Here is a 57671-nt window from a genome sequence, read left to right as displayed (position 1 = left end):
TTACTTGATGGTTATTTGTTAATCATATTTGTACAAAGTAAAATAATCATCATCGGGTAACAATACGGTAAGTATTCAAATACGTCACATCACACTAAAAAAACATTAATTATAATTACGATATTAAAAAATAAAAAAATGATATGACAAAAACAATGCTCGCAGAGTTAATATTTATTAATCACTCTCTTAACGCGTCAAAGAGTGACATAATATTTTTATCTTAGAACATTTAATATAACTTCCTGCACTTTTATGATTAGACATTTCAACATTTAATCATAATGAATTTATTATCGATTATATTAGGTCGTCAATTTATAATATATATTTTCATATTTTAGTATCTACTTTTAGGCGATCCTTAAAGTAATTTATTCTTAACTATACGGGGTAAATGCGAATCTAATGTTTTATCATGGGTGATAAATTGCTTAGAGGTAATACTATTTTTAGCTCTATCATTTTTATCGCATCACTCATATTTGTGATTTTCTGTTGTCTACCTTTTATTTCAACCACAATACTTAATTGGAAATGAACCATTATGAGTGAAATAACTTATGACAAAATAATTGAAAAAGAGAATATAGGAGCGGCAACTCTTGCATTATTAACCAACCAAGACCCTCACTCTGCTCGCTCCGCAGGCATTTTTACTCACCAAGATTTAGTGAATATTCATCGATATACCCATTTTGCCCTTTCATTACCAACATCAACATTAGAAATCCATTCATGGCTAAAAATTAATGAATCAACTGATTTACCCATAAAAATTAGCGCACTGACTGAGGTTATTCAATTAATTCACACCCATGCCAGTGGTTGGGATGGTGTCGAACAAGAAGTTAAACAACAATCTATTAATTTATCACTGATTAGTCGAAATATTGTTCAGACTGGAAATCAAATCATTGAATACATTAATGATATGCCTATTATACAGCAAATAGCCAATAGCATTGATGACTTGTCAGCCGAGGCGCTAGATGGGCTTACTTACCAAAATGATGACCAGCAAATTGCCACAGAATTATTAAGCATACTGAATCTCATCCAAGATGATATTAAAATGCAAGCCAATAAAACTTCTAGGATTAAAAATACTATTTCTGACTTTCGAGCACATATTATTGGAGGTGCTTTATCTAATAATCAACATGTTGATTCTTTATTATTTAAAGTTAAGTCAATTTATTTGCAATTAGATTCTATTGATGATATTAATTCTGAATCACATCTTTTTGAGAAAGTCACTTTACTCAAAAAAGAGGTATTAACACTCGAAAAAGAATATGACCATTTTGTTAAGTTAAGCTTTACAGGCCTTGCTGGTGGTTTAATTGGATTACTGATTACAGGAGGGATATTCGGCAGCAAAGCTGAAAAAGTCCGCCATCGAAAAAACGCATTACTTAAAGAAATTGTTGAAATCAATAACAAACTCAATAAAGATCGCTTTATTAAAAAAGTTATTTTTGATATTCAAGTACATTTACAGAAGATTGAAGGCTATTTTAAAGATGCAAGATTAGCAGTTGACCATTTAGACTATATGTGGCTTGTTATTTTGACCGAAATTAAGCAGTCAATAGAAACTTTTGCGCGTATTGATAATGCTGCCAACCTTTTAAAGTTTATTGCTCGTTTCAAAAAAATTATCACCGCATGGGCGTCTGTGCAAACTTATTCAGAACAACTCATTGAACTATTTGATATTAAAATGACACATTACTCTCATGCTTAATAAAGGTAATACTATGCACCAAACCGTAAATTTCCCAGTTTTACCTGCTATTGAGTTTTATCAGGTAAGAATGCTCATTAATAAAATTAATAATTTTAATCATAACATTCTAAGTTACGATCCGAGCATTTTTAATCGAATAAAACGGATTGCTACTCAGGCAGAAAGTCTCAATGAGCAAATCAGAAACTCATTGCCAATAATGAAATTAAAAACTCGTTATATCATTGATAGTACGATTAGTGAGCGATTTTCAAGTCAGGATGTTGATGACTTAAAGGGAGGTCAACAGGATTTAGAGTTAACAGAATTTATCGATGACTTTACTGAGCTTAAAAATGAGCTAGAGAAGCTAACGGCACCTTTACGTACCACAAGCGATTATCTATTGGCATTACAATTAGAAGAAGCAAACCACCTTAAAAGTGAGAGCTATCGTAACCTACAAAATCGCCTTTTATTACTGGCTAACAATAATCAAAAGACATTGGATGAGTTTAACCAAGAGTTAATTGCTATTGTTAAAGCTGAAGAAGTTATCTTAAATTACAAGCTAGCGGATTTATTTGATCATGTTTTTCCTGATATATCGCTCATTGAATCATTAAATATCCCTCCTTCTAAAAAAGATCTGCTAAAAATTGCGATTGCCTGTGCCAAGCGCTTACTCACTATCCTTGACAATGGCTTAGATTTTATAAAATTGGTCAATGTTCGACTCTATTTGGTCGATCAAATCGCTGTTTTAAATGAGAAAGACCAGCAGTTTAAAAAGCGCATTGATAAGCTGACACACCTACTTATGCTCACTAAAGATATTTCAAAAATAGATGAGCAACGACAAGATGTTGCTGCCCATTTTCAGCAGTTACAATCTTATTTAACGCAATGGATTGACTATATGCAGACATGTTTAGACGAGCAGACGTTTAATATCCATAATGCCATCAAATCTTGTGAAGCCTTTATGGACTTTATTAATGAAGCCGAATATCAATATCAGCGCCAATTAGCTGATTAAAAAAAACGGCTACTGAAAAGTAGCCGTTTTTTTTTACTGTGATGGCGGTGAAGATTAAAGCGGGCTCACAGCCAATACCATATAGGAGAGATTGATAAGCGGTTGCGGCCATACCCCTAGCAGGATCACGATAATTGCACAGATAGCAGCAACAACTGTCCCGAAAGTGGCTTTTTCTGGCCCAGTATAACGATCTGCATGTTCTGCATCACGGCTATACAAGCTTGCCATAAAGCGTAGATAGTAGAATAGACCAATCGCACTACCTAAGACCACGGCACCAGTTAACCACCATAGCTCTGCCTTCACTGCGGAAATAATCACATAGAATTTACCAATAAACCCTAATGTAATCGGTATACCAGCCAGAGAAAGCATCATCACGGTAAGCACTGTCGCAAGTACAGGCTTATGCCAGAACAGCCCGCGAAATGCACTCAAGTCATCTTGGTCATCGCCACGATATGGGCTAGAAATAATGCTGATCACACCAAAGGCGCCCAAACTTGCAAACAGATAGCCGACTAAATAGATAGCGACAGTGACTTGGGAATCTGTTGGGGCGGCGCGTAATGCAACTAAGGCAACCAGCAGGTATCCCATGTGAGAAATGGACGAATAACCAAGTAGGCGTTTGGCACTTTTCTGAGTGATAGCCATCAGGTTACCAAACAGAATCGAAGCAATAGCGATGACGCTAACAACAATCGCCAATGTATTACTTTGAGCAGCTGGCGCTTCCATAAAGATACGCATTAATACTGCAAAGATACCAATTTTACTTCCCGTTGCTAAGAACGCGGATACCGGAGCTGGAGCACCTTGGTAAACATCTGGAGTCCATAATTGGAATGGGAACAGTGATAATTTAAAACCGAAGCCTACAATCAACATCCCCAAGCCAATCAACACCAATGGCGCATGGATTTGGCTATCAGAAAGACTCTGACCCACAGCCGCAAAGCTTAAGCTGCCTGATTCTGCATACAGTAAGGCGATACCAAAGAGCAAGAAAGAAGAGGCAGCGGCAGATAACAGCATGTATTTGATACCTGCTTCCAGCGAACGTTTACGTTCAAAGGTGTAAGCCACAAGACCGAACAAGGGTAAAGAGATCAATTCAATACCAATGAACATGGATGCCATGTGGTTAGCCATTGAAAGTAAGACGCCCCCTGTTACCGCAATCGCCAGTAACAGATGGAATTCTTCTTTATTATCATTAAAGCCTTCCAACCAATGGAAAGCAAAAATGCTGGTTGCCATACCCGCAATCAGGACCAATGCGCTGTAGAACATCGCATAGCCGTCAACACGAATAAGCGGAGTGACTTCTATTGGCAGACCCTCTGCAATAAAGAACAGAGATAGCAGCGCAACGGCGAAGCCGAATACTGTCAGTGTGGCACTTGTTAGGTGATCGCGTCGCCACGCAATGGACAGCATCACAACCACCGCCGTCAATCCGACGATCAATAGCGGGAGTATTGCGATCAATTGTTGAAGTGTTATTGTCATGGCGAATTACGGCCTTAATGTTGTAAGTGAAGCAGTGTACAAGTTATGTAATGTTTCCATCGCACCCTCTGAAGTATCCAGAATTGGTTGTGGATAGAAGCCAATAATAACCAGTAAAACAGCCAGAGCCAGCAGCACACCAAATTCACGTGCTGTTAACCCTTTCATTTCGCTCTCGGATTTTGGTGTACCGTAGTAGGTTTGTTGCATCATCCACAATGAGTAGACAGATGCGAACACCACACCAAAGACCATGATGCAAGTCACCAGCGTAAATTGGCTGAATGTACCAAACAGGATCATGAATTCACCGATAAAGTTACCTGTGCCCGGCATACCTAAAGTTGCAGCGGCAAAGAACAGTGATAAACCCGGTAACCATTTAATACGTTTCCATAATCCACCCATCATGCGCATATCACGGGTTTGTGTACGCTCATACAACTGCCCGCTGATGATAATTAATGCTGCACCTGACAAGCCATTTGTGATCATTTGGATCACTGCACCTTGGTATGCAAGAACAGAGCTAGCGTAGATTGCCACCGTCACAAATCCCATGTGAGACAAGCTACTGTATGCAGCAAGACGCTTAATGTCTGTTTGTTTAAATGCAAGCCATGCACCGTAGAAAATGCTGATCACACCAAGTGTCATCGCAATAGGTGTAAACTCGATCGATGCTTCAGGGAACAGAGGTAGTGTAAAACGCAACAGGCCGTAAGCCGCTGTTTTTAACATAATACCTGAGATATCCACAGAGCCTGCTGTTGGCGATTGCTCTTGGGTATCCGCCATCCAACCGTGGAATGGCACTAATGGCATCTTAACCGCAAAGGCAATAAAGAAGCCTAACATTAGCATAAAGCCAACGGTGCTAGACATCTGAGTACCAAGCAACTCATTGTAGTTAAATGTCCACACAGAGGTGTCGCCGAAGTGGACTAATGCTAATCCAACAATCGACACCAACATAATCAAGCCACTCGCTTGTGTGTAGATAAAGAACTTAGTGGCAGCGTTAATATGCTGTCTGTTTTCTGCTCCTTTGTGCCCCCAGTTAGCAATCAGGAAGTACATTGGGATTAACATCATTTCCCAGAAGAAGAAGAACAAGAACAGGTCAACCGCCGTAAAAATCCCCATCACACCTGCAATAATCCACAGCAGGTTAAAGTGATAAGCACCTTGGTTGGCTTGGTTTTCACTCCACGAACTGAGGACTGAGAAAGCCCCCATGATCGCGGTTAGTACCACCATTAACAGTGATAAGCCATCAATCGCCAGATGGAAATTAATACCCAGCATTGGGATCCACGGCATTGAGTATTCCACTTGCCATTGTGGAACACCTTGTGGATTTACCAGAGAGTAATCTCCCTGTAGCCATAACAAGATTGATAATATTAATGTTATTCCCATTGAAGCCAGCGCAACCCAACGTGGTGCGCGGTGGCTAAACCGGTCAGCCTGCCAGCTTAGCAGGCCACCGATGAAGGGAATGAGTATTAGCCAGGGTAATAGCATGGCGCAATGTGTCCCTTAATTAAACCAAAAGCAGCAGAGCAAGAATCAGCACTGCACCCAGCCCCAATGAGGCAACATACCAACGGACCTGACCGTTCTCACTAATTGCCAACCCTTTGTTTGCCCAACGAGACAAGCAGGCAGGTAGGTTCATCAATGAGTTCACAGGATCGCTTTCCAGTAGCCATGCAACACCCTTGAAAGGTTTTACAAAGACAACGTCATACAGCCAGTCGAATCCCCACGCATGATACCACCATGTTGAGAAGAAACGGCCTGGTGCACTTTTCGCGATAACTGTGGCGATAGAGCGTCTGTACAGATAAATGAATGCCACAATCAACAGTCCGATAACAGCAAGGCTACCTGAAAGCATCTCCAACTGTAGCTTACCAGCTTCATGCTCCAGTGGATTAACAGGGAATACGCCTTCTAACGGCTGGTGAATCTGCGCACCAATAAATGTCGCTAAAATTGCCAAAATGCCCAATGGTATGGAGTGAGTAAATCCTTTGACCTTGTGCGCTTTAATTTTCGCTTCGCCATGGAAGGCGATGAAAATCATACGGAAAGTATACATTGCTGTCAGTAGTGCACCGATGAGGCCAGCCCATAAGAGAACCGTTTGGCCATCCACTTCTGCACCCCACAAAATAGCGTCTTTACTGTAGAAACCGGCCGTGAATAGAGGTAGTGCAGCCAGTGCACTTCCGCCGATTAACATCACCGTATAGACGTATGGAATTTGCTTACGCAATCCACCCATTTTGAAAATATTTTGTTCGTGATGACAAGCAATGATCACCGAACCTGCTGACAAGAACAACAGCGCTTTAAAGAAGGCGTGCGTCATCAGGTGGAAAATAGCTGCATCCCACGCCTGAACACCTAGAGCCAAGAACATATAACCAATTTGGCTCATGGTTGAGTAGGCCAATACACGTTTGATATCGGTTTGAACCAATGCTGCACAGCCTGCTAACAACAGGGTGACACCGCCCACAATGCCGACCAGATGTAAGATTTCTGGTGCCATCAAGAACAATGCATGGGTACGAGCAACAAGATAAACACCCGCGGTTACCATGGTTGCTGCGTGGATCAGAGCAGAGACCGGAGTTGGACCCGCCATCGCATCGGCTAGCCATGTCTGGAGTGGCAATTGAGCAGATTTACCTACCGCACCACCTAAGATCATTAAGGTTGCCCATGTGATTGCACTGCCACCTTCTGCCATTTTTTGTGGTGCCATTACAGCCATTTCGCTGAAGTTCAAAGTACCGAGTTCATTCCACAGAATAAACATACCGATAGCTAAGAACACGTCACCAACACGCGTAATGAAGAAGGCTTTCATTGCCGCTTTGCCGTTATCTGGATTGGTGTAGTAGAAACCGATCAACAGGTAACTGCACAGCCCTACCCCTTCCCAACCGAGATACATCAGCATCATGTTATCGGCGAGTACTAAAACCACCATGCTCGCGATGAACAAGTTAGTGTAAGTAAAGAAGCGTGAATACCCTTCCTCACCACGCATATACCAAGAAGCATAAACGTGGATCAGGAAGCCAACGCCCGTTACAACACCTAACATCGTCAGTGAGAGGCCATCAAGGCGAATCGTAAACGGGATATTGAAATCTCCCACTGACATCCAAGTCCAAAGCAGATCGGTGTACGGAGGATATGCACCATTTGCAAGTACAGGTTGTTCTAAAAACTCAATACCCGCATACAATGCAACAACCGCTGCAAGGCCGACGACTCCAGCCCCAATAATAGCTGAAACATTTTCTGACCAACGACCGCGGGAAAATGCTAATAGCACTGACCCCAGAAGCGGAAACAGAATTGTTAAATAGAGTAAATTCATCCGCGCATCTCACTGACTTTATCAATATTCAGGTTCTGACGATGACGATGGAGTTGCAGTAACAACGCCAATCCAATACTCGCCTCCGCTGCAGCCAGTGCAATTGCCAGAATGTACATTATCTGGCCGTCTGGTTGCCCCCAAAAACTCCCAGCGACCACAAAAGCGAGCGCTGTTGAGTTAATCATGATTTCCAGTCCGATCAGCATGAAAAGCAAGTTGCGGCGGATAACAAGGCAGCTTAGCCCCATCACAAACAAAATAGCTGCTAAAATCAGACCATGTTGAAGAGGTATCATTATTGTTCCTCCGCTTTCGCTTTCGCATTGCTAACAAGATCAGCACTGTTTTCAGTACGGTCACGACCTACGTGGAACGCAACTACTAAGCCTGCTAGCAGTAACAATGATGCCAATTCAACCGCTAGGACATAAGGTCCAAACAAGCTAATTGCCACCTCTTTCGCACTAATCACCGTGCCAGTAATACCGTCTTGGTATGACAGGCTGGTAATGCCGTAAACCAGAAGTGCCAGCAATACTGCAGATAACAGTGCCGGCCCAATCCAGTTTTTCGGTGCCAGCCATTCACGCTCTTGCTCTTGAACAGAGCGCCCAAGGTTGAGCATCATCACCACGAAAACGAACAGTACCATGATGGCACCCGCGTATACGATGATCTCCAAAGCCCCCGCAAAGTATGCGCCGAGCGAGAAGAACACCATAGACAGTGCCAGCAGAGAAACAACCAGATACAACAACGCATGTACCGGGTTAGTATTGGTTATCACCCTCAAAGTCGCTAAAACAGCAACCAGACCGGCGATATAAAATGTAAATTCCATGAATATCGCTCCTTATGGCAACAGGTCTTTGACGTTAATTGGTTTGGCTTCGTTATCCGCTTCACCTTTGTCTTTACCTGCAATCGCCATACCCGATTTACGGTAAAAGTTATAATCAGGATATTTACCCGGACCTGAAATTAATAAGTGATCTTTTTCATAAACAAGATCTTGACGACGCCATTCACCCATTTCAAAGTCAGGTGTTAATTGGATTGCCGTTGTTGGGCAAGCCTCTTCACACAACCCACAGAAAATGCAGCGTGAGAAGTTAATGCGGAAAAATTCAGGATACCAACGCCCATCCTCATGCTCCGCTTTTTGCAGTGAGATACAGCCCACTGGGCAAGCAACCGCACATAAGTTACAGGCAACACAACGCTCTTCACCGTCTGGGTCACGGGTTAATACGATACGACCACGGTAACGGGGCGGCAGGTAAACTGGCTCTTCGGGATACATTTGCGTTTCACGTTTTTGGAACGCATGCAAACCGACCAACCAAATACTGCGTACTTGAGTGCCGAAACCGACCAATAAATCTTTCAATGTCATGGTTCAATCACCCCTTACTGAGCGTTGTATAAAATAACTGCTGCGGTACCCAGCAGGTTAAGCAGAGTCAGCGGCAGGCAGATTTTCCAACCGAAAGACATCACTTGGTCATAACGTGGGCGTGGTAAAGATGCACGGATCAGGATAAACATCATCATGAAGAAGGCAGTCTTAATCGCAAACCACAGGAATGACGGCAAGAAAGGTCCATGCCAGCCACCAAAGAACAGCGTTACAATCAAGGCAGAGACTGTAACAATACCGATATACTCACCAACGAAGAACAGGCCGAATTTCATACCTGAATATTCAACGTGGTAACCATCCGCAATCTCTTGTTCAGCTTCTGGTTGGTCAAACGGGTGACGGTGACATACCGCAACACCTGCAATCGCAAACGTCACAAAGCCAAAGAATTGAGGAATGATGTTCCACATACCTTTCTGAGCGTCCACAATATCAATCAAATTGAAAGAGCCTGCTTGAGCCACAACCCCCATCAATGAAAGACCTAAGAACACTTCGTAGCTCACCGTTTGTGCGGAGGCACGCATCGCACCTAGCAGTGAGTATTTGTTGTTACTTGACCAACCAGCAAACAGCACGGCATAAACCGCAAGACCTGCCATCATCAGGAAAAATAAGATCCCGATATTCAGGTCAGCGACATACCATGTTGGGCTGACAGGTACGATAGCAAAAGCGAGGAACAGCGAACAAAACGCAATCACAGGTGCTAACGTAAAGATTTTTTTGTCTGCAAACTGTGGGATCCAGTCTTCTTTGAACAACATTTTGAACATGTCGGCCATTAACTGCCCCATGCCAAATGGTCCAACGCGGTTAGGGCCATAACGATTTTGGAATAAACCGAGAATACGGCGTTCACCCAAACTCATGTATGCCCCACAGATCACAACAACCAATAGGATGACAATCGATTTAAGGACGGAAACTAAAATTTCCATCACTTCTGGGGATATCCAATCCATCATGCCCCCCTCCGCAGATTATTGACTGATACACCCGCCATGGCTGGTGCAATACCTGGCATACCCAATGGCAGACCAATTTGACCACTCGACAGATTTTTACTCACGCGCACCGTCAGATTAAAGGTTTGTCCTTCATAACTGAACTCCGCTTGAGTACCTGCTGCAAGGCCAATCGCCGCGGCATCTTTTTCATTCAACATGATATAAGGTTCCGGCATGCGCTGCTGGATCACCTCAGAGCGTTGTGACATCTCATCACTGCCGAACAAGTGATAGTAAGGCGCAACCACCCATTGAGCTTCAGTCGCCTGATAAGCCGCTGGGATCTCCGTGAAATAACCCAGTTTACCTTCTGTTGAATTAAACAAACGAATGCCCGGATCACCAAAACGCAGATGGCCACCCACTTCACTTTGGAATTTGTTCCAAGCTTGTGGTGAGTTCCAACCTGGTGCCCATGCAAATGGAATTTGCTGACGTGGTGCCGTTGGGCTGTTGTTCCCTTCCATAGAGAACGCAAACGCCGTGTCTTTATCTTGCGGTTGGCGCTGTTCATGAACCGATTGATTCGCTAGCATCGCCGTACGCCCACTATAACGGTGTGGCTCACGAGCAAGTTTCTGACCACGAATACGGAAAGATGCTTTTGGTGCCGCATCGACAATACCTTCAAACTGAGGTAACGCAGCCACACAATCCGCAATAACATGATCAAGCTGAGACCAATCTGCATCACGTGCTTGCGCTTCTGTTTGCAGTGAATGCAACCAGCGCCAGCTTTCGTTCATGACGATAGATTTATCGTAGAAAGATGGGTCAAAGACTTGGAAGAAGCGTTGAGCGCGACCTTCTTGGTTGATCAAGGTTCCATCTGCTTCCGCAAAACTTGCCGCAGGTAATACCAAGGTGGCTTTATCCATAATGGCAGTATGTTGATGATCCGCCACAATGAGGTGCTTCAGTTTCGCCAATGCACTATCGACAGCGTTAACACTGCTATGACGGTAAAGGTCATTTTCCATCACAATAGCGACATCGACTTCATTTGCATTAATGCGCTCAAATGCACTATCCAACGGCTGTGCTTTCATCATTGCGAGACCAAAACTATTCGCGTGGGAAGCAAGGTAAGATAGCCCCACTTGAGCACCTTTTGCTTTGAGTGCAAACGCAACGTTAGCAGCCGCTTGGATCATCGCATCGCTTGCTGAGTGGCTACCACTGATAATCAATGGTTTTTTCGCACTGGCCAGCGCTTGAGCAATGGTTTCAACTTTAGCTCGTAAATCAGCAGGTAAATCTGTTACAGCCGGTGCATCACCATTAATCATGTTCGCAATAGCGAAACCAAAACGCGCTTGGTCTGCAACAGGAGCACGGTAGTTAAATGCCGCGATATCATCTAAACGCGTATCGTCAACGTTAGTGATAAACAGAGGGTATTTCGCGTGTTGGCCGATATTCATGATCGCCGCTATTTGCCAGTCTGCCACTTTTTGGGCCGCTGCCATTTCACGAGCTTTACCTTTAACGGCTTGGCGAACCGAGAGTGCCATACGAGCACCCGTCTGAGTTAAATCTTCACCCAGAACCAGTACTGCATCGTAATCTTCCACTTCGCGTAAGCTTGGTGTATAGATCCCCCCGTTTTGCAGAATGTTGTGCATCAATTCAAGGCGACGCTGTTCATCTGCCGAAACACCTGAGTAGAAGTTTTCCGCGCCAACTAATGCACGGAGTGCATAGTTACTTTCGACACTGGCACGTGGAGAGCCGATACCAATCACTTTTTTCGCTTGATTGATGATCTGTGCACCACTTTGCATCGCTTCAATGGCTGAAATCACTTGTTTCACGCCATCTTTATTTAGCAGTGGCTGGCGAGGTCTATCTTTACGGTTAACATAACCATAGCCAAAGCGCCCACGGTCACACAGGAAATAGTGGTTTACTGAGCCGTTGTAGCGGTTTTCAATACGGCGTAATTCACCATAACGTTCACCTGGGCTAGTGTTACAACCGATGCTGCACTGTTGGCAGATCCCCGGTGCAAACTGCATATCCCATTTACGGTTATAGCGTTCTGAATGTGTTTTATCGGTAAATACCCCCGTTGGACACACTTCAACTAAGTTACCGGAGAATTCACTCTCCAGAGTGCCATCTTCAGTACGACCGAAGTAGACATAGTTGTGTGCGCCATACACGCCTAAATCCGTACCATCTGCGTAATCTTTGTAATAACGCACACAACGATAGCAGGCAATACAGCGGTTCATTTCATGGTTAATGAAAGGCCCCAGATCCTGATTGATGTGAGTACGCTTGGTAAAACGGTATTTACGCATATTATGACCGGTCATTACCGTCATATCTTGTAAATGACAGTTGCCCCCTTCCTCACAGACTGGACAGTCGTGTGGGTGGTTGGTCATTAGCCATTCCACAACACTTTCACGGAATTGTTTGGCCTCTTCATCATCGATAGAGATGTAAGTCCCTTCCGTTGCCGGTGTCATACAAGACATCACGAGACGACCACGAGTGTCATCCGCGTTTTGATATTGCTTAACCGCACACTGGCGGCAAGCGCCAACGCTTCCCAGCGCCGGATGCCAGCAAAAATAAGGAATATCTAGCCCCAGAGAAAGGCAGGCTTGTAACAGGTTTTCAGACCCGTTTACATCATATTCTTTGCCGTCTACATATATTGTAGCCATAGTCAGCATGCTTCCCAAAGGCCCGCTCAACAGCAGGCGTTAATCAAAAATACGTTCTTCGTGAAAATCGATTTTTGCGGTTGCTCATTCGCAAAAATATTACCAACGCTGTTTTAATAGGTTGGGCTGGATACCGGCTATCTGAGCAATATTGCGCAGATCTTTTTGCGAGATACCCGCTTCGAATTCTTCACGGAAATATTTGATGGCGCTCTGTAATGGCTCTACCGCACCCGGTGCGTGAGCGCAGAAAGTTTTACCCGGACCTAAGAAACGGCAAAGTTGCTCTAATGTTTCAATATCGCCCGGCTGCCCTTCCCCTTTTTCTAACGCCTGCAAAATTTTCACGCTCCATGGCAAACCATCACGGCAAGGCGTACACCAGCCACAGGATTCACGAGCAAAGAAAGTTTCAAGGTTACGAACCAGAGACACCATGTTGATTTCATTATCCACGGCCATCGCTAACGCAGTACCTAAACGGCTCCCTGCTTTACCGATAGATTCAAAATCCATTGGTAAATCAAGATGATCGCCAGTTAAAAAGTCAGTACCCGCGCCGCCGGGTTGCCATGCTTTTAATGTCAGTCCATCACGCATCCCACCTGCATAATCTTCCAACACTTCGCGTGCTGTTGTGCCAAATGGCAATTCCCATAAGCCTGGATTTTTCACTCTGCCTGAAAAGCCCATCAGCTTGGTGCCCGCATCTTTACTCTTGCCAGCACTGAGGTTGATATACCATTGCTCACCATGCTCTAAGATGGCAGGAACGTTACAGATAGTTTCAACGTTGTTTACGCAAGTAGGTTTACCCCATGCACCTGACGTTGCAGGGAATGGTGGTTTTGAACGTGGGTTCGCGCGACGCCCTTCAAGGGAGTTAATTAATGCCGTTTCTTCACCACAGATATAACGACCAGCACCGGTATGCACGAACAGTTCAAAGTCAAAGCCTGAACCTAAAATATTTTTACCGAGTAACCCAGCCGCTTTCGCTTCTTCGATGGCGCGACGTAGGTGTTTGGCCGCCTCAACATATTCACCGCGTAGGAAGATATAACCACGATAAGCTTTTAGCGCATAAGCCCCGATGATCATGCCTTCAACTAAAAGGTGAGGCAGTTGCTCCATCAAAAGACGGTCTTTATAGGTGCCTGGCTCCATTTCATCCGCATTACATAAAAAGTAACGCAGTTTCATGTTTTCGTCTTTTGGCATCAGGCTCCATTTCAGACCAGTGGAGAAACCTGCACCGCCGCGGCCTTTTAGCCCAGCGTCTTTGACAAGGCTAACCACCTCGTCGGGTGCCATGCCTTTAAGTGCACGTTCAACACCTTTATATCCATTCTTACTACGATACTCATCCAGCCAAACAGGTTGTTTGTCATCACGCAAACGCCATGTCAACGGATGTGTTTCCGCAGTACGGATCACTTGTTTAAAGGAGTTTGTCATGGATACTGCTCCAGTAACTTTTTAATATCTTCAGGCTGTACGTAGCTGTGAGTGTCCTCATCAATCATCATAGTAGGACCCTTATCACAGTTACCCAAACAACAGGTTGGTAGCAGCGTAAAGCGGCCATCTGCCGTTGTTTGCCCTGGACGAATATTTAACTGATTGATAATTTCAGCTTCTAATCCTTGGTATCCCGTAATATGGCAAACCACACTATCGCAATAACGAATAATGTGGCGTCCTACAGGTTGACGGAAGATTTGGCTATAGAATGTCGCCACACCTTCTACATCACTCGCGGGGATACCTAGTACTTCGGCAATCGCGTAAATAGCACCGTCTTCAACCCAGCCACGGTTTTTTTGCACAATTTTTAGTGCTTCAATTGAGGCAGCACGCGGGTCTTCATAGTGGTGTTTTTCACCTTCGATTTCAGCACGCTCGGCTTCCGTTAAAACGAAACCGTGCTGTGTTTCTTGCGGTTCAAAAACATTTACGCCATCAAGACTGGTCTGCTTATTATGTTCATTATGCATGGTTAGCGATCCACATCCGACATTACAAAATCGATACTACCCAGATAGACAATCAAGTCGGAAACCAGACTACCTTTGATCACCGCTGGAATTTGCTGCAAATGCGCATAGCTCGGTGTACGAATACGAGTACGGTAGCTCATTGTGCTGCCATCACTCGTTAGGTAGTAACTGTTAATCCCTTTAGTTGCTTCGATCATCTGGAATGATTCATTCGCAGGCATAACTGGACCCCAAGACACTTGTAAGAAGTGGTTGATCAGGGTTTCAATATGCTGCAACGTCCGCTCTTTCGGTGGCGGCGTCGTCAATGGGTGATCGGCTTTGAAAGGCCCTTCTGGCATATTCTTCAAACATTGTTCAAGAATACGCATACTTTGGCGGATCTCTTCCACTTTGATCATCACACGGTCATAACAGTCACCGTTGTGAGCAATAGGAATATCAAACTCAAAGTTTTCGTAGCCTGAATACGGACGCCATTTACGCACGTCAAAATCAAGACCTGTCGCACGTAAACCAGCACCAGTAACCCCCCAAGCCAAGGCTTCTTCTTTTGTATAAGCAGCAACCCCGATTGAACGGCCTTTCAAAATGGTGTTTTTCAGTGCTGTCGTGACATAAGAGTCGAGGCGTTTTGGCAGCCAATCTAATAATTCACGTAGTAATTTATCCCAACCGCGTGGTAGGTCATGCGCAACACCACCGATACGGAACCAAGCTGGGTGCATACGGAAACCGGTAATGGCTTCAACGACGTTGTAAACTTTTTGGCGGTCTGTAAACGCAAAAAACACAGGGGTCATTGCGCCGGAGTCTTGAATATAGGTACTGATATAGAGTAAATGGCTGTTAATGCGGAACAGCTCAGATAGCATCACTCGGATCGTTTTCACGCGATCAGGAACTTCAATGCCCGCCAGCTTTTCAACGGCTAACACATAAGGCATTTCATTCACACAACCGCCAAGGTATTCAATACGGTCAGTATAAGGAATGTAGCTATGCCAAGACTGACGCTCACCCATTTTTTCAGCACCACGATGGTGGTAACCGATATCTGGTACGCAGTTTACGATTTCTTCACCATCTAGCTGCAACACAATACGGAAGGCACCGTGTGAAGAGGGATGGTTAGGTCCTAAGTTAAGGAACATGAAGTCTTCGTTTTCATTACCACGCGCCATGCCCCACTCTTCTGGTTTGAAAGTTAGTGCTTCCATTTCCAGATCTTGTTTTTGCTTAGTTAGCTCAAATGGGTCAAATTCTGTAGCGCGCGCTGGGTAGTCTTTACGTAATGGGTGACCTTCCCAGCTTGGTGACATTAGCAGGCGGCGTAAGTTTGGGTGACCTTGGAAGGTAATACCAAACATATCCCACACTTCTCGCTCGTACCAGTTAGCATTTGGGAACAGTGACACGATAGAAGGTACATTCAGGTCTTTCTCATTTAATGCGACCTTCAACATGATATCGCGGTTGCGATCAATCGAGATGAGGTGATAGAAAACGCTAAAGTCTGCCTCTGGCAAACCTTGTCTATGTATTCTCTGACGCTCATCCACCCCATGCAAGTCAAATAACATGACATAAGGTTTTGGCAATTTTTTCAAAAAGTCTACGACTTCCAGTAACTGCTCACGTCTTACCCAAATAACTGGCATTCCAGTACGGGTAGCTTGAACAGAAAAGGCATCCGGGCCAAATTGGTTGCGCAGTTCCAGAAGCACAGGATCATTTAAATGTTCCTGTGTCTGCCATCCTGGCAGGGTACTCTCTTGCGCTATCTGATCTGTCATCATTCTTCACCATAACGCTTGATCAGGTTTATCATTTCGCAACACATTGCTCTGTTACGCTGTATGGCTTTAAGCCTTAAATTTCGTCTGGGGTTCGCAAGTTAGTCACTGCGATACGTTCACCGTGCTTTCTTTCTCTTTCTGATTGCATATTGGCACGATAAACCCCCTGATCACCAACAACCCACGATAGCGGACGACGCTCTTTACCGATGGATTCCTGTAACAGAAGCAGAGCTTGCATATAAGCTTCAGGACGTGGTGGGCAACCGGGAATATAAACATCCACAGGAATAAATTTATCTACACCTTGGACGACAGAATAAATGTCATACATACCGCCAGAGTTAGCACATGAACCCATGGAGATGACCCATTTTGGTTCAAGCATCTGGTCATAGAGACGTTGAATGACGGGAGCCATTTTCGTAAAGCAGGTTCCTGCAACGACCATAAAGTCGGCTTGACGAGGTGAAGCACGGAGAACCTCTGCCCCAAAGCGGGCTACGTCATGAACTGCTGTGAACGACGTCACCATTTCAACATAGCAACATGAGAGACCAAAGTTATATGGCCAAAGAGAATTTTTGCGCCCCCAGTTAACGACATCGTGTAAGGCATGAGAAAGTTTACCCATGTAAACACTGTTTTTAACTTGCTGCTCAAGTGGATCGGTAACGATTTCTTGAGTTTGCAGGGGATAACGGTCGTTCTCACCGTTCGGATCTATGCGGGTGAGCGTATAATCCATTGTATAATGCCTCGCTTGTTACTGCGGATGACGATTGCTGATTTTAATAACTTCACTAGGACCTTTAACTGCGCGACGTGAACGGACAGGAGTCCAATCCAATGCACCAACGCGAACCAGATAAAACAGTCCAGCCAACAATACCAAAATGAAAATTGCTGCTTCGATAAAGCCTAACCAACCGACTTCACGGACGGCTACAGCCCATGCAAACAGGAACATGGCTTCCACATCGAAGACAACGAAGAACATGGCAACCAAGTAGAATTTCGCCGACATCCGAAGACGGGCACTCCCTACTGAATCAATACCTGATTCATAAGGTACGTGTTTTGTTCTGGCTTTGGCACGGCTGCCGAGGAAATGACCAGCGACCAACATAAACGAACAAAGGGCGATGGCGCCGACAAAGAATATCGCAAAGGCCCAGTTATGGGCTAACGCTAGGATAGATTCAGACATACTCGTTGCTTACTCATTACACATGGTGCGTGAATCTGCTCTTAACGGCAGTATTACACCATAATTGCCCAGTTAACCGAGAAGAAAGACCAAAAATCATCACCAAACATAAAAAAGCAGTCTGAAGACCGTGTTTGGTTTGTCCTCTCTCCGACTATTTATTTTGCTCAACTTAAGCAAAATAACCCGTACTTGCTACAATTCGTTGACCTACCAAAAACAAGATTGCAACAAAAAGTACTCAAAATCAGCTAAAACGTGTCAGTGTGTAAATACACACAATAAACGCAATGACTAGTCTAACTGATTATTCGCTTTTACTACACTATTATCTCAGGAAAAACCTGTCTTACCAGATGAAAACTTGCTCTTTTTATTTGATCTAGCGCACAGTTTTATTGAAAATTTGCTCATACTGTTTACAGAATATTCAAATTTAGTCTAAGTCACATTAACTGTTTTTTATTCACTAAATCAAGTAACTGTCTGACTAAGCAGTCCTATTTTATCAATTCAGCAAAATATGATTGTTAACAAGATAACAATTTTGTAACTAAAAAATGAAATTCATGTTCTGCCATCTACATCACAATTATTTCACGTAATATTATTTTAAACCATACTTATTAAGTGGTTACTTTGTCCTTTTTTGCCCCGTTTTGCTCAAAAAAAAACCGCGAAGTTATCGCGGTTTTTTCCATTGAGTTTGTACTAATCAATTAATAATCATCAAATAATTATTGGTGCTTAAAATGATCCTTCACTTTCGTTAACAATGACATCGTCACTGGTAGGTGCAACAGCATAAGGGATCTTTTTGTTTTCAATTGCACTAAATACTGTTAACACTGAATCCTTTTGTTCATCAGCATTTTTATACAGCCAATATTGGATATCAGGCAAACGAGGCAGACCATCCGTTTCATTTAAAATGCGCAGATCCGCATTTTGCATTTCCATCGGTCGCGCTGTCACGCCGACTTCTGCATTCACAGCCGCTCTGACAGCAGGAAGTGATGCTGCTTCATACGCAATATGCCATGCAAGCCCCGCATTATCTAAAGCATCAGTACTCAGTTTGCGGTATGGGTTTGTTTCATCCATAACTACTAATGGAATCGGCTCATTAGCGCGCAACTGGAAATCAGGGGCACTGTGCCATAACACCGGTACTGTTCTTAATGCTGTTTTTGGATGATGGCTAATACGCGCCGTCGTCAAAGCTAAATCAATCTCATGATTATCTAGCATTGACTCAATAAATTGTGCGCGTTTGATCCTGACTTCAACAGCAAGACGCGGGAAAATAGACGCAATACGGTTGAGTAAAAATGGGAGTAAGATATCAACCGTATCATCGGATGCACCTATTCTCAATTCACCTTCAGCGTCGTTATACGTCAATGATGCTGTTGCGTCATCATTTGCACGCAAAATTTGTCTTGCGTAGCCGAGTAATTGTAAACCATGTGCGGTGAGTAATTTATTCCTCCCGTGGCGAGCAAATAACTCACGACCGACTAATTGTTCTAAGCGTTGCATTTGCTGACTGACAGCAGACTGGGTTCGACATACTGCAGCAGCAGCGGCAGCAAATGTATTTAGATCGGCAACTGCGACAAATGTCCTCAGTAGGTCCAGATCAAGGTTCATTATTGGACGATTGGAATTTATCATCTTTAATTCTCTTATATAATTTTATGTTACCTGGTGTTCCTGCTCTCCTCCTTGAGATCAGCTTGTTTAATTACTGAAATAACTTGCTTGATGCTTATCTAATCCTTAGACTCACATTTATTACACTTTATCCGAGTGGGACAATCTTAAAATGAACGTTCCACCGAACGACAAAGAAGCATGTTAACCAATCGATTTAATTTAAATCGTAAAAACAACCTTCTTATTTGCCGTCCTCTAAATACTAACATATTTAATGTAATTGCAATTATTTTAATGTAAATGCCTTTAAACATGTACTCACGCCCTAACTCAAACGTTTATTTTTCAGTTAGTTATAGTTTTATCATTCATTTTTATTCATTATTTTCTCACTAGAACAATCAATATTACTAACAAAAAGAGCTAATTTCTGTTGAAATTCCACGGAAATTTATGAATTTTTATTTCTATACATCCAATTTCGTCATCAATCTTACAATTTGATACAATCTTTTTGTTTCTAGCCATTATTTGTCCATAATTTCTATTTTTTCCTCCAAAACAGCCAGAATTGACAACAGATAACTTCAAATTAATTAATATTATTGGCATCTACATTCAACTTAAGTGGCATGTTTAGTTATCAACAGTCACATCACAGCATAAACCAACCTTTTTCACCAAAAATTATCTCCTATCTTCAAAAGCTTCCGTGGTAAGAGTAGAGTAGTAACAGATAAGCCGGAATCCCCCTACTTAAGTCTTCCCAAATAGGGTAATGAGAGAACGAATGAATAACATTAAAAAATCTAACAAGCTTGATAATGTCTGTTACGACATTCGCGGGCCTGTATTAAAAGAAGCAAAGCGCTTAGAAGAAGAAGGTAACAAAGTCCTCAAGCTAAATATCGGTAATCCGGCACCGTTTGGCTTCGAAGCCCCAGATGAAATTCTGGTCGATGTATTGCGTAATCTACCGAGCTCGCAAGGTTATTGTGATTCAAAAGGATTATATTCCGCACGTAAAGCCATTGTTCAGCACTATCAGGCTCGCAATATTCGTGAAATGACGGTTGAAGACGTTTATATTGGTAATGGTGTTTCTGAACTGATTGTGCAAGCAATGCAAGCGCTGCTCAATAATGGTGATGAGATGCTAGTACCTGCCCCTGATTACCCGTTGTGGACTGCGGCAGTTTCTTTATCCGGTGGTAATGCAGTTCATTATATGTGTGATGAACAGCAAGGTTGGATGCCTGATATTGATGATATTCGTAAAAAAGTTACGCCTCGCACTCGCGGAATTGTCATCATTAACCCAAATAACCCAACCGGCGCGGTTTACAGTAAAGAGTTATTGTTAGAAATCGTTGAGCTTGCACGCCAACACAACCTTATTATTTTTGCCGATGAGATTTACGATAAAATCCTGTATGACGGTGCCGTGCATCACTCAATTGCGGCATTAGCGCCAGATTTACTGACCGTCACTTTTAACGGATTGTCAAAAACCTATCGTGTGGCAGGTTTCCGCCAAGGTTGGATGGTATTAAACGGGCCGAAACAACAAGCTAAGAGCTATATTGAAGGTCTCGAAATGTTAGCATCAATGCGCCTGTGTGCTAACGTTCCTATGCAGCATGCTATCCAAACAGCGCTCGGCGGCTATCAAAGCATCAGCGAATTTATTCAACCCGGTGGTAGGTTATATGAGCAACGTGAACGTGCTTGGCAATTAATTAACCAAATCCCAGGGGTTTCTTGTGTAAAACCACAAGGCGCGCTGTATATGTTCCCTAAAATCGATATTAAGCGTTTTAATATCCATGATGACCAGAAAATGATCCTTGATTTATTACTACAAGAAAAAGTGCTTCTTGTACAAGGTACTGCATTTAACTGGCCAGAGCCGGATCACTTCCGCATCGTGACCCTGCCTTATGCAGATGATCTTGAAATGGCAATTAATAAATTTGGTCGTTTTATCGAAAATTATCGCCAATAATGCTTCATTAATCGTTAAGACAGAAACACTCCCTCAAAAAAGGGAGTGTTTTTTATGAATCGTCTGTTACGGCTTAACATTTATTACTTTTCCAATTTAAGCTAGAAAATAAAAAAGCCCTGCTGTCTTATTGAGACAATAGAGCTAAGCATTCATCAAACACAATAGACGGCCTATCACCTCTTTATTGAACAACGTTTTGTTAATACTCTTAAAAAGATGATTCAGACTTATTTATTATCGTTTATCAATAATCATATAATAGAAATAAAATAAACTGCTGCTAAAAAGAATAGCAATAATATAATTGGAAAGTATTTCATATTATCCCCTACCATTATTTATTAAGAATGTTATTCCTGATTATAGATTTTTATCACCGCAGATCAAACAATAATTAAAAACAAATAAAACAACAATAAAAGAACATCATAAACAGACGTTCTATAAAAGTATATTGGCCTAATAAAATTAAAGCTACTATCTTATTATGATAGCATTATCTCTTCTCTTTTAAATTAGCTTTACTAGGCTCTTAGTAGTTTAGTTTTGCAACCACTTGAGTGAGAAAATGCAATATACATGGTTCTTGCATCACCATTAACACCAACAATAACTGTTGGGTCATCATCTTCAGTAATAGAACAGTAAAAATTATTTTTTGTAATAAATCTTTCTCCTCGCTCTGTTATTATTTCTAGTCGCCAATAATCTTCATAGCCAGAATACTCAAATGAACCTGCTTTTTTTATAATCTTCCCATGCTCAATATTATAAAGTGTCATATCTGTTGGCTTACCATGAGCGGCCGTATGATGTAATCTGACATATTTTAATTTTTCATGCCAAAAATTTTCAAATGTAATAAACCCCAAATTCCAAGGCATAAACCCTCCATATAGTTTCTCATGCTATCAATAGAAATAAATTTAATTAATGCTGTTTTACAGCAGATATAAAATAAATGAATGATTAGCGATATAAAATCACTTAAATTATTAATTTACTTCTATTTTAATTTCCTTAACCTTTGACAAACCAATATCTATTTTAAATAGACTATAATATAATCGTTTCTTTGCCCATTTAATGAGGTTTTATGAGCTACTTTTTTGCCCACCTTGCACGAATGAAACTCATCTATCGCTGGCCGCTAATGCGTAATGTCCGTACTGAGAATGTCTCAGAGCATAGCTTACAAGTTGCCATGGTCGCTCACGCGCTGGCGATTATCAAAAACCGCAAATTCGGTGGTCACGTTAACGCTGAACGCATTGCTTTATTAGCAATGTACCATGATGCCAGTGAAGTGATTACGGGTGACCTTCCCACCCCGATTAAGTATCACAATTCACAGATTGCGCATGAATATAAAAAGATAGAACAATTTGCCCAGCAAAAATTGCTAGATATGCTTCCAGAAGAGCTACAAGAGGATTTCAAGCCACTTCTCATTGAAGAGTTGCAATCGGATGAAGAGCACAGCATTGTTAAACAGGCTGACTCGCTGTGCGCTTATTTAAAATGTTTAGAAGAGTTATCTGCCGGAAATAGTGAATTTAAATTAGCCAAAAAACGCCTTGAAAAAATCCTTGCTGAGCGACAAAGCCCCGAGATGGATTATTTTATCGAGATTTTTGTACCTGGTTTTAAACTATCTCTTGATGAAATTAGCCATTAATCTTCAAAACTGGAATGGTACTTTTCATTCCAGTTTAATCAATAACACTCACTCTCATTCTTTTAATACTGTCGGGAAATCGATATTCAGTCGTCTTGAATCACCATTAATACCTAATATAACTTTTCCATGATCACTCTCTATGAGAACAATAGAAATTGTTTTTTGTTTGCTATTTTTTTGCCACTTTTAATCATGTATTTTACAGGCCAATTATCATAAGCGTTAATCTGAAGTCGGCTTAAGCCGATCTCAAGTTATTTAAGCTATTAACGGTTACGTTTTTTAATGAATACAAAAAGAAGTAGAAGCCCTCTGATAAAGGGCTTCATTCTCATTAGAAAGGAAAAAGAATAGGTACTAATAATACGCTTATAATCATCACGATGATGGTAAATGGCACACCAATTTTGACAAAATCACCAAACTTATAGCCCCCAGGGCCTAGCACTAATGTGTTCACTGGTGACGAGACTGGCGTCATAAATGCCGCAGAAGCTGCAATCCCAACAATCATCGCAAACGGTAATGGTGAAACCTCCATCTGACGTGCCGCAGCAATCGCGATAGGCGCCATTAAAACGGCCGTAGCGGTATTAGAAATAAATAAACCTATTGTGGCACAAAGTATAAATAGACATAGCAGCATGACATGTGGCCCCAAATTACCCGCAACCTCCATGAGGGCATCAACCGCCAATGAGATCCCGCCCGTTTTTTGAAGCGCCAATGCAAACGGCATCATCCCAACAATTAAAATGATACTGGGCCAGTGAATAGACTTATAGGCGCTCTCCATATCAATGCAACGGAATTTCCCCATTAATAAACACGCAATCAACGCTGCAACAAAGTTAGGAATTTCATTTGTTACCATCATAGCGACCATCAATGCCAGACAAAACAGCGCATGAGGAGCTTGTGAGGCGGCTGGAGCGACTGCCTCTACTTCAGCAGCAAGGTTTAACACAATAAAATTGCGCGGTTTCGTCGACAAAATGCGGATCAGTTTCCAATCCCCAATGACCAAGAGAATATCACCGAGCCTCAATGGTTCATCAACTAATTTACCATCCATGGCCTTACCATCTCTGCGGATCCCCACAACATTTAGGCCATAACGAGTACGAAACTTAATATCGCGAAGACTTTTACCCAATAATTCAGAATCTGGGTTCATAGACACTTCCGCCATACCAACATCTCGAGATTGATCAGAAAAATAGTCACCGCGTAAAATCATCGGTTCCAGTTTCTGTTCAAAACAGAATTGGCGTAACTCATCATCACTGACAGAAATATCTACCAGCAATACATCTTGCTCTCTAAGTTCTGTTCCCCCTGTTGCACTGACCATAACACGGCGAAATTTCCGCCAGCGCTCAATGCCTACCACGTTAGCTTCATAGCGAGAGCGTAAATGCAATTCATCAAGGGAATGACCAATTAATGGCGAGCCTTTACGGATGGCAAGACGGCGCGCTCTACCGGTTAATTTATAGTCACGAATGAGGTCACGAAAGGTACGTTGATAACGTTCGGGGAGCTTATCGGGTTCACTACTTCCTAACCAGCGGCGGGCAACCCACATATAGGCGATACCCGCCAATAAAATCACAATACCAATTGGTGTAATGGAGAAGAATTGAAACCCTTTGATGCCTTCCCTGACCAATTCACTATTGACCACCATGTTCGGTGGTGTCGCAACTAATGTCATCATGCCACTAATTAAGCCCGCAAAGCCTAATGGCATCATCATGCGACCTGGAGAGATTTTCATGCGGGCGGCAACACTCAGTACAACAGGGATGAAAATAGCAACCACCCCTGTAGAACTCATAAAAGCGCCTAGCCCAGCAACCGTTAGCATTAAAAATACTAACATCTTGCTTTCACTACTACCTGCAACACGAACCAGCCAATCGCCCATTTGATAGGCGATCCCTGTTCGAACCAAGCCATCACCAATCACAAATAACGCCGCTATCAATAATACGTTAGGATCGGCGAAACCCGCAGTGGCTTGCTCTAAAGTTAAAGTATCACTTAGAACAAATGCAACGATAACCAATAACGCGACCACATCCATCCGAATTTTGTTTGTGGTAAACAGTACGATAGCTATCAGTAGCAGGGTTAACACCCACAGCAATTCTCCGTTCAAAGCATCCCCTTTCGACGAAAAAAACAGTGCTAATCAATTCCTTTAGTTAACCATGTTTAGCGGAGAATTTCTTTGATTAATTCGGTATTAAACATTTTTTGATACAGATAGTGTGAAAACACCATTTTTGTCTGGGCCAGATACCGAAATTTGCGTTAATGAACTGATTATTGCATGAATTTGTTCTCTTCTTGGCATACTCTCTGGGGCATGAACAGCGACCACTTGGCAGCCTGCATCAAGGGCTGAGTGAATGCCTGCTTGTGCATCTTCAAATGCAATACACGCTTGTGGATCTAAATTTAGGCATTTTGCCCCTAATAGGAAAGGTTCAGGATCAGGCTTACCTTTTGTCACTTTTTCAAATGTGACCCAATGTTTGGGTTCAGGTAATCCTGCTGCTTGTTGACGACCATGCGCTATCGGTACGGTTCCTGAGGTTACAATAGCCCAAGGCACCCCTAGCTCCTCTAAACGGGTGAGCAGTGCTACGGCGCCTGATAACGCAATAACACCTTCAGTGTCGGAAGCTTCCATTTCTTCTAACCAGCGAAAACGAGCATTAATTTCGTCTTCACTGGCATCAGGCATAAAGTGGCGTAAACTGGTTAGCGCAGGTTTCCCATGGATAAAACGAATGATTTCTTCTGGCGCTACCCCTATCTCTTTACCAAATAAGCACCAGCAGCGCTCAACAACAGCTAATGAATCGACAAGTGTACCATCAAGATCAAATAGTAAACCTTTTGCTTTTAACTCCACTTTTACCCCTTACAAACGCATTATGCGTTAATAATTTGACTAATCTCTACCGCAGATAGGTGGTATTGGCGAGGACATGCACGCCAGATCCCCAGCATCCGCACATATTTATCCCACATTGGTGTTTGTGAGTTGAAACCATGAGTTCCGCTATCGAAATGCGTATAGCGACCTTCCGTATTAACCATAAAGCGAACATAACTCAAATAACGCGCCTCTGTTGCTGCATCAAAACCTAAAAATTGTACTCGACGCGCGTCAATGCCTTGTGGGTCACTCATATTGCCATATGAGACCTGTAAAGCATGATACATTTCCATAATATCAATGACGGTACGGCAAGTGCTTTCACTTAATTCACCAAAATCTCTATCAAGCTCACGCATTTGCAAACCAAAACCCCGCTCTACAATCGTTTGTAGACGGCGATAACGATCCGCATTTTCAGGATCGAGCATAGTCATCATTTTATATTGGTTAGATAAAATTAGGCGTTGTGCGTTGGTCATTTCCATCATGCTTCTCCTCGGAAAATTTTTAGCTCATCTTCGCATTCAAATTTCATGATGGACAGTGAAAACATCACTTTTATTGATCTAGACAGGCTTTTTGCGTTACTTGTTGTTAAATCGGACTTTTAATTTAAATATCGTCCATAAATGACTTATCTAATTGCTTAAATGCTCGTTGTAACAATTGTGCTAATGCCAAGTAATCAGGCTGCCCTTCTACAGGCGCCATCGCAATCCCTGCTTGTACAAATTTTTCTCGAATTTCGTAGAACCAACTCAACAAACTGGCGGGAAGTGGAGTTGATGCTCTTTTACCAAGCCACCACAAACCCTGCATCGGTAAACTGCAAGCAAATAGTGCTGTTGCAACCGCAGGACCGAGGTCTCCCCCTAGTGCGATTTGCCAAGTCAGTGTAAAGATAGCAATAGGCGGCATATAGCGAATACCAAACCGAGTCGCCTTGATCATGCGCAATTCAGGGAAGATAGGGGTTAACTTTTTCTCCATAGGAAACGTTTTTAGGTACAGGTTCCCCAACCTAAATCGTTTAAAAAAACCCGATGGTGAGTTTTGTAATGTACTCATACATTCCTTCCTATGACTCGCAAACCTATATAAAGAAATAACACATTTAATACTTACCTTACGCCATTTTAACAGCAATGCCTATGAATAAGCACAAATAGATAATTTTCAATTATTGCCGCACTAATCTGATCATTTTTGGCGAAATCAGCTATCCTGATTGATAGGTAAATTTGCATAAAATGCGTATTTTTTACGGTGCTTATGATTTTAATCAATCAAACCGGCCATTTCTAAAAAAAACATACAAAATATAAAATAATTTTAGTAGAATTGGCCGCATTTAGCATCGCTGTAGAAGTCTGTTAATTTATGCTTGGTTTCAATTGTTCTACAGCTTTGATATATATTGGGGTTTTTGCGTGTTATTTCAACGCCAGTCATTAAGTTCACTCATCATGCGCTTAATGCAATTAAAAACACGGCTTTTTTAACCCTTTATTAGGCACCGATACATGTAGTTTTGACATTATCATTGATATCAATCATGAAATATCAGGTGTCAAATGCGCTAGTCTCTAGCGATACCATACTTTTTACAAAGTCTTTTTATGCTTTTGCAACTTAAAGGCTTCACAACAACAATTAACGATAGGTATTTCCATGTCAAGTAAGCTGGTACTGGTACTAAACTGCGGTAGCTCCTCACTGAAATTCGCCATCATCGATCCAACCAATGGCGATGAATATTTATCTGGATTAGCTGAATGCTTTAATCTGCCTGAAGCTCGTATTAAGTGGAAAATGGACGGCGCTAAGCATGAAGCTGAATTAGGTGCAGGCGCGGCACACAGTGAAGCACTGAATTTCATTGTTAACACTATTCTTGCAGCAAAACCTGAGTTGTCTGCTCAAATTTCTTCTATTGGTCACCGTATTGTTCATGGTGGCGAGAAATTCACCTCATCTGTTTTGATCAATGACGACGTCGTTGAAGGCATTAAAGCAGCAGTGCCATTTGCACCTTTGCATAATCCAGCTCACTTGATTGGTATCGAGGAAGCGAGAAAGGCATTCCCTCATTTAGTACACAAAAACGTAGCGGTTTTCGACACTGCGTTCCATCAAACTATGCCTGAAGAAGCTTACCTATATGCACTACCATATGAATTATATGAAGAGCATGGTATCCGTCGTTATGGCGCTCACGGAACTAGCCACTACTATGTCTCCCGTGAAGCGGCGAAAAAATTGAATAAACCGGTTGAAGAGCTTAACGTTATTACCTGCCATTTAGGTAATGGTGGCTCGGTGACGGCGGTTGTTAACGGTCAATGTGTTGACACCTCTATGGGTCTGACACCATTAGAAGGATTAGTCATGGGAACACGTAGTGGTGATATCGACCCTGCGATCATTTTCCATCTACATGACTCACTCGGCATGAGCGTTGAGCAGATCAACAAGTTGCTAACAAAAGAGTCTGGCCTTCTCGGCTTAACCGGTGTGACTAGTGACTGCCGTTATGTTGAAGATAACTATGCAACCAAAGCCGACGCTAAACGCGCTATGGACGTTTTCTGCCATCGCTTAGCGAAATATGTCGGTGCATACTGTGCATTGATGGAAGGCCGTCTTGATGCCATTATCTTTACTGGCGGTATCGGCGAAAACTCTGCGCAAGTACGTGAGTTAACGCTGAAGAAACTGGCTCTACTTGGCTTCGAGTGCGACCATGAGCGCAACTTAGCTGCACGTTTCGGTAAAGAAGGCTTAATCACCACAGATAACAGCCGCCCTGCGCTGGTTATCCCAACTAACGAAGAGTTAGTGATTGCTCAAGATTCAGCACGCTTAACCGCTTAAGATTCTCTACCGCCAGCCTAACCCGCTGGCGGTACTACTTTATGATACTGTTTTATTAGAGTAACCGATTAAAGAGGTTCCCGTGTCTCGTACAATTATGTTAATTCCTACCGGCACTAGCGTTGGTTTGACCAGCGTCAGCTTAGGTGTCGTTCGTTCAATGGAACAAAAAGGTGTCCAGTTGAGCGTATTTAAACCTATCGCTCAGCCACGTATTTCCGGTAGTAAAGATCAAACCACTGAAGTTTTACGCTCTCATTCAAGTCTCACCACTATCGTCGAACCATTAAAAATGGAATATGTAGAGTCACTACTGACCTCTTCAAAAAAAGACGTGCTTATGGAAGAGATTGTTGCCCGTTATCATGAGCAAACTAAAAATGCTGAAGTGGTATTAATCGAAGGTTTAGTGCCAACGCGTAAGCACTCTTTTGCACAGTCTCTGAACTATGACATCGCAAAAACCTTAGGTGCAGAAATTGTGTTTGTCACCGCACCGGGTAACAGCAATATAACTCAAATGAAAGAGCGCCTTGAGTTAGTACGTAACGAATTCGGCGGCCAACGCAATAAAAATATTATCGGGGTTATCGTCAATAAAGTGAATGCCCCTGTTGATGAGCAAGGTCGTACTCGCCCTGACCTCTCTGAAATCTTTGATGATTCGACCAAAGCAACCATTGCGAATATCACAGCAAAAGATTTAGAGTGCCTAAGTCTACCGGTTCTAGCATCAATCCCTTGGAACTTTGACCTGATTGCAACGCGTGCCATCGACATGGCAAGACACTTGAATGCCGACGTTGTTAATGAAGGTGAAATCAATACTCGCCGCGTGAAATCAGTGACTTTTTGTGCTCGTAGTATTCCTCATATGCTTGAGCATTTCCGCCCGGGTTCACTCTTAGTGACTTCGGCAGACCGCCCAGATGTATTAGTTTCTGCGTCTCTTGCGGCAATGAATGGCGTTGAAATTGGTGCAATCCTGCTAACTGGCGGCTACCAAATCGACGAGCCTATTCGCCAACTCTGTGAACAAGCTTTTGAAACAGGTCTACCTGTATTTATGGTGAAAAGCAATACATGGCAAACTTCACTAAATCTACAAAGTTTCAGCTTAGAAGTGCCTGCGGATGACCATGAACGTATTGAAAAAATTCAAAACTACGTTGCTCGTCATATTAGCAGTGAATGGATTGAATCACTCGTGGCTGATTCTGAGCGTCCTAACCGCCTATCACCACCTGCTTTCCGTTATCAATTAACTGAACTAGCACGTAAAGCCGGTAAGCGTATTGTTTTACCAGAAGGTGATGAGCCACGTACGGTTAAGGCTGCCTCTATCTGTGCAGAGCGTGGTATTGCAACTTGCGTACTGTTAGGTAATCCAGAAGATATTCGCCGTGTCGCTGCTGCGCAAGGTATTGAGCTTGGTACAGGCATCGAAATCGTTGATCCTGTGAAGGTACGCGAAGATTATGTTGCTCGCCTAGTTGAGCTACGCAAAAACAAAGGCATGACCGAAGTTGTTGCTCGTGAGCAACTTGAAGACAATGTTGTTTTGGGTACATTAATGCTCGAAAAAGGTGAAGTTGATGGTCTCGTATCCGGTGCCGTCCACACCACAGCAAATACTATCCGTCCACCTCTGCAATTGATCAAAACAGCGCCGGGTAGCTCATTAGTCTCTTCTGTCTTCTTTATGCTACTCCCTGAGCAAGTCTTCGTTTATGGTGACTGTGCGATCAACCCAGACCCAACCGCAGAGCAACTGTCAGAGATTGCTATCCAATCAGCAGATTCCGCGAAAGCCTTTGGTATCGAACCTCGTGTTGCAATGATCTCCTACTCTACTGGTAATTCAGGTGCAGGAAGTGACGTTGAAAAAGTGCGTGAAGCGACTCGTTTAGCACAAGAAAAACGTCCAGACTTAATGATTGATGGTCCATTGCAGTATGATGCGGCTGTGATGGCAGATGTCGCGAAATCGAAAGCACCAAACTCACCTGTTGCAGGTAAAGCTACCGTGTTTATTTTCCCTGACTTGAACACGGGTAACACGACTTATAAAGCGGTTCAGCGTTCAGCCGACCTCGTTTCTATTGGTCCAATGCTGCAAGGTATGCGTAAACCGGTTAACGACCTATCACGTGGTGCATTGGTCGATGATATTGTTTACACCGTTGCTCTGACAGCGATCCAAGCCGTACAAAATGAAAATGCCTAATATAAATTATTAGCATTTTGTCTTAATTAAAAAGCCAACTGAACAAAAACGGTTGGCTTTGTTTTATCTAACAAAAATACGCGAGACGCTTTTCCTCATCTCCTCTTAACTGCTGAAAATTGCAAGATTAATTACCATTAATAGTAATAATAAAGGAACATTTAAAATATAATTAAGCGCGGAGATGAGCATGCTAGATGCTTTTAAATATTCAGTAAAATTTGAGCAAGTTGATATTATCAACCATTTTAAAAACACCTCAAAAAATAATTTTTCTAAAAAAATAATTGGGGTAGATAATATGAAAAGTTTACAAGATGGGATCTGTTATGGGCTAACTAACTCTTTTTTATATTATGCTCATGCAAACCAAGAAGAGATCTATGTCACTGAGACATATAACGCTTATAAAAACATAAAAAAATAAAGTTGGTTGATTTTTTAAAAGACACCTATCATTATAAAGCCTTTAAAAAACATAGTGAAGCCTTGTTAAATCAGAATTTCAATAAAGCTAGGAACATTCAAAATCATCATCACATGATTTATTTTTTAAGAGACATACTGAATAAATTCAATAAAATAAAAAAAGAATATAATGAAGATGACTGTGATTACATAAATAGGTTATTTCAAAAAAACACGTTATCAATTAAAGAGGATGAAAAACATTTATATCTAGAGCTACACGAGTTTATCAATAAAGTTTATCATGATGCACTTAATCCTCCTCTTAAGTTAGAAAAAAACCGTTATAATAACTTAGTTAGTGATGTCTCTTCAAAATGTTTTCAGAATGAAAGCGAAATAGACTCACTGCGCTTTCCACTATTTTTCTCTTTAGTGAAAGATTATTATTTAAAGCTTACAAAAGAAAGATTAACACAGCTTGAAAATATACAAAATATACATTATGACTCAATTACATCTATTGATTTCGATATCACCTTTACATCCAAAGAATTAAAAGCACACATTGAAGATTGCTTAATAAAGAAAAAGGATATTATTGGTAACCTGTGCAGTCAAACGCACTCAATGGGAATTGTCGTTAAATATAGAAATGGCAAACCTATTTTTGAATTTTTCGAACCGAATAAAGGACTATTTAAAACAACCGATAAAAGTCATTTTTTTAACTTCTTAAATGCTCTGTTTAATGATAAGTCATATAAGTTTGAAATGAGAGCCAAAACTGAAGAAAAAACTGTCAGTTTGTCTAGCTCACTGGCTGCAAATCAAACATTCAATTATATCCAAGCACCAAGAATAGATGAGCGCTTGGTAAACCAAGATGCAAAAGCATTAAGAATGAAAAGTAGCAAATTAAAACATCACAGAAAAACAATTTAACTTATGGGGTTATAAAACTAAAATATTAAAAACCATACCAGCAAATAACCGCTACACCACCTATTAGAAATAACTAACTGATTGATAGGGCAAAAACACTGCCCTATCAACGATAACATCTAAATCGCTTTTTGCTTTCTACCTATCAATAACGATACGACCGTTGCAACAATAATATTTAACACAAATGCAGCGATACCGATATTCATAAATTCAAGCCCTTTGCCTAACCAAGGGAACAGTTGCGATAACGAAATGTGCTCAATATAAGTCACTGCAAGGAAAATGACCCCTGCGATAATACCAGCCATTGCCCCCGTCGCCGTCATAGGGTTATGTTTTCTAAAGCTCATCAATAACGCGGGGAAAAATTGTGCGACAATATTAACACCTAATAACATGATAGCCACTAATGTGTCGTTGCTGTGAAAAATAAAGTACAAACTCACTAACGCAACCAAAGGCACCATAAAACGCGCATAAATCCCTGATTGACGTTTCTCTTCACTCACATTTAATGCTTTTTGCACCACTCCCGCCAACATATTAGACGTCGTCAATAATAACATTGAACCAGGTACTAATGCCGTCAGCATACCCGCGGCACCAATAAGACCAACAATAAGCGGTGAAAATGTGGTTTTAGCGATCTCAAATAACGATAAATCCACCATTGAGCCATCAAGATGCGGTATTTGTAATATTGCAGCATAACCAACAAAGAACGCAAACAGCATAATCAAGCTGTATGCAGGAATGAGAATACTATTACGCTTTAATGACTTTTCATCTTTAGCTGTAAATACGGCGGCCATATAGTGCGGCCAGCAAAAATAAGCCACTACAGATAAAAAGATAGTTGAGATATACCACGGAATATTCAATCCCTGCTCAGAAAATGTCAGAAAGCCTGGGCTAGCCGTATCGATAGCACGGAACATATCGCCAAAACTACCGTAGTAATGCAAGGGAATATAAACACCGATAAAGACAACAACAATTAAGATCATCAAATCTTTTAATGCCGATGTCCATGCTGAACCATGAATACCTGAAATCATCACAAACAAGGTCACTGCAATGATGCCTATCCAAATCGCCATATCTGCGGGAATAGCACCATAAGAGGCTTGAGAAACAATAATACCAAGCCCTTTAAGCTGCAATACGAAAAGGGGTACCATCGCCACAATGGAAATTAGGCTAATCAATAGTGCTAAGCCTTGGCTTTGATATTTTGCCCCAAAAAAGTCAGAGATGGTTCTAATATCATTCTGCTTAGCAAATCGCCATACACGAGGATGCACCCAATATAGAAATATCCCCATAAAAGCGTTAACCGCCAATGTGTATAATATGGCAGGCCCTTTCCCATATGCCCAGCCACTCCCCCCTAAAAAAGTAAAGGTAGTATAAATTTCACCTGCACTGAGTAAAAAGACTAATAAAGCGCCATAACTACGTCCACCAACAGACCACCCTTCGTGATCCATGGTTTTACCTTTTTTCGACCTCAATGCAAGGTAGATACTCAATAGGAAAAACAGTGTAATGACAACTAAAGCGTAGCTCATTGTTTTTCCTTATTCTTTTTAGAGTCTAAAATATTAATTAGCAGCATAATTAAAGCGCTGATCACCACCCAAGCCACAATCCAAAACATTAAAAAAGGCAATCCCATAACAAAAGGCTCTACGCGATTGGCATAGTAAATACCCACAGTTAGAGCCAGTAGCGGGAAGATCACCAAAAAGTGATACCATTTCATACATTAATTCCTTCTTACTTAACCACCAGAAACCAAATGACGTGGCAAATGGCTGAGCATCTCAACTCCCTCTTCAGTGACTAGCAGCATGTCTTCAATCATAATGCTGCCAATGCCGATACCGTAATAAGGTGTTTCTAGGCTCATCACCATTCCCGGCTGAAACACATCAGTCGTCGCTGCACTCACAAAAGGGGCTTCTTCTAACCCGACAAATACGCCATCTCCATGCCCTAAGTGACCACGGTTATAGTGTGGTAAGCCAGAACAACGAATTAATGCCATGGTTTCATTGAACACATCACTTAAACGTACCCCGGGAGCGACACGGTTGAGCATGTATTCATGGCCTTTATGTATGGTTTGATAAATCTCTTTAACTTTATCGTTAGCATTGCCAACGACAAAGGTTCTTGCAATATCAGCCCCATATCCCGCAACATCAACACCACAATCGAATTTAATAAGATCCCCTTCTTTCGCAGGCACATTTTCCGGTAGCATTTTTGGGGAGAAATCACTGCCGACTGAAATTAAATTGAAACGACTGTAGTTAGTTTCTGGAAACTCCATCACTTTAGCTTTAAAAGCTGCGGTTAATTCAGCGGAAGTACAACCCACTTTGATTAATTCGCTAGCAGCTTGAATACCCGCTTCTGTAATTTGAGCACTTTTTCTTAAGTGAGCGATTTCCCATTCACTCTTGATAACGCGCAATTCATTGAAGAGCGGAGCGGAATCCACTAGATTTAATTCTGGGATCACCTTGTCTAGCCACACTTTCCCCATATGGCTGATTTGACCCAATTCAATGGCGACAGGTTTGCCATATACATCGGCTTCGGCCAGCGCATCTTTTAATAGCGTAAAAATAGTCTCAATCGGGCTATGAATAGGCCTTTGCTTAACAACTTTGCCATTATCAGGGTGATAAGGATCATCCACATCAACCCATATTGGGAATGTACGCACTTGTGCATTAGGCATTTCCAATTGCAAATTTGCAGCCTCAAATTCATTCATAATCACCAGCGATTTCACTGATGGGTCACGAAAAATTACCGCGATCGCCGAGCCTGTTTGCCTAAAGGTATACATGAAGAAACTAGCAAAACCGGTTAAGTGATAAAAATTATCTCCCACGGTAGCTACGAGGGCTTCAATCCCCTCTCGCTCCATAATCGCACGGGCTTTATTCGTGACATTTTGTAGGTGTTGTTGTTTTAAAGAAGATACATCTTTATGAATTGTCATTATTTATTCTCTCGGATGGTGCAACATGGTGACCAAGAATTAATTAGCAGGAAGGCATAATTCAGTGGGCATATAAATATATCAAATAGCCCACTTATTAATTATAACTAATAGTTATAATATAGTATCAGTAACACTATAGAATAGAAGACAGTATGAATTAAAGGGCTAAAGCATAGCCCTTATCAATTTAAGTCGTTAAGTTACGAATTATTTGCACACGAAATAGCTTTCTCAAACTCATTATTCCGTGTTAACCATAAAGAGAGCGCTTTTAAGGAGTCAGGGGTAAATTCATCACAACGAGCACTAATTTCGGCTGGCGTTAACCAATTCACCTCAACCACCTCAGACTCTTGCAATGCAAAAGGGCCATGGCTCACACAACTAAACAGACCGCCCCATATACGGCAGTTTTCGCCTTCATAATAAAATAAGCCATGTTCAGCAAACGGCACGCCTGCAATGCCTAATTCTTCTTCTGCTTCACGCTTAGCAGAATCTAAAATATTTTCACCTTGAGTCACCACTCCGCCAGCAGTCGCATCTAAGTAGCCCGGATAGAAATCTTTACTATCCGTTCGCCTTTGTACCAGTATTTTGCCCATTCCATCATGGACAACAATGTAAGTAGCACGATGGCGTAAGTTCTCTGCTCGCATCTGGCTACGTGTGGCCTGAGCGATAACCTCATTGTTCTCATCAACAATGTCAACCCATTCAACCACTTCGGTTTGTTCTTCCATCCTTAAAACCTTTTTTTAACCTGTTAACACAGTTTTTATGCCATAGAACTATTGCCGAAATCGGTCAAGCAAACAGTCTGTAACAAGGTATGCTTTTCACGTTCCCCTTGCAAGTGATAGCACACAAATTTGAGTATTGATTTCATGTTGCAGGAGCTTTAATAATAGGCTATTTACAGCAACAACAAGCGAATTTTTAGGAAATGCAATGCAGTCTCAGCAAATTTTCTGAGTAGCTGCTATAGTTAGCTCAGATAAGCTTTACACTGATTAGTCCAATTTTTCACAGGAGGCGATTATGCGGATACTTATTACCGGTGGTACCGGTTTAATTGGTACACCTCTCGTACAACGGCTTGTTGCTCGCTCTGATAAGGTAACAGTACTAAGCCGTTCCCCGCAGAAAGTCTACAGCCGCTTTTGTAAGGCTATCGAATGTTGGACTTCACTACAGGATAAGCAAGATCTCAATGATTTTGATGCTGTGATTAACCTTGCTGGGGAGCCTATCGCTGAAAAGCGCTGGAGTGATGAACAGAAAAAATTGTTGTGTGATAGCCGATGGAAAATCACTCAACGCTTAACTGAATTAATCGCTGCAAGTAAAACACCACCGCATACTTTTTTATCTGGCTCTGCGGTTGGTTATTATGGCGATCAAGGCCAAGCCGTTGTCACAGAATCAGAGCAGCCACACGATGAATTTACTCATCAACTCTGCCAACATTGGGAAGCCCTTGCTCAAAATGCGCAATCACCATCGACCCGCGTTTGTTTATTACGTACAGGCATTGTGATGTCATTAAACGGAGGTGCGCTCGCAAAAGTCCTTCCTATCTTTAAAATGGGGGCTGGTGGCCCAATTGGTCATGGCAAACAATTTATGCCATGGATACATATTAACGATATGGTCAATGCTATCTGTTTTTTGCTTGATAACCCAACTTTATCAGGCCCCTTTAATATGACAGCGCCTTATCCTGTCCATAATGACCAATTTGCCGCTATTTTAGGCGAGGTCATTAACCGCCCCGCTTTTGTTCGAACTCCCGCCTTTATGATTAAGGCCATTTTGGGTGAAGCAGCGACGTTAGTGCTTGGTGGGCAGCAAGCTATCCCAAAACGCTTGGAAGAGGCGGGTTTTCAATTTGAATATATTGAGTTAAAAATCGCCTTAGAAGATTTATTTAAAACACGTGATAGTTCAACGAGCTAGTTTGAGCAGGCTACTGACCATTCAATGCGTCATGGTCAGTAGATTAACTAAACGGCGACAATTTATAACTGGCAATCGAATAAAACTATTTCCCACCCTGCCAGCGGGTAAATAAATCTTGGTCTAATTCAATATCAAATTGATCGAGGATTCGGTTCACTGTTTGGTCAACAATATCTTGAATGGATTTAGGCTGATGATAAAAGGCTGGCATTGGCGGCATAATGACCGCTCCCATTTCAGCCGCTTGCACCAGTAACTTTAAATGCCCTAAATGCAGCGGTGTTTCACGTACCCCTAGAACGAGTTTTTTACCTTCTTTCAAGACCACATCGGCAGCACGAGTGACTAATGTATCGGTATAGCTGTGTACAATGCCAGAAAGTGTTTTCATGGTGCATGGCATAATCACCATACCCGTTGTACGAAAGGAGCCGGAAGAAATAGCCGCGGCGATATCGCGGCTATCATAATGATGATCAGCTAATTGCTGAACCTCTTTGACACTATAATGTGTTTCTAATGATAAGGTTTGACGGGCCGCTGCGCTCATCACTAAATGGGTTTCCACATTCTTAACAGGTTTTAGCACCTCTAATAACCTAACGCCATAGATTGCGCCACTTGCTCCTGTTAACCCAATGATTAGCTTCTTCATTCTGCTCCCCGCACGATTCGATATCACCAACAACCATAGTAGCAATTATCGCAATGAAAAGCCCTTAAATCTATCAACCACAATCCCAGTTATAGACCACTTTGCTGAAATCTTTATTTTTTAAATCTTCAGGATGAATAAAAAAGTTACCGACGCCAATATCGCCCCATAAAATGCCAGTTTCATAATCACTGTCGATTTGCAGTAACAATACATAGTCCTGAATTTCTTTACGATACTCTCTAGGGTCGGTTTGAGTAAAGAAAGGATAGCCGCCAATACGATGACCGTTCGACACAAAGTGTTCATTGTAAGGTTCTAGCCATTCATCGTAAAAATCCTCGCCTTCAAACTGATCTTCGTAATCATACAGATCATCAACATCTAAAATTTTGCGGCCAAACTGAAAGTCGTTCGAGCTGATATATTGTGTCGCGGGTGTGAATTCGAGACTAAACTGCCCTTCTATTGGTGAGTAATACTCATCTTCATAAGCGGCTTCAATGGTGGAGAAGTCTTGTTGGAGTTTTGCGTTATCTTCAATAACACTATCCCAATAGATGACGCGAAAACCGTTTTGGGTTTGTAGATCATCAAAATCCGCACCATACAAATCATCACCGCCGATAAAAAACTGCAATAATCCAGTTGTTGGATAGTTTTCAAGTGGCGGCATTTGTGCGAAATTAATTTGTGCCAATAGTTTTAAAGGAATGCCATCACTATCGACAGGAAAATCTGAGCCTAAAGGCAAATAAGGCATGCCACCAATACGACTTTCCCACAAAATCGGCTGTTCAACAGGCGTGAGTTGCATCTCTATGGTTGGTTTAGCTGTAGCCGTGATTTTATCAACAAAAGGCTTTAAGTTATCGGGTAAGGCTGTTAGGTCAATCATGAGAACTCCAGATGCATGAGGATATTCACAACAAGATACTCAATTAAAAACAGCAATATATCAGATATAACTGGAAATTTTTATTTTAATAACGTGCTTTTAATTCCTAACTTAAATATTGATTTCACAACGATTAATTACCTATTTTATCTCAAATAAGAGCCTAATATCTTTATTGTCTTTTGGTATCTGGTAATCAAATAAAAATCGCTTATGGTGATTAAATAAGAGCAAGAAACCGATTTCAGGTTAGCAACTGTTTTCATCACTGACTAATTTAAAGATTAAAATAAATGCAGTTTTTTTGAATGTTTTTATTGAAAAGTATTTGTAGAATCAATCGCGGTGAATAAAAAATGCCAGCAATCATCTCGCTGGCATTCTTAATATGTATAAAGAAATGATTAACCTTCGTTATAAATTTCTAGGTTCTCAATTTCATTTTGATCTTTAATTTTTAATTCATCGTCTTTACGGAGATTTTCTAAATAATCTAAGTAAGTTTGGTCAATATCTTTTGTGACATAGATACCATCAAATACAGAGCACTCGAACTCATTAATTTCTGGATTCTCTTCACGAACGGCATCAACCAAGTCATTCAGATCTTGGAAAATTAATCCATCTGCCCCAATCAGTTTACGAATTTCATCGACTTCACGCCCATGGGCGATCAATTCATTCGCGTTCGGCATATCGATGCCATACACATTTGGGAAACGCACTTCTGGTGCAGCGGAAGCAAAATAGACGTTTTTCGCGCCAGCTTCACGAGCAAGTTCGACAATCTGCTCTGAGGTCGTGCCACGCACGATAGAGTCATCCACTAACAATACGTTTTTATCACGAAACTCTGCACGATTTGCATTGAGCTTACGACGCACCGACTTACGACGCTCCTGCTGGCCTGGCATGATAAAGGTGCGCCCCACATAGCGATTTTTGACAAATCCTTGGCGATATGGTTTATCTAATATGTGGGCAATTTCTAGGGCGATATCGCAAGAGGTTTCTGGAATTGGAATAACCACATCAATTTGCAGATCTTCCCATTCACGGGCAATTTTAGCACCTAATTTCTGCCCCATACGTAGTCTCGCATTGTAAACCGAGATCTTATCAATAAAAGAGTCTGGACGAGCAAAATAGACGTATTCAAATAAACAAGGCGTTAATTGTGGGTTTTCTGCACATTGGCGAGTATACAACTGCCCCTGCTCTGTCACATAAACCGCTTCACCGGGTGCGACATCACGTAAGAATTCAAAGCCTAACGTATCCAACGCAACACTTTCTGAAGCGACCATGTACTCTTGTGCGCCGTTTTCTAATATGCGGCGCCCCAAGACCAATGGCCGGATACCATAAGGGTCACGAAACGCCAACATACCGTGCCCAATAATCAATGCAACACATGCGTATGCGCCACGCAACCTTTTATGCATTGCCGCAACTGCCGTAAACACATTGTCTGGCTCTAACGGAAAGTGGTCAAAACGGTCTAATTCATAAGCCAAGATGTTCAACAAAATCTCAGAGTCGGAGGTTGTGTTGACATGGCGGCGGGCGGTTTCAAATAAACGGCGCGTTAATTCATGCGCATTTGTCAGATTACCATTATGAGCAAGGGTGATACCAAAAGGTGAATTCACATAGAAGGGCTGCGCTTCTGATGCACTCGAACTACCTGCGGTTGGGTAACGGACATGACCGATCCCCATATTACCTTGTAGTCGGAGCATGTGCCGCGTTTCAAAGACATCTTTGACGAGGCCATTCGCTTTACGTAAGCGAATATTATTTTTGCCATCAATGGTAGCAATCCCTGCTGCATCTTGCCCACGGTGCTGAAGCACCGTCAAAGCATCATAAATTGATTGGTTAACCGGCGTAACACCGGCGATACCGACAATACCGCACATTTAGTCTTTCCTCATCAGCCAGACGGAGAAATATTCTCCGGTAGGAAACTTGACGCATTTTGCAGGTAGTCAAAGAACCACCTGATTATATGACTGAACTGCGGAATAAGTTCCGAACGTTGCCAATCCTCACTTTGAGGTAGGGGCGTAAAAGTATCGAGAAAAAAGAGTAATGCCGATACAATCAATACCCCACGCAACGCTCCGAAGCAGATCCCCAGAACACGATCTGTACCCGATAAGCCAGTCTTTTGAACCAGAGAACTAATGACATAGTTCACAACAGCACCGACAATTAATGTCGCAATAAATAATGCTGCAATGGCGATACCATTTCGTACCAGTATATCCTCAAAGCGCGTAAAGTATTCCGCCAAGTAAGGATAAAATGTACTAGCAACAAAAAAAGCACAACCCCATGTGATTAGTGACAACGCCTCTCGAACAAACCCACGGATCAGGCTTACCAATGCCGAGAAGCCAATGATGGCAATAATTGCGTAATCTAACCAGACCATATCTTATTCCAAAATTCGCACCCACGGCAGTGGCTGGAGTGCATTCTAACAGAAAACGAAAACGTTTGCGTAACCAATTTACATACAATTTAAAAAAACCAGCGGCGAAAAGAAAAATTCATCTTCGCCGCTGTAATTGATTAAAAGCTCAGGCTTTTTGTGATATTCCTATTTTAATATCATGGCTTAAAAGCCCTAATCTCTCCCTGTAGCCCCGTGATTGAACGTAGCTCAGGTAGTGCGCCTTCTAACAATTGCCTTGAAGCTTCTGGTCCGACAAAAATTCGCGTCAGTTGCCCATTGACTGGCCGTGAAGGTACGGTATAAACCTGATACCCTGACAACCTCAATTTTGCGACAATTTCCTCAACTTTTGCTGCATTTTTCAACGCCCCAAGCTGTACCACAAAAGCTTTACCTTGTGGGGCCTGTACTTCTGGCTTAGGCTCAGGTTTTGGCTTCGGCTCTACTTTAACCTCAGGTTTTGGCGTTGGTTTAGGTTCAGGCTTTGGCTCCACCTGTTTAGGTGCCTCAGCAGGGATATTCGGCACCTCTTGAGGTTGAGAGGCAGAATTTGCAGCGGCTTGTTGCTCACGCTGTCGCTGTTGCTCCTCCTGCTTCTGCTCGGAAATCGCTTCTGACAGCATAGCCTCAGAAGCTTGGCCTGACGCCGGATTTTGTGCCAGCGGTGCAATAGCTTCGATATCCTGTTCATCACCAGGTTTAGGAATAATAGGAATGGCCGCAAATTCATTTTCATTATATTTCTTATCGCCATCAAGTAGCGCAGGCAATACAATGACCCCCGCCGCGATTAAAACAATGGCACCGACAAGACGATTCTGAAATTTACTCGCCACCGATTTTATCCTTTTGAATTTTCTAACAACATCATTACGTGAGCGACCGTATGGAATGAGCCACAAACAACAATGATGTCGTTATCTGTTGCATCAAGGCACGCTTTTTGCCACGCGTCATCGACTGAATCAAATACTTGTGGTGAATCAAGATATTGACTCAACTGCGAGGCAGGCGCCCCACGAAACTCAGTAAGAGGAGCCACATACCAATCCGTCACTTGCTCTGATAAACAGGTGAGTGTACCTTGAATATCTTTATCTCCAAGCATTCCCACCACGGCTCTGACACGACGCCCTTCCACAGCAGGCAGTTGTGCTAAGCGGTTTATCAAATATCCAGCAGCGTGCGGGTTATGCGCGACATCCAAAATCATTAATGGCTTTTCACCAATAATTTGGAAGCGCCCCGGTAACTGAGCCGATCGCAAGCCGTCATGAATTGCCTGATCAGTGATTTTAGTCGCAAGTTGGCTATCAATCTCTTTAAGGCAACATATCACCCCCAATGCGGTCGCTGCATTTGCTAACGGCACATTAGGTAGTGGTAAATTCAGCCATTGGCATTGACGACTCTGCCATGCCCAACAATCTTGCTGTTGTTCAAATGACCAATCTTTATCCCGACGAAACAGCAACGCACCGATATTTTCGGCATGTTGACCAATTGACTGAGGCATATCAGGTTCACCGACAACCGCATAGCGACCACCGCGGAATATACCGGCTTTCTCAAAACCGATATGTTCCCTATCTGACCCTAACCAATCGGTATGGTCGAGTGCAATACTGGTCACCGCCGCGACATCTGCATCGACGATATTCGTCGCATCCAAGCGACCACCTAAACCCACTTCAAGGATCACGACATCCAATGAGGCTTGCTTAAATAACGTTAATGCCGCCAGCGTGCCATATTCAAAATAGGTTAAAGAAATATCGCCTCGCTCTTGTTCAATCTCAGCAAAGGCACGGCAAAAGTCGGACTCGGCCAATTCCGAACCTTGGATACGAACACGTTCCGTATAACGAACAAGGTGTGGTGAGCTGTAAACACCGACTTTCAGACCGGCAGCCATCAAAATAGATTCAATCGTATGGCAGGTTGTACCTTTACCATTAGTACCACCGACGGTAATGACGCGAGGTGCGGGTTGTGTTAAACCCATTTTGCGGGCGACTAAGCCAACTCGCTCTAGCCCCATATCAATATTTTGGCTGTGCAAGTTTGTCTGATAAGAGAGCCAAGCCTCCAGCGGAGACTCGGCATTAGGGATTGTAAACTGATTATTCATCATCTTTTTTATGCTTAGCAGAGTCCTTTACTTGCTCAGGAGCATCGATGACAGCATCGTCACTGGCGATATCGATTTTCACATCCTCTTCTTCGACGACTAATGTATCTTCAGTGGTATTAAAACTTGGCTTGTTAGTCAACATTGCCAATACATCTGCCAAGGTATCACGCATTTCAGGGCGACGAACAATCATATCAATCGCCCCTTTTTCCAGTAAGAACTCACTACGCTGGAAGCCTTGAGGTAGCTTTTCACGCACAGTTTGCTCAATAACACGAGGACCTGCAAAACCGATCAGCGCTTTTGGTTCAGCCACGTTGATATCACCTAGCATCGCCAAACTTGCAGAAACCCCCCCCATGGTTGGGTCAGTTAACACAGAAATGTAAGGTAACCCACGCTCTTGCATTTTGGCCAATGCCGCGCTGGTTTTTGCCATTTGCATCAGTGATAACAGCGCTTCTTGCATACGCGCACCGCCACTAGCAGAGAAACAAACCAATGGGCAGTTATCTTCTAGAGCTTGTTCAACCGCACGCACAAAACGTGCACCTACCACGGAAGCCATAGAGCCTCCCATGAAAGAGAACTCAAAAGCCGCCACGACAACTGGCATCCCTTTTAACGTTCCTTTCATTACGACGATAGCATCTTTTTCACCGGTCTCTTTTTGAGCCGCTGAGAGTCTATCTTTATATTTTTTGGAATCACGGAACTTCAGCGCATCTTTTGGCTCAAGCTCACTGCCTAATTCTGTTGTCGAGTTTTCATCGAGGAAAGCTTCAAGACGCTGGCGTGCATGAATACGCATGTGATGATCACATTTAGGGCATACTTGTAAGTTACGCTCTAATTCAGCCCCATAGAGGACTTGCCCACAGCTATCACATTTTGTCCAAACACCCTCTGGGATGTTGACTTTGTTTGATTGGGTCAAGTTACCTTTTTTTAATATTTTTTCAATCCAGCTCATTAATGGACCTTTTCGTCTGATTGATCTCTGACTTTCCTTAGCGAATTCAAGCAACAAAAATAATTGCCACATCAACTCACTCAGGTAAAACGCCAGTATGTAATTTTGTGCCATTAAACCACAATGGTACACCACTGTGGATAAAAACTTTTAAATCCGTTATGGATTATCACTTTTTTCAACCGCAACACGTTTTTCTTTCGCGGCTGCACGACGATGACGAATCACTTCGATCACCCCCGGAAGAATTGAAATAAAGATAATTGCCACTATCAATAATTTCAAATTCTGTTGTATAACGGGTAGATCACCAAACAGATAACCTGCATAAGTGAATGACAGTACCCATAATAACGCCCCTGTCACATTATAAAAGGCGAAATGACGATAAGACATTTTGCCCATTCCCGCAACAAATGGCGCAAATGTTCTAACAATCGGCACAAAACGAGCCAAAATAATTGCTTTACCACCATGCTTCTCATAGAAAGCATGGGTTTTTTCCAGATAAACACGACGGAATATTTTTGAATCCGGGTTTTTAAACAGTTTATCGCCGAAAATACGCCCGATCGCATAATTAACAGCATCACCAAGAATAGCGGCTGTAATCATCAATGCGACCATTAAATGTACGTTTAAATCATTGCTATCTAACGCGGAAATAGCCCCTGCGACAAACAGCAGCGAATCTCCCGGCAAAAATGGGGTAACGACCAGCCCAGTTTCGCAAAACAAGATCAGAAATAAAATACCGTACACCCATACACCATACTCAGCAACTAACTCTGCTAGATGGACATCGATATGTAAAATAAAGTCGATAATAAAACTGATAAACTCCATACAAACCTCATTATCAATAGCATCCATGCTATACTCATGATACCTTCAATGACGGCACTGTTGACTCTGGACAACCACACAAGTCACCTAGCTGCTTCTGAAATTATTTAGAGTATATAAAATTAGATTCACATCAGTTCGTCCGCTAAGAACAATGGCCCCATCACATTCGACGGTAAAGCGAATTTTTCAGGATAATCAACGGATACTAAATACAAGCCATCAGCTTTGGCAGTTGCCGCAGCTTTCGTTCTGTCTTTTAGTTCGAGCAATTGTGCCATCCAATTAATATCCTGATTACCGCAGCCAATTTCTAGCAAACTTCCCACTATATTTCTGACCATATGGTGAACAAAAGCATTGGCTTTAATATCCACCACGACATAATTACCGTGACGTGTGACTTGCACATGCATCACATTACGCCAAGGTGTCCGCGACTGACACTGGACTGCTCTGAATGAGGTAAAATCATTTTCCCCCAACAGAGCTTGCGCCGCTTCATGCATCTTTTTTTCATCTAGTGGATAGTGAAAATGTGTCACTCCACTGGACAAAATCGCTGGCCGATAACGGTGATTAAAGATGACATAACGGTAACGGCGTGCTGTTGCACTAAACCTCGCATGAAACTCTTCATCGACAGGTTTACACCAACGTACCGCAATATCCTCTGGCAAATGGGTATTGACTCCCATTGTCCATGCGGCTTCTTTGCGGATCACAGGGGTATCAAAATGCACCACCTGCCCCGTTGCGTGAACCCCTGCATCCGTGCGACCTGCACAAAATACATTAATCGGATGATTCGCCACTTTTGACAAAGCGTCTTCAAGACAGCCTTGCACACTTTTCACTTCCTGTTGGCGCTGCCATCCATAATAACGACTCCCATTGTATTCGATGCCTAACGCAATGCGAGACAACTTAGTTGACTCTGACATCAGTAAAACAACTCCTGAGCCAGTTTTTCAGCCGTTTCCACTGCCATTAAAGCGCCACCGAAACGCACATTATCGGCCACCGACCAAAATTGCAAAATTTCAGGGATACCATAATCATTACGAATACAGCCAATACTTAAGCGATCATTACCCGATGCTTCAGTGACCTGAGTTGGATAATCACCTTCTTCTGAGACCTGAATATCATCAAAACGTTCCAGTTCATCTCGAGCTTCTTCTACTCCAACAGGACGCAATGTTTCGAGATACACCACTTGAGCATTGCCATAAAACACAGGCGATTGAATAAAACTCACCGCAACAGGTAGTCCATCGTCTTGTAAAACTTTTCTGACTTGTTCAACTAAACGGCGTTCTTGCTGTACACTGCCTTCCATATCTGCCAGCATAGGCAACATATTAAACGCCAATTGTTTACTAAAACGCCCTTCTTCCGCAGGAATACCGTTTAATAAACGAGCACTCTGCCCCGCTAACTCGTCAACAGCCGCTTTGCCATAGGAGGAAACAGACAACATGTTCGTTAAGGTGATACGGCCGATACCCGCCGCTTCAATCAATGGCTTCGTCGCACTAAGTAACTGACTTACATAACTATCCGCTAGTGCAATAATATTGCGGTTACGGTAATCAGCAAGCACATGAGGGTTCACGCTGGGAACAACTAAAGGTACGTCAGGTTCAAGCGCAAATACACCACTCGTATCAATCACGATGCACCCTTCTTGGGCGGCACGCTCTGCATAATATAAACTGGCTTCTTCCCCAGCGGCGAAAAACGCGATTTGAGCTTGTGACCAATCAAAATCGGTAGCGTCTTGAACTTGATAACTTTTATTATTAAAACGCAGGCTTTCTCCAGCGCTTCGTTCACTCGCCAATAGATGCAATTCGCCAACAGGGAACTCGCGTTCTTGTAATAATGCTAAAATAGCTTCACCGACAGCCCCGGTGGCTCCCAATAACGCAATATTCCAACCTTCAGTCATTGCTGTTTCTCCAAAAATATAACCATTAAATGAAATCATCTACGCGTCTTAATAAAAGGTTGATGTTACATTCACCAACCTTTATCGAGACACGCTGTGATCACTTAATTAAATGTGCATTAAAACCCAGTGCAGCAAGTTGAGATACCGTTTGTTCATCATCACAGTGCACTTCAAGAGAGGACCACTCACGGCGTTCTTGGTAGTGTTTACGTAATTTGTCAAATTCACCAGGGATTGCCGCTACTTCACGTAGTGCGGCATCATCGCGACGCACATCATACACCAGATGAACTAACCTTTTGAGTTGACTTTGCGTTAATTTACCGAGAAAAGTGATGGCGCTGATCTCCGGTTTCGGTAATAACGATGATAGCGCGATACGGTCCGGTTGACCTAAAAATTGGCAGTACGCTTCATAAACTTGAGTCGTACCACGCGCTTTCCCTTCTAAGGTATAACCTGCGATATGCGGTGTGCCAATATCTACCCATTCTAATAATTCAGTGTCTAAATTAGGCTCTGGCTCCCAAACATCTAACACAACGCTCATGTTTTTGCCTTGCTTTAACAAAGACAATAGTGCTTGATTATCAACAACCTCACCACGACTCGCATTAATTAAAATCGTACCATCACGTAAGTTAGATAAGCGTTCAGCATCCATTAAATGATAGGTTTTATCTGCGCCATCCATATTCAATGGGGTATGGAACGTTAGGATATCCGCATCAGCTAACAAGGTTTCCAGCGGTAAAAACGCCCCTTGTTCCCCCTTTGCTTTACGAGGCGGGTCACATAAAAGCGTTTTCACTCCCCAAGCGGATAATCGGTTAGCGAGGCGTCCACCCACATTCCCGACACCAACAATACCGACCGTTTTATCACGCAAATCGAAATGGTCACGTTCAGCAAGCATCAATAAGGCCGAAAAAACATACTCAACCACCGCAATGGCATTACACCCCGGAGCCGAAGAAAAGGCGATATTGGCTTCCTTCAACCATGCCGTATCTACATGATCAAAACCTGCCGTGGCAGTACCAACAAATTTGACAGGCGTTTCACTTAATAGTGCTCGGTTAACTTTTGTTATCGAACGTACCATTAACGCATCTGCATCCAGAAGCTCAACTTCAGGTACTGGACGCCCAGGTACGGCTTTAACCTCACCCAGTTTGCTAAACAACTGCTGAGCATACGGCATATTTTCATCAACCAAAATTTTCACTTTATTCGCCCCAATCATGTCATTGTATGCTCAATGATCAACATACAAACTACTGTATGGTTGTTTCATTTTATGAGTGCTTATTTTGCCACGTTCCACGCACATTGCCTATGTGCGATTACTGTGATTTCACTATTCTTTCGCACGGAAACGGTCGGGTGTTACCCCTGAGATCTGTTGGAACATCGCAATAAATGCAGACGCTGAGCTATAGCCAACATCCAGTGCGACTTCATGTACGCTTTTCCCTCGTTCCAGTGCAGAAACGGCGTGCAAATAGCGTAAACGCTGACGCCATTCGCTAAACGACATTCCCAGCTCTTGCTGGCAACGACGCGACAATGTACGCTCTGAGGTGTAACTCCGTTTCGCCCAATCCGCAAGTGTGGTGTTATCGGAAGGGTCTTTTTGCAAAGACGCTAGGATTGGCGATAAGAATTTATCTTTGGTGATAGGCAGATACGTTTTTTGGCAAGGTGACACTGCAAATTGGTCAATCAGTACACTGGCTAATCGTATGTCCTCCTCCGTTTGTGGCTCGACGACCCCCCTTTGATAAAGATCGGCCATAATTGTTTGAAAAATAGGACTGAGCTTAATCACACCAGCACGGGATGATAATTTATCGCTAAAACGTTGCGCGAAATCGATAATACGAAATTTCACACTCTGCTTATTAAAGCTTGCATGCTGTGTATTTGCGGGGATCCAAACACAAAATTCCGGTGGTGCAAGGTAGTGTTTGCCTTCGACTTCCATTTCCATAATGCCACACACCACATATAACAATTGACCAAATGGATGGGAATGCGATTTGTACTCGCTTTGAGTATCAATTTGTTCATGGCGCAATGCAATGAATGCAGGTTCGATAATATTGCATTCATTAATCAGCCATGTTGGTGATTTTTGATCTTGTTGCATAAATGTTGTCTGAAAACCGTTATCGAATGTCTGGATATCAGTATATATAAAAAATCTGACAACGGTATACTAACGCCACTCATTAGGGAGAAACTTTTAATGAAAAATTTATTATTTCCGCTAATAGCGGTTTTACTTTGGTCAATGAATGCGATAGTGAATAAAGCCGCGGCAACCGCTATCGATCCCGCCGCAATATCCTTTTACCGTTGGGCATTAGCTCTGCTTGTCATGACTCCATTTGTGCTACGCTCTGTCTTGCGTCACTGGTCGATAGTCAGAAAACATTGGTGGCAACTCGCCATTTTAGGGGCGCTGGGTATGATGCTCTACCAAAGCTTAGCCTATTATGCCGCTCATTCTGTCAGTGCAACCTTTATGGGAATTATGAACTCCTTAATCCCATTATTAACCGTTGTCATCAGTATTTTTGTCCTGCGAGTGATCCCAACCGTTGGTATTTTTATCGGTACTCTGTTATCGCTGGCGGGTTTAACTTGGTTAGTCAGCCAAGGTAACCCTGCAACGCTCTTTTCCCAAGGATTAGGCACCGGTGAACTGTTGATGTTGATTGCCTCTGCCGCTTATGCCTTATATGGCGTCTTAACTAAGCGTTGGGCTATTCAATTATCAAGTTGGGATTCACTGTATGTACAAGTTTTCTTTGGCGTTATTTTATTAATTCCCAATTTCTTATTGGCAGATGACGTGTCGCTTAACCGTCACAACATTGGTCTTGTGGCCTTCGCGGGTATTGCAGCCTCTATCCTCGCACCTGCATTGTGGATCCAAGGGGTTATGCGCCTAGGCGCCAATACGACCTCGATTTTTATGAATTTAGCGCCAGTATTTACAGCAATCATCGCTATCTTTGCGCTCGGTGAAGAGCTGCAAAGCTACCATTTAATTGGTGGTGGCGTGGTATTATTAGGTGTTATGTTAGCACAGCAATTACGTACCCCTCTGACTCATCTTTTTAAGAGCAAGAAAAAAATTGAGCAGAAAAAAGATTGCTTAAACGACTCCTAGCAGTAAAATTAAGCTTCAAGCAATGCAATGTCGTAATCCATATGCCCCACACTTGTGGGGCTATGTTTTTTATTATGACCTATTAATTAGAATAGTTTGAACTAAATATAAATAAGCAAAACATTCCGTTTTGGACAAGTTATTCGCTAAGCAATTAATATTATCAGGAAAAGGAAATTTTTTATTCCACTGCCGTTAGATATCGTGCAAATCACGGCATGCTGGCTAAAACAACCTGACGCAATTTTTGCTTCAGGTTTTCCTGAAAAAGATCAGTTTATTCTTTAATACCCCAAGCGTTAACAACTGTAAACTAGCATTGGTAATATATAAGTAATCGCGTTTAAAATAATAGTACAACTTGATTTATGATGAATATGAAAAAGGATAACCATGCTCCCTAATATTAAGCCACTGATAACACCGACTGTGCTTTTAACTGCATTGATAAGCCTAAGTTTTATTCCATCAATAAGTCAGATATCACCACTATCACCTAGTTATGCATTTTCTCAATCCGATGCCCCCCAAAAGGATTTAATATCACTGACCGAAAGTGCCAATAATGACTTATCATCAACGGTTAATCTCCCTACTATTTTTTCAATGATTGTTGACGATCATTATGCAAAAAAAGCTTATTTACTGTATCAAATCTATAATGGTGACAAATATGGAAAAAGTTTAAAACCCGATCAATTGCAGGCTCAAAAATACCTTCAGCTAGCTGCCGAACTTGGGCATCAAGATGCATTAATCGAAATGATTGACCAATCAACCAACCTTTATAATGCACCAGGGAAGTATCTTGATAGTCAAGCCAAAAAATATATCAATATGCTGCTAGAAAAATATCCGAATTCTCCAAAAACACTGATCACTGTAGGAAACCTCTATGCAGACTATAGAAAGCATTTTTATAATCCTGAAAAATCATTTGAACTAATTCAAAAAGCTAGTGAAATCTCACCATCAGCAGAAATCAACTATGATCTCGCAAAAAAGTACGCTCTAGCGCTAGGTACAGAGCAAAATTTAAAAAAGGCGATCAGTCTTTTACAAGAAAATATTACGAATGATAAATTAGTACAAGATAGTCAATATGCATTAGCACGACTCTATTTTCAATTTGATGTATCCGATGAAATTGGAAAAGATTTCGTTATGGATATACTCAGAGAAAGTGTTGAAAGAAATAAGTCCGCCTTGTTTCCAGATTATAGCTTAGCGCATTACTATGCAGACTACCTTTTAGAACAAGATCCGATTAATAATAGAGAATATGCTTTTTCCTTATACAATAAAGCAAGTCATTATTTTACTGATGCGAATATACATCATGCATTAGCGCTAATAAAATATGAAAAACACGAAAAAGAACAAGCCGCCTACCTTATTTTATCAACTTTAAAAGCGGATCAAAAATATCATTATCTCACCACAATAGAGCGTCAAAACGCTTATAACTTGCTCTTTAAACACTTTCTTGACTATCCTGGAACAATTCAATTTCTTGTTGAACAGTCACTTAATAATGAGCAAGTAAAATCAGCTATTCAACCTCTATTAAAGCAAAACCCTGACGCAAAGTTTAAATATGCCATAGCGAATGTTAACCGTATGAGCATCAAGAATACAATTGATGACAAGGCGTTAGCATTACATTATCAAGACATAATTACAGCCGCAGAACTGGGTTCCATTGATGCAATGCTGTTTATTATTCATGGTAAAGTCGATGATGACCGTCTACCCGGAACTCTTTTTGATGATAATAGATTTGACCAACTCACGGGGATAACGAATGATGATCGTTGGATGTGGCACAATAAATGCGCTGACCAAGGAAGTAACCGCTGTTTAGCCGAACTTGGTTATCGCTACCAATATGGTAAATTTGGCGTCGAAAAAGACTATTTAAAAGCACTTAAATATTATAAGCGCATTCATATTACACCGGATAATTATGAATTTCTTAATTATGAATCTGATATGAAGCTTATTGAAAAAGAACAACAAAAATTCAATGAGCTACTCAATCAATACAACAATAATGATGCCGAAGCCGCCCACAGGCTAGCCGATGTCTATCGATTTGGTAAATATGGGCAAAAAGAAGACAATGTTAAGTGGCTTAAATATCTAGATCAAGCAGCAAACTTAGGTAGTGCTAAAGCATTACATGAATTATGGTCCTATTATGAGGATGAAGGTCAGCTCGAAAAAAACAGAGCTAAAATCATGAGCTATTATAGCAAGCAGATCGCCTCTGGGAATCAATCTGCTGCTCTCACCTTAGGCTTAAATTATTTATATGGGTTACACCTTGTTAATGCGAACCGAACGAAAGCGCGTGAATTATTGAAGAAATCAGGTAAAGATGGTGAGCGCTATCTCGCTGAAATGGATAAGTTTGATGAGAAATATACATTAAAAGATAAAGATGCCACCACTAATTATCAACTAGGCGTTGCACACACATATGGTCGGGGCGCCAGCATTGATCATTTAAAAGCGAGGCAATTTTTTAAAACCGCAGGAGAACAAGGCCATCAAGAATCTGCTTACACATATATTAGGTCATTGCAAAATGGTATTTATGATTATAAAAAAAATCGCTGGATCGCAGAACCTAATTGGTATGAAGCTATTTCGTGGCTAAAACAATACCCTCTCGCATGTTGTCAGGAAGATGAACTGCTTCGCTATAATACACTGGTATTACCGGCTTTAAATAATGATATTAATGCGACATTAAAACTTTCTCATTGGTATATTGAGCAACAACAACATACTGCTGCGGCCTATTGGTATAACAAATTACTTGATAAAAAAGATTTAAATATCATTATTCCTGCGCTTGATAAAATCATTACGAATGATGGCAAAAAGCGTGAATTGTACTCAGCGGGAACCTTGAAAAATGACTTATATTCTAAAGTACACTTTGCGTCTTTAGCTGTAAATAATAAAAAAGTCGCTGCAAACCCTGAACTCTACCAGTCTATGATTCAATTTCTACATGAGGGATTAGGCTCAAGCGATCCTATCATTTCAGATCTTGCATTTAACTCTTTACTTACTGCCTATAGAGATGGAACCGAACAGTATAGTTATATATTCCGTCGCCCGATAAATGAGAAAGCGTATGTAGAATTATTGGAGTCACAGTCTAAAAATCGTGATGATGTTCTCATGTTATTGTCAGAATATTACACAACCCAAAATCCCCAAAAGGCTCTAGATTATGCTCAAAAGGCTTATGAAAAAGGTGATATCAGAGCAGCTAAATATCTATATAATTTTTATTATGCTCACCTTGATGTCAATCATGAAAATCTTAAGCGTACTACTCAATATCTCAAAAAATATCTCAATATGAGGGAAAGTGCTGATGAGAAGATTATCAATGAGCTTACTCTTCCTACTGAACATATAATCGGCATTGCTGATATCTATTTCGAAGGCTTTTACGATATGCCACGAGATCTAGATAAGGCAATTGAGATGTATCAATATTTATTAAAATATGAACCTGAAATTGCTTTAGAAAAACTTTATGAGTCACATATCCTAAACGGAAATACCAATGAAGCTTATTACTATGCATTAATTCTCAATAAAGATACGGATAATGTCACCATGTTTAATACGCTAACAGATGTACAACGTGAAGCTATCAAAACACGTGTACAAGATTATTTTGATAACAAAAATACGAATAAATAAGTTAATTACAGCAATGAGGGTGCTAATGTTGATTATATTAATACCCTCATCTGACTTATCACTGGCTAGTTTGAAACACCACCTTTGCCAACAAACCACCAAGTTCTCTTCCCTTCAATAATTGCAGGTCGGTACCATGATAAATCGCAATATCTTTCACTAACGCAAGCCCGAGACCTGATCCTTCCATGGCTAATGCATTATTTAAGCGTGTAAATGCTTCCATTGAGCGACTGATTTTTTTATCGGGGATACCGGGTCCTGAATCTTCAACTTCTAATATGGTATGCTGTTTGTTTTCACTTAATAATATCCGTACCGTTACAATGCCGTTATCAGGGGTATATTTAATGGCATTATCGATTAAGTTCGCACACATTTCTGCCAATAAAATAGGCTCACCTTTAATCCATGATTGCTCTTGTCCTTCATAACCAAGGTCAATTCCTTTACTTTCGGCTTGCCCCAATCGTGTAAAACAAGCCTGTTGGACTAACTCCACTAAATTAATCGCGCGATAGTGACGAATAGCCTCTTTCTCATGCGCTTTTAAACGCGCGAGTTGCAATAACCTATCAGTTAAGACAATCGTACTGTCGAGGGTTTTATTAATCGCATGCAGACTTTGCTGCCGCTGAACTTCATTTGTACTATTCAGGGCAACCGACACTTGGGTTTTAAGTACCGTTAAAGGTGTTTTCAATTGATGAGAAGCGTCGGCACTAAAGCGCTCTTGGCGTTTAACCATCCGTTTTAGCCTTTCAATATAGCGGTTCAGGGCGTCCACGAGTGGCGATAATTCAGACCATGGCAGAATATCAGGAATAGGTGTGAGATCATTAGCAGAGCGCCCCATCATTAACTGAGATAACTTTTTCAACGGCGTTAATAGCTTACTCAGTAATAAATAGGCCAGCACTAATGTCAGGAACACGACAGTACCTTGGCTCATTAATGAGGATATTAATAGTTGACGAGCAAACTCATGCCGCGAAGAGACTGTTTCAGCAACGCGAATTTGCACCATTCCCATCATGCCACCTTCATTTATCGGTTGATAAAACGTGGCCACACGGATAGGCAAACCTTTATATTCGGCATCATAAAAATAGACCAGCGCCGTATAGTACTGAGAGCGCATCCAATTTGGGGGGATTTCAGGTAGGTCATCATAGCCAGAAATCGTTTCACCATTAGGCGCAATCACTTGGTAAAACAATCGGTCATTAATATTTCGTTCGAAACTGTCTAAAACGACATAAGGAACATCAACAATCAAATGACCTTTTTCAACCTTTAGCCGCTCGGCAACAGTACGAGCCGAAGCCAATAATGTCCGGTCATAGGCCTGATTTGCCGCGTTTTTGGCACTGTAATAGTGAGTATAAACGGAGAATCCCCCCAACATAATGAGGGGGATACCGAAAAAGAGCAGTAACTGATGAAAGAGAGAGCGTGGATGAGAGACTAATTTCATACACTACACTGCTCTAATCGGTATCCTAATCCGCGAAGCGTATTGATATTGACATCGGTTCCTGTGAGTTTTTTTCTTACTCGATGCACATACAATTCAATACTCTGTAAGTTAGCTTCATCGGACAATGAAAAAACCTGTTCGAATAATTGTGTCTTTGAGACAGGCCGCCCACGACGATGAAATAATGTATTAAGTACTGCGAATTCTCTTGGTGTTAAGGCCAGCGGCTCTTTATCCACTAAGAAATAGCCTTCTTCATGGTAGCAAAGTGAACCAAAACGTTGTGGCTCATTCACCTGCCCTTGGCTCCGCCGTAATAATGCTCTGATCCGAGCTTCTAATTCCGCTAAATCAAACGGTTTAGTGAGATAATCATCTGCCCCTGCATTTAACCCTTTGACCCTATCTGAGACATCTGAGTTTGCCGTTAACAACAACACGGGGATCTCTTGACCCCGTTTTCTCATTTGGGCAAGTACTTCTAACCCGCTGAGCCTTGGCAACGACACATCTAATACCACTAATGAGTAGCTTTCTGTTTGTAATAATTGATCAGCAATCGCGCCATCACTCGCAATATCGACAGCAAAGCCGGTCGAACTAAGCGCTTTTTGTAACCATAACGACAACTCGTCATGATCCTCAACCAATAATATTCTCATTTGTATGCTCTCAATTCATTCAATACTGAGTATACGTTCGCATTAACCCCTGAGAAATAAAATACTTAAGCACAATATTTTCAAGGTGGCTCACAAGAATATTATATGAATACAAATTAACATTAAATTAACAAGTTAAAACTACTAATAATAAACAATCTGATATTCATCACAAAAAAACAACTTCATTTGTTAATGAAAGGTAAATGAAAGCTTTATGAGCCAATGATGATGATTAGAAAAACAACAATGACATCTCTTTTTGTCTGCTTTTTTGTGAGGAAATAAAGAATGAAAAAAATATCATTAGCGACACTCGCTGCTGCCCTTTTCTTTGCTGGTCTTAACCAAGCTGCGGCTCTACCTGAGCGTACTGAATGTATTGCACCAGCAAAACCCGGCGGTGGATTTGATTTAACCTGTAAGTTAGTGCAAGTTTCCCTACTCGAAACCAAAGAAATTGAAAAACCCATGCGTGTTACCTATATGCCTGGTGGTATTGGCGCGGTGGCTTATAATGCCATCGTTGCACAACGCCCAGCCGAAGCTGGCACAATCGTTGCTTTCTCAGGCGGCTCACTGCTTAACCTAGCGCAAGGGAAATTTGGTCGTTACAACGAAAATGATGTACGTTGGCTCGCCAGTGTGGGAAGTGATTACGGCATGATAGCTGTTCGTGAAGACTCTCCTTATAAAAATCTAAAAGATCTGATGGAAGCATTCAAAAAAGACCCTAACAGTATCGTCTTTGGTGCTGGTGGATCGGTAGGTAGCCAAGATTGGATGAAGACGGCATTACTCGCGAAACAGATTGATGTGGATCCGCGCAAAATGCGCTATGTGGCCTTTGAAGGCGGTGGCGAAACTTTAACTGCACTGTTAGGTAATCACATCCAAGTCATGTCGGGTGATATGAGTGAAATGGCTCCTTACCTTAATGATGGGAAAGTGCGTGTATTAGCCGTTTATTCCGATAAGCGCCTTGGTGATGGCCTTGAAAATATTCCAACAGCGAAAGAACAAGGTTACGACATTGAGTGGCCGATTATTCGTGGTTTCTATATGGGGCCAAAAGTCTCAGATGAAGATTATAATCAATGGGTTGAAGCCTTCAAAAAACTCCAACAAACCG

Annotated in this window: 49 protein-coding genes (1 of these 49 cut by a window edge); 12 read left to right on the top strand and 37 right to left on the bottom strand. The window is 41.9% G+C overall.

Annotated features, from left to right (window positions below; translation table 11 throughout):
* The first annotated feature begins 547 nt into the window (after positions 1-547).
* Entirely contained in the window at positions 548-1750 is a 1203-nt protein-coding gene (locus PR833_RS01150; RefSeq protein ID WP_272525825.1) for an alpha-xenorhabdolysin family binary toxin subunit A, read from the top strand.
* On the top strand, positions 1743-2771 hold the full coding sequence (locus tag PR833_RS01145; protein WP_004921101.1) for an alpha-xenorhabdolysin family binary toxin subunit B: 1029 nt from the start codon (positions 1743-1745) through the stop codon (positions 2769-2771). Before PR833_RS01150 ends, PR833_RS01145 begins: the two co-directional genes overlap by 8 nt.
* 54 nt (positions 2772-2825) lie before the next feature.
* Here PR833_RS01145 and nuoN read toward each other — a convergent pair whose 3' ends face one another.
* The 14 genes from nuoN to PR833_RS01075 all read right to left on the bottom strand — a co-directional run bounded on the left by nuoN (position 2826) and on the right by PR833_RS01075 (position 19492).
* Positions 2826-4289, bottom strand: coding sequence for an NADH-quinone oxidoreductase subunit NuoN (nuoN, locus tag PR833_RS01140; protein WP_004921103.1), 1464 nt, complete (start codon positions 4287-4289; stop codon positions 2826-2828).
* Between the two features lie 6 nt (positions 4290-4295).
* Complete coding sequence (nuoM, locus tag PR833_RS01135; RefSeq protein WP_004921104.1) at positions 4296-5816, bottom strand: NADH-quinone oxidoreductase subunit M; 1521 nt, start codon at positions 5814-5816, stop codon at positions 4296-4298.
* Between the two features lie 19 nt (positions 5817-5835).
* On the bottom strand, positions 5836-7692 hold the full coding sequence (nuoL, locus tag PR833_RS01130; RefSeq protein ID WP_014656259.1) for an NADH-quinone oxidoreductase subunit L: 1857 nt from the start codon (positions 7690-7692) through the stop codon (positions 5836-5838).
* On the bottom strand, positions 7689-7991 hold the full coding sequence (gene nuoK, locus PR833_RS01125) for an NADH-quinone oxidoreductase subunit NuoK (protein ID WP_004921109.1): 303 nt from the start codon (positions 7989-7991) through the stop codon (positions 7689-7691). Before nuoK ends, nuoL begins: the two co-directional genes overlap by 4 nt.
* Positions 7991-8536 carry an NADH-quinone oxidoreductase subunit J gene (gene nuoJ, locus PR833_RS01120; RefSeq protein ID WP_004921110.1) on the bottom strand — a complete coding sequence of 182 codons (546 nt, stop codon included), beginning with the start codon at positions 8534-8536 and terminating at the stop codon, positions 7991-7993. Before nuoJ ends, nuoK begins: the two co-directional genes overlap by 1 nt.
* 12 nt (positions 8537-8548) lie before the next feature.
* Entirely contained in the window at positions 8549-9091 is a 543-nt protein-coding gene (gene nuoI, locus PR833_RS01115) for an NADH-quinone oxidoreductase subunit NuoI (protein WP_004921112.1), read from the bottom strand.
* 14 nt (positions 9092-9105) lie between these two features.
* The gene (nuoH, locus tag PR833_RS01110; RefSeq protein WP_014656260.1) at positions 9106-10083 is read right to left on the bottom strand and encodes an NADH-quinone oxidoreductase subunit NuoH; all 978 of its coding nucleotides are present in this window, start codon (positions 10081-10083) and stop codon (positions 9106-9108) included.
* On the bottom strand, positions 10083-12815 hold the full coding sequence (gene nuoG / locus PR833_RS01105; protein ID WP_004921119.1) for an NADH-quinone oxidoreductase subunit NuoG: 2733 nt from the start codon (positions 12813-12815) through the stop codon (positions 10083-10085). The genes nuoH and nuoG overlap by 1 nt, the downstream gene beginning before the upstream one ends.
* 90 nt (positions 12816-12905) lie before the next feature.
* Positions 12906-14264: an NADH-quinone oxidoreductase subunit NuoF gene (gene nuoF / locus PR833_RS01100; protein WP_004921121.1), complete on the bottom strand. Its 1359-nt coding sequence runs from the start codon at positions 14262-14264 to the stop codon at positions 12906-12908.
* Positions 14261-14803 (bottom strand): NADH-quinone oxidoreductase subunit NuoE, encoded by a 543-nt coding sequence (gene nuoE / locus PR833_RS01095; protein WP_004921124.1) that lies wholly within the window; start codon positions 14801-14803, stop codon positions 14261-14263. The genes nuoF and nuoE overlap by 4 nt, the downstream gene beginning before the upstream one ends.
* A 2-nt stretch (positions 14804-14805) precedes the next feature.
* Complete coding sequence (gene nuoC, locus PR833_RS01090) at positions 14806-16605, bottom strand: NADH-quinone oxidoreductase subunit C/D (protein ID WP_004921126.1); 1800 nt, start codon at positions 16603-16605, stop codon at positions 14806-14808.
* A gap of 73 nt (positions 16606-16678) precedes the next feature.
* Entirely contained in the window at positions 16679-17353 is a 675-nt protein-coding gene (locus PR833_RS01085; protein WP_004921127.1) for a NuoB/complex I 20 kDa subunit family protein, read from the bottom strand.
* A gap of 18 nt (positions 17354-17371) precedes the next feature.
* Positions 17372-17815: an NADH-quinone oxidoreductase subunit A gene (locus PR833_RS01080; RefSeq protein WP_014656263.1), complete on the bottom strand. Its 444-nt coding sequence runs from the start codon at positions 17813-17815 to the stop codon at positions 17372-17374.
* A gap of 747 nt (positions 17816-18562) precedes the next feature.
* Positions 18563-19492 (bottom strand): LysR family transcriptional regulator, encoded by a 930-nt coding sequence (locus tag PR833_RS01075; protein WP_014656264.1) that lies wholly within the window; start codon positions 19490-19492, stop codon positions 18563-18565.
* Between the two features lie 772 nt (positions 19493-20264).
* On the opposite strand from PR833_RS01075, the gene PR833_RS01070 reads away from it, so the two are divergent.
* Positions 20265-21479, top strand: a complete 1215-nt coding sequence (locus PR833_RS01070; protein ID WP_014656265.1) for a pyridoxal phosphate-dependent aminotransferase — start codon at positions 20265-20267, stop codon at positions 21477-21479.
* A 527-nt stretch (positions 21480-22006) separates the two neighbouring features.
* Here the strand turns inward: PR833_RS01070 and PR833_RS01065 are convergent.
* Positions 22007-22366, bottom strand: coding sequence for a hypothetical protein (locus PR833_RS01065; RefSeq protein WP_004921139.1), 360 nt, complete (start codon positions 22364-22366; stop codon positions 22007-22009).
* A gap of 212 nt (positions 22367-22578) precedes the next feature.
* Between PR833_RS01065 and yfbR the strand changes: the two genes are divergently transcribed.
* A complete protein-coding gene (yfbR, locus tag PR833_RS01060) occupies positions 22579-23160 on the top strand; it encodes a 5'-deoxynucleotidase (protein WP_014656266.1) in 582 nt (193 codons plus the stop codon).
* Between the two features lie 337 nt (positions 23161-23497).
* Here the strand turns inward: yfbR and PR833_RS01055 are convergent, their stop codons facing one another.
* The 4 genes from PR833_RS01055 to yfbV all read right to left on the bottom strand — a co-directional run bounded on the left by PR833_RS01055 (position 23498) and on the right by yfbV (position 27187).
* Positions 23498-25327, bottom strand: a complete 1830-nt coding sequence (locus PR833_RS01055; protein WP_014656267.1) for an SLC13 family permease — start codon at positions 25325-25327, stop codon at positions 23498-23500.
* A gap of 87 nt (positions 25328-25414) precedes the next feature.
* On the bottom strand, positions 25415-26089 hold the full coding sequence (locus PR833_RS01050; protein WP_014656268.1) for a sugar phosphatase: 675 nt from the start codon (positions 26087-26089) through the stop codon (positions 25415-25417).
* 20 nt (positions 26090-26109) lie between these two features.
* Positions 26110-26604, bottom strand: a complete 495-nt coding sequence (locus PR833_RS01045; protein ID WP_014656269.1) for a YfbU family protein — start codon at positions 26602-26604, stop codon at positions 26110-26112.
* Positions 26605-26731: 127 nt separating this feature from the next.
* Positions 26732-27187 (bottom strand): terminus macrodomain insulation protein YfbV, encoded by a 456-nt coding sequence (gene yfbV, locus PR833_RS01040; RefSeq protein WP_004921149.1) that lies wholly within the window; start codon positions 27185-27187, stop codon positions 26732-26734.
* 603 nt (positions 27188-27790) lie between these two features.
* Here yfbV and ackA point away from each other — a divergent pair.
* The 4 genes from ackA to PR833_RS01020 all read left to right on the top strand — a co-directional run bounded on the left by ackA (position 27791) and on the right by PR833_RS01020 (position 32573).
* The gene (gene ackA / locus PR833_RS01035; protein ID WP_004921151.1) at positions 27791-28993 is read left to right on the top strand and encodes an acetate kinase; all 1203 of its coding nucleotides are present in this window, start codon (positions 27791-27793) and stop codon (positions 28991-28993) included.
* Positions 28994-29075: 82 nt separating this feature from the next.
* Positions 29076-31220: a phosphate acetyltransferase gene (pta, locus tag PR833_RS01030; RefSeq protein ID WP_014656270.1), complete on the top strand. Its 2145-nt coding sequence runs from the start codon at positions 29076-29078 to the stop codon at positions 31218-31220.
* Between the two features lie 190 nt (positions 31221-31410).
* The gene (locus PR833_RS01025) at positions 31411-31647 is read left to right on the top strand and encodes a hypothetical protein (protein WP_014656271.1); all 237 of its coding nucleotides are present in this window, start codon (positions 31411-31413) and stop codon (positions 31645-31647) included.
* Between the two features lie 2 nt (positions 31648-31649).
* The gene (locus tag PR833_RS01020) at positions 31650-32573 is read left to right on the top strand and encodes a YopT-type cysteine protease domain-containing protein (RefSeq protein ID WP_272525824.1); all 924 of its coding nucleotides are present in this window, start codon (positions 31650-31652) and stop codon (positions 32571-32573) included.
* A 119-nt stretch (positions 32574-32692) separates the two neighbouring features.
* Here the strand turns inward: PR833_RS01020 and PR833_RS01015 are convergent, their stop codons facing one another.
* The 4 genes from PR833_RS01015 to yfcD all read right to left on the bottom strand — a co-directional run bounded on the left by PR833_RS01015 (position 32693) and on the right by yfcD (position 36341).
* A complete protein-coding gene (locus PR833_RS01015) occupies positions 32693-34147 on the bottom strand; it encodes a sodium:solute symporter family protein (RefSeq protein ID WP_004921157.1) in 1455 nt (484 codons plus the stop codon).
* A complete protein-coding gene (locus PR833_RS01010; protein WP_004921159.1) occupies positions 34144-34341 on the bottom strand; it encodes a DUF3311 domain-containing protein in 198 nt (65 codons plus the stop codon). The genes PR833_RS01015 and PR833_RS01010 overlap by 4 nt, the downstream gene beginning before the upstream one ends.
* Before the next feature lie 18 nt (positions 34342-34359).
* Positions 34360-35595 carry a M24 family metallopeptidase gene (locus PR833_RS01005; RefSeq protein WP_004921161.1) on the bottom strand — a complete coding sequence of 412 codons (1236 nt, stop codon included), beginning with the start codon at positions 35593-35595 and terminating at the stop codon, positions 34360-34362.
* 203 nt (positions 35596-35798) lie between these two features.
* Positions 35799-36341 carry an NUDIX hydrolase YfcD gene (yfcD, locus tag PR833_RS01000; protein WP_004921163.1) on the bottom strand — a complete coding sequence of 181 codons (543 nt, stop codon included), beginning with the start codon at positions 36339-36341 and terminating at the stop codon, positions 35799-35801.
* A gap of 298 nt (positions 36342-36639) precedes the next feature.
* On the opposite strand from yfcD, the gene PR833_RS00995 reads away from it, so the two are divergent.
* Entirely contained in the window at positions 36640-37557 is a 918-nt protein-coding gene (locus PR833_RS00995) for a TIGR01777 family oxidoreductase (protein WP_004921167.1), read from the top strand.
* An 85-nt stretch (positions 37558-37642) separates the two neighbouring features.
* Here the strand turns inward: PR833_RS00995 and PR833_RS00990 are convergent, their stop codons facing one another.
* The 12 genes from PR833_RS00990 to PR833_RS00935 all read right to left on the bottom strand — a co-directional run bounded on the left by PR833_RS00990 (position 37643) and on the right by PR833_RS00935 (position 49639).
* Positions 37643-38215: a UbiX family flavin prenyltransferase gene (locus PR833_RS00990; protein WP_004921169.1), complete on the bottom strand. Its 573-nt coding sequence runs from the start codon at positions 38213-38215 to the stop codon at positions 37643-37645.
* Between the two features lie 73 nt (positions 38216-38288).
* Positions 38289-39113, bottom strand: coding sequence for a YwqG family protein (locus PR833_RS00985; protein WP_061063890.1), 825 nt, complete (start codon positions 39111-39113; stop codon positions 38289-38291).
* Positions 39114-39517: 404 nt separating this feature from the next.
* Entirely contained in the window at positions 39518-41035 is a 1518-nt protein-coding gene (gene purF, locus PR833_RS00980; RefSeq protein ID WP_036940930.1) for an amidophosphoribosyltransferase, read from the bottom strand.
* Positions 41036-41049: 14 nt separating this feature from the next.
* Positions 41050-41553, bottom strand: coding sequence for a colicin V production protein (gene cvpA / locus PR833_RS00975; RefSeq protein WP_004921179.1), 504 nt, complete (start codon positions 41551-41553; stop codon positions 41050-41052).
* 179 nt (positions 41554-41732) lie between these two features.
* Entirely contained in the window at positions 41733-42413 is a 681-nt protein-coding gene (dedD, locus tag PR833_RS00970; RefSeq protein WP_004921181.1) for a cell division protein DedD, read from the bottom strand.
* 5 nt (positions 42414-42418) lie between these two features.
* The gene (gene folC, locus PR833_RS00965; RefSeq protein WP_183124486.1) at positions 42419-43708 is read right to left on the bottom strand and encodes a bifunctional tetrahydrofolate synthase/dihydrofolate synthase; all 1290 of its coding nucleotides are present in this window, start codon (positions 43706-43708) and stop codon (positions 42419-42421) included.
* Positions 43701-44684 (bottom strand): acetyl-CoA carboxylase, carboxyltransferase subunit beta, encoded by a 984-nt coding sequence (accD, locus tag PR833_RS00960; protein WP_036943936.1) that lies wholly within the window; start codon positions 44682-44684, stop codon positions 43701-43703. The genes folC and accD overlap by 8 nt, the downstream gene beginning before the upstream one ends.
* 159 nt (positions 44685-44843) lie before the next feature.
* A complete protein-coding gene (locus PR833_RS00955; RefSeq protein ID WP_036943938.1) occupies positions 44844-45530 on the bottom strand; it encodes a DedA family protein in 687 nt (228 codons plus the stop codon).
* Positions 45531-45658: 128 nt separating this feature from the next.
* The gene (gene truA / locus PR833_RS00950; protein WP_004921188.1) at positions 45659-46474 is read right to left on the bottom strand and encodes a tRNA pseudouridine(38-40) synthase TruA; all 816 of its coding nucleotides are present in this window, start codon (positions 46472-46474) and stop codon (positions 45659-45661) included.
* Positions 46474-47484, bottom strand: coding sequence for an aspartate-semialdehyde dehydrogenase (locus tag PR833_RS00945; RefSeq protein WP_014656277.1), 1011 nt, complete (start codon positions 47482-47484; stop codon positions 46474-46476). Before PR833_RS00945 ends, truA begins: the two co-directional genes overlap by 1 nt.
* Positions 47485-47584: 100 nt before the next feature.
* Complete coding sequence (pdxB, locus tag PR833_RS00940) at positions 47585-48715, bottom strand: 4-phosphoerythronate dehydrogenase PdxB (RefSeq protein WP_040133500.1); 1131 nt, start codon at positions 48713-48715, stop codon at positions 47585-47587.
* A gap of 132 nt (positions 48716-48847) precedes the next feature.
* Positions 48848-49639 carry an AraC family transcriptional regulator gene (locus PR833_RS00935; RefSeq protein WP_004921194.1) on the bottom strand — a complete coding sequence of 264 codons (792 nt, stop codon included), beginning with the start codon at positions 49637-49639 and terminating at the stop codon, positions 48848-48850.
* A gap of 99 nt (positions 49640-49738) precedes the next feature.
* On the opposite strand from PR833_RS00935, the gene PR833_RS00930 reads away from it, so the two are divergent.
* Together PR833_RS00930 and PR833_RS00925 are read left to right on the top strand one after the other, a co-directional pair.
* Entirely contained in the window at positions 49739-50668 is a 930-nt protein-coding gene (locus PR833_RS00930) for a DMT family transporter (protein ID WP_014656279.1), read from the top strand.
* Between the two features lie 393 nt (positions 50669-51061).
* Entirely contained in the window at positions 51062-54397 is a 3336-nt protein-coding gene (locus PR833_RS00925) for an SEL1-like repeat protein (RefSeq protein ID WP_272525823.1), read from the top strand.
* A 58-nt stretch (positions 54398-54455) separates the two neighbouring features.
* Here PR833_RS00925 and PR833_RS00920 read toward each other — a convergent pair whose 3' ends face one another.
* Together PR833_RS00920 and tctD are read right to left on the bottom strand one after the other, a co-directional pair.
* Positions 54456-55874: a sensor histidine kinase gene (locus PR833_RS00920; protein ID WP_249890805.1), complete on the bottom strand. Its 1419-nt coding sequence runs from the start codon at positions 55872-55874 to the stop codon at positions 54456-54458.
* Positions 55871-56539 carry a transcriptional regulator TctD gene (gene tctD, locus PR833_RS00915; protein ID WP_004921202.1) on the bottom strand — a complete coding sequence of 223 codons (669 nt, stop codon included), beginning with the start codon at positions 56537-56539 and terminating at the stop codon, positions 55871-55873. The genes PR833_RS00920 and tctD overlap by 4 nt, the downstream gene beginning before the upstream one ends.
* A gap of 291 nt (positions 56540-56830) precedes the next feature.
* Between tctD and PR833_RS00910 the strand changes: the two genes are divergently transcribed.
* On the top strand, positions 56831-57671 hold the 5' portion of the coding sequence (locus PR833_RS00910) for a Bug family tripartite tricarboxylate transporter substrate binding protein (RefSeq protein ID WP_163885680.1). It continues 134 nt past the right edge of the window; 841 of the gene's 975 nt are visible here — the first part of the coding sequence; the start codon lies at positions 56831-56833; its stop codon lies off the right edge, out of view.

Origin of the sequence: Providencia sp. PROV189, assembly GCF_028480065.1 — a bacterium.
Classification (GTDB): Bacteria; Pseudomonadota; Gammaproteobacteria; order Enterobacterales; family Enterobacteriaceae; genus Providencia; species Providencia stuartii.
Note: the sequence above shows the minus strand (reverse complement) of the source record. Positions and strands in the feature narration are given on the sequence as shown.

Bases quoted from the DNA above. Each gene is read 5' to 3' on its own strand.
- PR833_RS01150 (WP_272525825.1), top strand. From the start codon at position 548: ATGAGTGAAATAACTTATGACAAAATAATTGAAAAAGAGAATATAGGA.
- PR833_RS01145 (WP_004921101.1), top strand. From the start codon at position 1,743: ATGCTTAATAAAGGTAATACTATGCACCAAACCGTAAATTTCCCAGTT.
- nuoN (WP_004921103.1), bottom strand. From the start codon at position 4,289: ATGACAATAACACTTCAACAATTGATCGCAATACTCCCGCTATTGATC.
- nuoM (WP_004921104.1), bottom strand. From the start codon at position 5,816: ATGCTATTACCCTGGCTAATACTCATTCCCTTCATCGGTGGCCTGCTA.
- nuoL (WP_014656259.1), bottom strand. From the start codon at position 7,692: ATGAATTTACTCTATTTAACAATTCTGTTTCCGCTTCTGGGGTCAGTG.
- nuoK (WP_004921109.1), bottom strand. From the start codon at position 7,991: ATGATACCTCTTCAACATGGTCTGATTTTAGCAGCTATTTTGTTTGTG.
- nuoJ (WP_004921110.1), bottom strand. From the start codon at position 8,536: ATGGAATTTACATTTTATATCGCCGGTCTGGTTGCTGTTTTAGCGACT.
- nuoI (WP_004921112.1), bottom strand. From the start codon at position 9,091: ATGACATTGAAAGATTTATTGGTCGGTTTCGGCACTCAAGTACGCAGT.
- nuoH (WP_014656260.1), bottom strand. From the start codon at position 10,083: ATGGATTGGATATCCCCAGAAGTGATGGAAATTTTAGTTTCCGTCCTT.
- nuoG (WP_004921119.1), bottom strand. From the start codon at position 12,815: ATGCTGACTATGGCTACAATATATGTAGACGGCAAAGAATATGATGTA.
- nuoF (WP_004921121.1), bottom strand. From the start codon at position 14,264: ATGACAAACTCCTTTAAACAAGTGATCCGTACTGCGGAAACACATCCG.
- nuoE (WP_004921124.1), bottom strand. From the start codon at position 14,803: ATGCATAATGAACATAATAAGCAGACCAGTCTTGATGGCGTAAATGTT.
- nuoC (WP_004921126.1), bottom strand. From the start codon at position 16,605: ATGATGACAGATCAGATAGCGCAAGAGAGTACCCTGCCAGGATGGCAG.
- PR833_RS01085 (WP_004921127.1), bottom strand. From the start codon at position 17,353: ATGGATTATACGCTCACCCGCATAGATCCGAACGGTGAGAACGACCGT.
- PR833_RS01080 (WP_014656263.1), bottom strand. From the start codon at position 17,815: ATGTCTGAATCTATCCTAGCGTTAGCCCATAACTGGGCCTTTGCGATA.
- PR833_RS01075 (WP_014656264.1), bottom strand. From the start codon at position 19,492: ATGATAAATTCCAATCGTCCAATAATGAACCTTGATCTGGACCTACTG.
- PR833_RS01070 (WP_014656265.1), top strand. From the start codon at position 20,265: ATGAATAACATTAAAAAATCTAACAAGCTTGATAATGTCTGTTACGAC.
- PR833_RS01065 (WP_004921139.1), bottom strand. From the start codon at position 22,366: ATGCCTTGGAATTTGGGGTTTATTACATTTGAAAATTTTTGGCATGAA.
- yfbR (WP_014656266.1), top strand. From the start codon at position 22,579: ATGAGCTACTTTTTTGCCCACCTTGCACGAATGAAACTCATCTATCGC.
- PR833_RS01045 (WP_014656269.1), bottom strand. From the start codon at position 26,604: ATGGAAATGACCAACGCACAACGCCTAATTTTATCTAACCAATATAAA.
- yfbV (WP_004921149.1), bottom strand. From the start codon at position 27,187: ATGAGTACATTACAAAACTCACCATCGGGTTTTTTTAAACGATTTAGG.
- ackA (WP_004921151.1), top strand. From the start codon at position 27,791: ATGTCAAGTAAGCTGGTACTGGTACTAAACTGCGGTAGCTCCTCACTG.
- PR833_RS01025 (WP_014656271.1), top strand. From the start codon at position 31,411: ATGCTAGATGCTTTTAAATATTCAGTAAAATTTGAGCAAGTTGATATT.
- PR833_RS01015 (WP_004921157.1), bottom strand. From the start codon at position 34,147: ATGAGCTACGCTTTAGTTGTCATTACACTGTTTTTCCTATTGAGTATC.
- PR833_RS01010 (WP_004921159.1), bottom strand. From the start codon at position 34,341: ATGAAATGGTATCACTTTTTGGTGATCTTCCCGCTACTGGCTCTAACT.
- PR833_RS01005 (WP_004921161.1), bottom strand. From the start codon at position 35,595: ATGACAATTCATAAAGATGTATCTTCTTTAAAACAACAACACCTACAA.
- yfcD (WP_004921163.1), bottom strand. From the start codon at position 36,341: ATGGAAGAACAAACCGAAGTGGTTGAATGGGTTGACATTGTTGATGAG.
- PR833_RS00995 (WP_004921167.1), top strand. From the start codon at position 36,640: ATGCGGATACTTATTACCGGTGGTACCGGTTTAATTGGTACACCTCTC.
- PR833_RS00990 (WP_004921169.1), bottom strand. From the start codon at position 38,215: ATGAAGAAGCTAATCATTGGGTTAACAGGAGCAAGTGGCGCAATCTAT.
- PR833_RS00985 (WP_061063890.1), bottom strand. From the start codon at position 39,113: ATGATTGACCTAACAGCCTTACCCGATAACTTAAAGCCTTTTGTTGAT.
- purF (WP_036940930.1), bottom strand. From the start codon at position 41,035: ATGTGCGGTATTGTCGGTATCGCCGGTGTTACGCCGGTTAACCAATCA.
- cvpA (WP_004921179.1), bottom strand. From the start codon at position 41,553: ATGGTCTGGTTAGATTACGCAATTATTGCCATCATTGGCTTCTCGGCA.
- folC (WP_183124486.1), bottom strand. From the start codon at position 43,708: ATGAATAATCAGTTTACAATCCCTAATGCCGAGTCTCCGCTGGAGGCT.
- accD (WP_036943936.1), bottom strand. From the start codon at position 44,684: ATGAGCTGGATTGAAAAAATATTAAAAAAAGGTAACTTGACCCAATCA.
- PR833_RS00955 (WP_036943938.1), bottom strand. From the start codon at position 45,530: ATGGAGTTTATCAGTTTTATTATCGACTTTATTTTACATATCGATGTC.
- truA (WP_004921188.1), bottom strand. From the start codon at position 46,474: ATGTCAGAGTCAACTAAGTTGTCTCGCATTGCGTTAGGCATCGAATAC.
- PR833_RS00945 (WP_014656277.1), bottom strand. From the start codon at position 47,484: ATGACTGAAGGTTGGAATATTGCGTTATTGGGAGCCACCGGGGCTGTC.
- PR833_RS00935 (WP_004921194.1), bottom strand. From the start codon at position 49,639: ATGCAACAAGATCAAAAATCACCAACATGGCTGATTAATGAATGCAAT.
- PR833_RS00930 (WP_014656279.1), top strand. From the start codon at position 49,739: ATGAAAAATTTATTATTTCCGCTAATAGCGGTTTTACTTTGGTCAATG.
- PR833_RS00925 (WP_272525823.1), top strand. From the start codon at position 51,062: ATGCTCCCTAATATTAAGCCACTGATAACACCGACTGTGCTTTTAACT.
- PR833_RS00920 (WP_249890805.1), bottom strand. From the start codon at position 55,874: ATGAAATTAGTCTCTCATCCACGCTCTCTCTTTCATCAGTTACTGCTC.
- tctD (WP_004921202.1), bottom strand. From the start codon at position 56,539: ATGAGAATATTATTGGTTGAGGATCATGACGAGTTGTCGTTATGGTTA.